Annotated in this window: 47 protein-coding genes and 1 riboswitch (1 of these 48 cut by a window edge); of the genes, 26 read left to right on the forward strand and 21 right to left on the reverse strand. The window is 65.0% G+C overall.

Annotation, left to right across the window (positions count from 1 at the left end):
* Positions 1-572, reverse strand: partial view of an MFS transporter gene (locus tag QCE88_RS23545; protein ID WP_309906804.1) — the beginning only. The gene continues 985 nt to the left of window position 1, outside the view; only the first 572 of its 1,557 coding nucleotides appear in the window; its start codon is at positions 570-572; the stop codon falls past the left edge of the window.
* Positions 569-1,072 carry a MerR family transcriptional regulator gene (locus QCE88_RS23550; protein WP_309906806.1) on the reverse strand — a complete coding sequence of 168 codons (504 nt, stop codon included), beginning with the start codon at positions 1,070-1,072 and terminating at the stop codon, positions 569-571. Before QCE88_RS23550 ends, QCE88_RS23545 begins: the two co-directional genes overlap by 4 nt.
* 215 nt (positions 1,073-1,287) lie before the next feature.
* Between QCE88_RS23550 and pssA the strand changes: the two genes are divergently transcribed.
* Positions 1,288-1,896 carry a CDP-diacylglycerol--serine O-phosphatidyltransferase gene (pssA, locus tag QCE88_RS23555; RefSeq protein ID WP_309906808.1) on the forward strand — a complete coding sequence of 203 codons (609 nt, stop codon included), beginning with the start codon at positions 1,288-1,290 and terminating at the stop codon, positions 1,894-1,896.
* A gap of 25 nt (positions 1,897-1,921) precedes the next feature.
* Here the strand turns inward: pssA and QCE88_RS23560 are convergent, their stop codons facing one another.
* Positions 1,922-3,133 (reverse strand): MFS transporter, encoded by a 1,212-nt coding sequence (locus tag QCE88_RS23560; protein WP_309906810.1) that lies wholly within the window; start codon positions 3,131-3,133, stop codon positions 1,922-1,924.
* 161 nt (positions 3,134-3,294) lie between these two features.
* Between QCE88_RS23560 and QCE88_RS23565 the strand changes: the two genes are divergently transcribed.
* The 4 genes from QCE88_RS23565 (at position 3,295) to QCE88_RS23580 (ending at position 7,361) form a co-directional block, all read left to right on the forward strand.
* Entirely contained in the window at positions 3,295-4,215 is a 921-nt protein-coding gene (locus QCE88_RS23565) for a LysR family transcriptional regulator (protein ID WP_309906812.1), read from the forward strand.
* 130 nt (positions 4,216-4,345) lie between these two features.
* Complete coding sequence (locus QCE88_RS23570) at positions 4,346-4,717, forward strand: response regulator (RefSeq protein WP_309906813.1); 372 nt, start codon at positions 4,346-4,348, stop codon at positions 4,715-4,717.
* A gap of 132 nt (positions 4,718-4,849) precedes the next feature.
* Positions 4,850-6,706, forward strand: coding sequence for a PAS domain-containing protein (locus tag QCE88_RS23575; RefSeq protein WP_309906816.1), 1,857 nt, complete (start codon positions 4,850-4,852; stop codon positions 6,704-6,706).
* Positions 6,696-7,361 (forward strand): response regulator, encoded by a 666-nt coding sequence (locus tag QCE88_RS23580; RefSeq protein ID WP_309906817.1) that lies wholly within the window; start codon positions 6,696-6,698, stop codon positions 7,359-7,361. Before QCE88_RS23575 ends, QCE88_RS23580 begins: the two co-directional genes overlap by 11 nt.
* A 22-nt stretch (positions 7,362-7,383) precedes the next feature.
* Here QCE88_RS23580 and QCE88_RS23585 read toward each other — a convergent pair whose 3' ends face one another.
* Positions 7,384-8,940 (reverse strand): diguanylate cyclase domain-containing protein, encoded by a 1,557-nt coding sequence (locus QCE88_RS23585; RefSeq protein ID WP_309906820.1) that lies wholly within the window; start codon positions 8,938-8,940, stop codon positions 7,384-7,386.
* Between the two features lie 351 nt (positions 8,941-9,291).
* On the opposite strand from QCE88_RS23585, the gene QCE88_RS23590 reads away from it, so the two are divergent.
* Genes QCE88_RS23590 through aroQ form a run of 3 tightly spaced genes read left to right on the forward strand, consistent with a single transcriptional unit; the run spans position 9,292 to position 12,270 of the window.
* The gene (locus tag QCE88_RS23590) at positions 9,292-10,710 is read left to right on the forward strand and encodes an MFS transporter (protein ID WP_309906822.1); all 1,419 of its coding nucleotides are present in this window, start codon (positions 9,292-9,294) and stop codon (positions 10,708-10,710) included.
* A gap of 28 nt (positions 10,711-10,738) precedes the next feature.
* Positions 10,739-11,797: a Gfo/Idh/MocA family oxidoreductase gene (locus QCE88_RS23595; RefSeq protein ID WP_309906824.1), complete on the forward strand. Its 1,059-nt coding sequence runs from the start codon at positions 10,739-10,741 to the stop codon at positions 11,795-11,797.
* 26 nt (positions 11,798-11,823) lie between these two features.
* The gene (gene aroQ / locus QCE88_RS23600; protein ID WP_309906826.1) at positions 11,824-12,270 is read left to right on the forward strand and encodes a type II 3-dehydroquinate dehydratase; all 447 of its coding nucleotides are present in this window, start codon (positions 11,824-11,826) and stop codon (positions 12,268-12,270) included.
* 85 nt (positions 12,271-12,355) lie between these two features.
* On the opposite strand, the gene QCE88_RS23605 is transcribed toward aroQ, so the two are convergent.
* The gene (locus QCE88_RS23605; protein ID WP_309906828.1) at positions 12,356-12,517 is read right to left on the reverse strand and encodes a hypothetical protein; all 162 of its coding nucleotides are present in this window, start codon (positions 12,515-12,517) and stop codon (positions 12,356-12,358) included.
* A gap of 106 nt (positions 12,518-12,623) precedes the next feature.
* Positions 12,624-12,890 carry a hypothetical protein gene (locus tag QCE88_RS23610; protein ID WP_309906830.1) on the reverse strand — a complete coding sequence of 89 codons (267 nt, stop codon included), beginning with the start codon at positions 12,888-12,890 and terminating at the stop codon, positions 12,624-12,626.
* 470 nt (positions 12,891-13,360) lie between these two features.
* On the opposite strand from QCE88_RS23610, the gene QCE88_RS23615 reads away from it, so the two are divergent.
* Positions 13,361-14,560: an amino acid aminotransferase gene (locus tag QCE88_RS23615; protein ID WP_309906832.1), complete on the forward strand. Its 1,200-nt coding sequence runs from the start codon at positions 13,361-13,363 to the stop codon at positions 14,558-14,560.
* Between the two features lie 34 nt (positions 14,561-14,594).
* Here the strand turns inward: QCE88_RS23615 and QCE88_RS23620 are convergent, their stop codons facing one another.
* Positions 14,595-14,975, reverse strand: coding sequence for a hypothetical protein (locus QCE88_RS23620; protein ID WP_309906835.1), 381 nt, complete (start codon positions 14,973-14,975; stop codon positions 14,595-14,597).
* A gap of 168 nt (positions 14,976-15,143) precedes the next feature.
* Between QCE88_RS23620 and QCE88_RS23625 the strand changes: the two genes are divergently transcribed.
* The 3 genes from QCE88_RS23625 to QCE88_RS23635 all read left to right on the forward strand — a co-directional run bounded on the left by QCE88_RS23625 (position 15,144) and on the right by QCE88_RS23635 (position 18,488).
* Positions 15,144-15,392, forward strand: coding sequence for a hypothetical protein (locus QCE88_RS23625; RefSeq protein WP_309835706.1), 249 nt, complete (start codon positions 15,144-15,146; stop codon positions 15,390-15,392).
* A gap of 67 nt (positions 15,393-15,459) precedes the next feature.
* A complete protein-coding gene (locus QCE88_RS23630) occupies positions 15,460-15,804 on the forward strand; it encodes a hypothetical protein (protein ID WP_309906837.1) in 345 nt (114 codons plus the stop codon).
* A 143-nt stretch (positions 15,805-15,947) separates the two neighbouring features.
* Positions 15,948-18,488: a glucose/quinate/shikimate family membrane-bound PQQ-dependent dehydrogenase gene (locus tag QCE88_RS23635; RefSeq protein ID WP_309906839.1), complete on the forward strand. Its 2,541-nt coding sequence runs from the start codon at positions 15,948-15,950 to the stop codon at positions 18,486-18,488.
* 16 nt (positions 18,489-18,504) lie between these two features.
* Here the strand turns inward: QCE88_RS23635 and QCE88_RS23640 are convergent, their stop codons facing one another.
* A complete protein-coding gene (locus QCE88_RS23640; RefSeq protein WP_309906840.1) occupies positions 18,505-18,642 on the reverse strand; it encodes a hypothetical protein in 138 nt (45 codons plus the stop codon).
* A gap of 198 nt (positions 18,643-18,840) precedes the next feature.
* On the opposite strand from QCE88_RS23640, the gene QCE88_RS23645 reads away from it, so the two are divergent.
* Positions 18,841-20,607, forward strand: coding sequence for a PQQ-binding-like beta-propeller repeat protein (locus QCE88_RS23645; protein ID WP_309906842.1), 1,767 nt, complete (start codon positions 18,841-18,843; stop codon positions 20,605-20,607).
* A 9-nt stretch (positions 20,608-20,616) separates the two neighbouring features.
* Here QCE88_RS23645 and QCE88_RS23650 read toward each other — a convergent pair whose 3' ends face one another.
* Positions 20,617-21,678 (reverse strand): lipopolysaccharide biosynthesis protein, encoded by a 1,062-nt coding sequence (locus tag QCE88_RS23650; protein ID WP_309906844.1) that lies wholly within the window; start codon positions 21,676-21,678, stop codon positions 20,617-20,619.
* 410 nt (positions 21,679-22,088) lie between these two features.
* Here QCE88_RS23650 and QCE88_RS23655 point away from each other — a divergent pair, with 410 nt between their 5' ends.
* On the forward strand, positions 22,089-22,565 hold the full coding sequence (locus QCE88_RS23655) for a hypothetical protein (protein ID WP_309906846.1): 477 nt from the start codon (positions 22,089-22,091) through the stop codon (positions 22,563-22,565).
* A gap of 20 nt (positions 22,566-22,585) precedes the next feature.
* Here QCE88_RS23655 and QCE88_RS23660 read toward each other — a convergent pair whose 3' ends face one another.
* On the reverse strand, positions 22,586-23,032 hold the full coding sequence (locus QCE88_RS23660; protein ID WP_309906848.1) for an ester cyclase: 447 nt from the start codon (positions 23,030-23,032) through the stop codon (positions 22,586-22,588).
* Positions 23,033-23,146: 114 nt separating this feature from the next.
* Positions 23,147-23,315, forward strand: a riboswitch (yybP-ykoY riboswitch).
* 9 nt (positions 23,316-23,324) lie between these two features.
* Between QCE88_RS23660 and mntP the strand changes: the two genes are divergently transcribed.
* Positions 23,325-23,894 (forward strand): manganese efflux pump MntP, encoded by a 570-nt coding sequence (gene mntP / locus QCE88_RS23665; protein WP_309906850.1) that lies wholly within the window; start codon positions 23,325-23,327, stop codon positions 23,892-23,894.
* On the opposite strand, the gene QCE88_RS23670 is transcribed toward mntP, so the two are convergent.
* Positions 23,887-24,297 carry a DUF6632 domain-containing protein gene (locus QCE88_RS23670; RefSeq protein ID WP_309906852.1) on the reverse strand — a complete coding sequence of 137 codons (411 nt, stop codon included), beginning with the start codon at positions 24,295-24,297 and terminating at the stop codon, positions 23,887-23,889. The genes mntP and QCE88_RS23670 overlap by 8 nt on opposite strands.
* Positions 24,298-24,551: 254 nt before the next feature.
* Here QCE88_RS23670 and QCE88_RS23675 point away from each other — a divergent pair, with 254 nt between their 5' ends.
* The 3 genes from QCE88_RS23675 to QCE88_RS23685 all read left to right on the forward strand — a co-directional run bounded on the left by QCE88_RS23675 (position 24,552) and on the right by QCE88_RS23685 (position 27,914).
* Positions 24,552-25,520 (forward strand): hypothetical protein, encoded by a 969-nt coding sequence (locus QCE88_RS23675; protein ID WP_309906854.1) that lies wholly within the window; start codon positions 24,552-24,554, stop codon positions 25,518-25,520.
* Positions 25,521-25,704: 184 nt separating this feature from the next.
* Positions 25,705-26,811, forward strand: coding sequence for an alanine racemase (gene alr / locus QCE88_RS23680; protein WP_309906857.1), 1,107 nt, complete (start codon positions 25,705-25,707; stop codon positions 26,809-26,811).
* A 119-nt stretch (positions 26,812-26,930) separates the two neighbouring features.
* A complete protein-coding gene (locus QCE88_RS23685; RefSeq protein ID WP_309906859.1) occupies positions 26,931-27,914 on the forward strand; it encodes a hypothetical protein in 984 nt (327 codons plus the stop codon).
* 67 nt (positions 27,915-27,981) lie between these two features.
* Here QCE88_RS23685 and QCE88_RS23690 read toward each other — a convergent pair whose 3' ends face one another.
* From QCE88_RS23690 to QCE88_RS23710, 5 genes are all read right to left on the reverse strand, one after another.
* The gene (locus QCE88_RS23690; protein WP_309906861.1) at positions 27,982-28,746 is read right to left on the reverse strand and encodes a hypothetical protein; all 765 of its coding nucleotides are present in this window, start codon (positions 28,744-28,746) and stop codon (positions 27,982-27,984) included.
* A gap of 165 nt (positions 28,747-28,911) precedes the next feature.
* Positions 28,912-30,306, reverse strand: a complete 1,395-nt coding sequence (locus QCE88_RS23695) for a CoA transferase (protein WP_309906863.1) — start codon at positions 30,304-30,306, stop codon at positions 28,912-28,914.
* A 126-nt stretch (positions 30,307-30,432) separates the two neighbouring features.
* A complete protein-coding gene (gene pdxA, locus QCE88_RS23700; RefSeq protein WP_309906865.1) occupies positions 30,433-31,434 on the reverse strand; it encodes a 4-hydroxythreonine-4-phosphate dehydrogenase PdxA in 1,002 nt (333 codons plus the stop codon).
* Between the two features lie 31 nt (positions 31,435-31,465).
* A complete protein-coding gene (locus QCE88_RS23705) occupies positions 31,466-32,722 on the reverse strand; it encodes a four-carbon acid sugar kinase family protein (protein ID WP_309906867.1) in 1,257 nt (418 codons plus the stop codon).
* A complete protein-coding gene (locus tag QCE88_RS23710; protein WP_309906869.1) occupies positions 32,719-33,717 on the reverse strand; it encodes a 2-keto-3-deoxygluconate permease in 999 nt (332 codons plus the stop codon). The genes QCE88_RS23705 and QCE88_RS23710 overlap by 4 nt, the downstream gene beginning before the upstream one ends.
* A gap of 239 nt (positions 33,718-33,956) precedes the next feature.
* Here QCE88_RS23710 and QCE88_RS23715 point away from each other — a divergent pair, with 239 nt between their 5' ends.
* Positions 33,957-34,736, forward strand: a complete 780-nt coding sequence (locus tag QCE88_RS23715) for a DeoR/GlpR family DNA-binding transcription regulator (RefSeq protein WP_309906871.1) — start codon at positions 33,957-33,959, stop codon at positions 34,734-34,736.
* Here QCE88_RS23715 and QCE88_RS23720 read toward each other — a convergent pair.
* Positions 34,717-35,892 carry a thiolase family protein gene (locus QCE88_RS23720; protein ID WP_409018207.1) on the reverse strand — a complete coding sequence of 392 codons (1,176 nt, stop codon included), beginning with the start codon at positions 35,890-35,892 and terminating at the stop codon, positions 34,717-34,719. The genes QCE88_RS23715 and QCE88_RS23720 overlap by 20 nt on opposite strands.
* A gap of 50 nt (positions 35,893-35,942) precedes the next feature.
* On the reverse strand, positions 35,943-37,244 hold the full coding sequence (locus QCE88_RS23725) for an MFS transporter (RefSeq protein ID WP_309906873.1): 1,302 nt from the start codon (positions 37,242-37,244) through the stop codon (positions 35,943-35,945).
* Between the two features lie 203 nt (positions 37,245-37,447).
* Between QCE88_RS23725 and QCE88_RS23730 the strand changes: the two genes are divergently transcribed.
* Positions 37,448-38,203, forward strand: coding sequence for an SDR family NAD(P)-dependent oxidoreductase (locus tag QCE88_RS23730; protein WP_309906875.1), 756 nt, complete (start codon positions 37,448-37,450; stop codon positions 38,201-38,203).
* Between the two features lie 15 nt (positions 38,204-38,218).
* Positions 38,219-39,022, forward strand: a complete 804-nt coding sequence (locus QCE88_RS23735; RefSeq protein ID WP_309906877.1) for an enoyl-CoA hydratase-related protein — start codon at positions 38,219-38,221, stop codon at positions 39,020-39,022.
* Between the two features lie 4 nt (positions 39,023-39,026).
* On the opposite strand, the gene QCE88_RS23740 is transcribed toward QCE88_RS23735, so the two are convergent.
* Positions 39,027-39,929, reverse strand: a complete 903-nt coding sequence (locus QCE88_RS23740; RefSeq protein WP_309906879.1) for a LysR substrate-binding domain-containing protein — start codon at positions 39,927-39,929, stop codon at positions 39,027-39,029.
* Between the two features lie 64 nt (positions 39,930-39,993).
* Here QCE88_RS23740 and QCE88_RS23745 point away from each other — a divergent pair, with 64 nt between their 5' ends.
* A complete protein-coding gene (locus QCE88_RS23745; RefSeq protein ID WP_309906882.1) occupies positions 39,994-41,955 on the forward strand; it encodes a CoA transferase in 1,962 nt (653 codons plus the stop codon).
* Here QCE88_RS23745 and QCE88_RS23750 read toward each other — a convergent pair.
* A complete protein-coding gene (locus tag QCE88_RS23750; RefSeq protein ID WP_309906884.1) occupies positions 41,897-44,392 on the reverse strand; it encodes a PAS domain S-box protein in 2,496 nt (831 codons plus the stop codon). The genes QCE88_RS23745 and QCE88_RS23750 overlap by 59 nt on opposite strands.
* A gap of 211 nt (positions 44,393-44,603) precedes the next feature.
* The gene (locus QCE88_RS23755; protein ID WP_309906886.1) at positions 44,604-45,482 is read right to left on the reverse strand and encodes an NmrA/HSCARG family protein; all 879 of its coding nucleotides are present in this window, start codon (positions 45,480-45,482) and stop codon (positions 44,604-44,606) included.
* A gap of 106 nt (positions 45,483-45,588) precedes the next feature.
* Here QCE88_RS23755 and QCE88_RS23760 point away from each other — a divergent pair, with 106 nt between their 5' ends.
* The 4 genes from QCE88_RS23760 to QCE88_RS23775 form a co-directional block, all read left to right on the forward strand.
* Positions 45,589-46,446, forward strand: a complete 858-nt coding sequence (locus QCE88_RS23760; RefSeq protein WP_309906888.1) for a LysR family transcriptional regulator — start codon at positions 45,589-45,591, stop codon at positions 46,444-46,446.
* 264 nt (positions 46,447-46,710) lie between these two features.
* The gene (locus tag QCE88_RS23765; protein WP_309906890.1) at positions 46,711-48,984 is read left to right on the forward strand and encodes a type VI secretion system tip protein TssI/VgrG; all 2,274 of its coding nucleotides are present in this window, start codon (positions 46,711-46,713) and stop codon (positions 48,982-48,984) included.
* 10 nt (positions 48,985-48,994) lie between these two features.
* The gene (locus tag QCE88_RS23770) at positions 48,995-50,365 is read left to right on the forward strand and encodes a hypothetical protein (RefSeq protein WP_309906892.1); all 1,371 of its coding nucleotides are present in this window, start codon (positions 48,995-48,997) and stop codon (positions 50,363-50,365) included.
* 2 nt (positions 50,366-50,367) lie between these two features.
* A partial coding sequence (locus QCE88_RS23775; RefSeq protein WP_409018247.1) for a hypothetical protein occupies positions 50,368-50,671 on the forward strand: 304 nt, incomplete at its 3' end.

Here is a 50,671-nt window from a genome sequence, read left to right on the forward strand (position 1 = left end):
GCGAGCAGCGCGAGCACGGCGCCGCCGATTGCCGTGCAGGTGAACAGCGCACGCCAGCCGAGCCACGCGACGAGATAGCCGCCGCACAACGGCGCGAGCGCGGTGCCGAGCAGAATCATGTTGAGGAAGCGGCGCGTCGCGGGCGGGCGCAGCTGTGGCGTGAAGCGCGTTTGAATCAGGATGCGCGCCGCGCTCATCATCGGGCCGATGAAGTAGCCCTGGAAGCCGCGTGCGAGCGCCAGTTCGAGTGCGGACTCGGCGAACGTGGCCGCGACCGCGCCCGCCGCAAACAACAGCAGACAGCCCGCGATGTATCGACGGTTGCCTATCCGTTCGATCCACCATTGCTGCTGCAGGATGCCGAGCACCGAGGCGACCGCATACGCGCTGGAGGCCCAGACGAGTTCATCGGACGATGCGTTGATGCCGCCCGCGATGGTGCTCGTGAAGAACGAGAACACGGCGTTGTCGAAGTAGTCGAGGCCGGTTGCCAGCGCGATGGCCCACGCGAAGGAATCCGCGCGCAGGCGCTCCGCGATCCTTCCCGGCAAGCCGAACGATGCCGCACTCATGCGTCATCGTCTCCGGCACTCGCGAGTTTGCGCGGCTTGCGCGCGGCCAGCCGTTCCTGCAGCAGCGCTTCCTTGCTTTCGCCCGCGATGCGCCGCCGCAGATAGTCGAGGTCGTCGGCGAGATCCTTGCGCACCGCCTGCGCTTCCTTCAGCTCGCGCCGCACGCCCGCAATGCGCGCGTCCACCGCTTCGATCTGCTGCGACAGCGCCTGCTCGATCTCGCGCAGCGATGCGCTCGAATAGCCTGTACGGCCTTCGCCGAGCGTTTCCATCGGCCGCTTGAGCATTTCGACGATGCCCTCCAGCGAGAAGCCCAGCGAACGCAGCCGCAGGATGCGCGCGAAGCGTTCCAGATCCTCTTCGCTGTAGAGCCGGTAACGGCCCTCGCTGCGGCTCGGCGTGACAAGCCCGCGTTCCTCGTAGTACTTGAGCGTGCGCGGCGTGACTTGCAGACGTTCGGCGGCGTCGCGGATGGTGAGGAGCGCGGAGGGCGTAGACATGACGAATGACCGGAAGCGATGCCTCTCAGTATAACGCAAACCTGTACGTTCACGTACAGGTTTGCCGGGCATGAGGCATGCTCGCCTGGACAACGCTTCGGGCCACGCGTTGAACCGGAACGCAGTGATAGACTCCAACGGCCTTCCACCGGGCCACGCGGCGCCTGCATCGGACGCTGCCCGAACGTCACGAACGTCACGAACAACCGATACGAATGAAACGATTCTCGATGATCCGCGATTTCCACCTGGCCGACTGGTTCACGCTGGGGAATGCGGTATGCGGTACGGGCGCGCTGTTCTCGGCGATGTCCTACCTCGACGATTCCGATGTCCTGCACATCTATCTCGCCTGCGCGCTGGTGTTCGCGGCACTTGTCTTCGACGTGCTCGACGGACGCATCGCGCGGTGGCGTCAGAAGGCGTCGCTGCTTGGCAAGGAACTGGATTCGCTCGCGGATGTGATCTCGTTCGGCGTCGCGCCGGCGATCATCGCGTATGGCTTCGGCATGCGCGGCCTGTATGACCGCGTGATCCTCGCGTATTTCGTCGCGTGCGGCGTGTCACGTCTCGCGCGCTATAACGTGACCACCGAAGAGATGTCGGGCGCCGCCGGCAAGGTCACGCACTTCGAAGGCACGCCCATTCCCACGTCCTTCCTGATCGTGCTGCTGTTGACGATCGGGGCGGCGCTGGGCGCGATCGGCGAGAACATGTGGTTTGGCTCGTGGCGCATCGGCGGCTTCGTGCTGCATCCGCTCGTGCTGGTCTACGCCATCTCCGGCTCGCTGATGATCAGCCGTATCCGCATCCCCAAGCCTTAACCTCAAGCGCACACGACAGGCGGCGTCAGTGATGCGACGCGTGATGCCGCCCGACCAGCAGGAAATGCACGAGCGCCAGCAGCGGAAACACCGTCGCGCAGACCGCGACGAGCGTCCAGCCGCCATGTTCGTAGATCTGGCTGGCGAACGCCGAGCCGAATGCCCCGCCCACGAAGATGCTCGTCATATAGACCGCGTTCAGCCGGTTACGGCTCGTGGCATGCAGCGCATAGATCTCGCGCTGGCCGAGCACCATGTTCATCTGCACCGCGAAGTCGAGCAGGACGCCCGTCACGACCAGCGCGCCCACGCCCCACGCAGGGTGAATCAACACCGGCAGATAGGCGAGCGCGGCCAGGATCAGCGCGGTGAAGGTGGCGCGCACGGTATGGCCGGCATCGGCGAGACGCCCGGCGATGGGCGCCGAGGTCGCGCCCATTGCGCCGATCAGCGCGAAGATGCCGATGGCCGTCTGCGAAAGCCCATAATGCCGCGAGAGTTCGATGGGAATCGCGGTCCAGAACAGGCTGAACGACGCGAACATCAGCGCCTGATACAGCGAGCGATGACGCAGCACCGGCATCGTGCGGACGAGATGGCCGAGCGAGCCGATCAACTGGAAGTAGGTTGCCTGATGATTCGGCTGACGGCGGGGAATCGTGAGCGCGAGCACCGTCGTGATGACGACCATCAGCACGGCGGCTGCGGCGAACATCGCGCGCCAGCCGAAGTGGCCCGCGACGATGCTCGACACCGGCCGCGACAGCAGGATACCGAGCAGCAGACCGCTCATGATGGTGCCGACCACCTTGCCGCGCGATTCGTCCGGCGCGAGGTGCGCCGCGAGCGGAATCAGGATCTGCACCGCGACCGACGAAAAGCCGATCAGCAGCGAAATCACGAGAAACCAGCCGGGCGTGTGGGTGAACGCGGCGGCCGTCAGGCTCGCGATGGAGACGAGCGCGGTCGCGATCATCAGCTTGCGGTTTTCGAGCAGATCGCCGAGCGGCACGATGAAGAAGAGGCCGAGCGCATAGCCGATCTGCGTGAGCGAGACGATCAGGCTCGCCGTGCCGCCGGCCATGTGCAGGTCGGGCGCGATGAGTTCGGTGATCGGCTGCGCGTAATACAGATTCGCGACGATTGCCCCGCAGCAGAACGCGAACAGCGCGATCAGGCCGCGCGTGAGTTCGATGTGCGGGGTCCCGTCGAGTGGGGTCGATGTGGGTGTCGACATGAGTGTTCCTTGAATGGCAGAGAGGGACTATACGGTGTTGCGGCGCAACCTGCTTGAGGCGCCCCGTGCTTGCCGGGAAGCATAATCGTTGCGTCTGAGCGGTGGAATCCCTCTAGAATGCAAGCTTGCGTTGCGTGCGAAGCAACCAAAAAAGGCGCGGAATGGACAAGCTCCAGGCACTTAACACGCTTCTCGAAGTGGCGCAATCAGGCGGTTTTGCGAAGGCCGCGCGGCGTCTGGGCGTCGCCACTTCGTCGGTGACGCGGCTGATGGACGCGCTCGAAGCATCACTCGGCGCGGCCTTGCTCACACGCACGCCGCGCAAGGTGAGCCTGACCGACGCAGGCGTCGCCTACGTCGAGCAGGTGGGCCGTCTGCTCGACGATCTCGCCGAAGCCGACGAAAGCGTGTTCGACAGCGGCGCGGCGCCGGTCGGCGTGTTGCGCGTCGCGGTGCCTTCCACCTTCGGACGGCTGCGGCTGGCCGCGCATCTGGCGGCGTTCATGGCGGAGCATCCGCGCGTGGTCCTCGACCTCGTCGTCGCGGATCATTACGCCGACCTCGCGACCGAGCGTATCGACGTTGCCGTGCGCATCGGCGTGCCGGACCGCGACGGCACGCTCATCGTGCGCAAGCTCGCGGACAATCCGCGCATGGTCGTCGCGAGTGGTGACTATCTTCAAGAGCGCGGCACGCCGGCGTCACCCGCGGAACTCGCCGCGCACGAGTGTCTGCGTTTCGCGTATGGCGGCGGCCATCGCACGCGGCAGGAATGGACCTTCCGTGCGAAAGGCACCGAGACACGCGTCGAAGTACACGGACACCTGTTGTCGAACAACCTGGACATGCTGCTGCAAGCCACGCTCGCGGGACGCGGCATCGCGCTGCTGCCTGCCTGGCACGTCGATGCCGACCTGCGCGCCGGACGGCTCGTGCGGCTGTTCGACGGCCACGAAGCCAGTCCGCACGAGAAGGGCGTCGTGATCCATGCGGCGTATCTGCCGAACCGGCGGCAGTCGAGCAAGGTCCGGGCGCTCGTGCGGTTCCTGGAGGCGCGCCTCGCCGGTCCGGACGCGACCTGAACTTACGTACCGGCATCCTATACATACATATGATTTGCCCGCGTCTGCCCGCTGCGTAAGATGAACTTCATCGAGGCGGCGGCCGGTCCAGTGCCCGCCGCTCTCATTCGCACGGTTCAGGACCACGCCCTTGTCATTCCCTTCCAGAGTCTCCGTGATCGACGACGACGAATCCGTTCGCGTCGCGTCCTCCAGTCTGCTTCGGTCGCTCGGGTGGGAGGTGAGTCTGTATGCATCGGCGGAAGCGTTCATCGACACGGATCCGCTCGACGGCCTCGCCTGCGTCATCACCGATCTCAACATGCCCGGCATGTCCGGCCTGCAGTTGCAGCAACGCCTGCATGCACTTGCGCCCGACGTGCCCGTGATGTTCGTCACCGCGTTCGCATCGGAGGCCGCCCGCCGGCAGGCGCTCGACGGCGGCGCAGTCTGCTTCCTCAGCAAGCCTGTCGACGGCACCACCGTCGCCGAGTGTCTCGATCGCATCAGGCAAGCTTTTTGAAGGGTTAGAATCGGCCGATGGTCCGGCGGCGGCTCGCCCGGATCCTTCTCAACGAACGCCTCCCCGAACGCTCATGACCATGCCAGTCGCTCCGTTCGCCGTTCGCTTCAACCCGCCGGCGCTCGTCCGGCCATGATGGAGACACTTCAGGCCGCCCCGCCCACGGTGCGTCACGACAGTCGCATCGTGTCGATGCTCGCGGCGGCCATCGCGCTCGCCGTCTTTCTGATCGATGCGCTCACGCCGCTCGATATCGCCATCGCGGTGCTGTATGTCGTGGTGGTGCTGCTCGTCAGCTCCACGGGCAAGCGACGGGCGACCATCGGCACCGCATGGAGCTGCGTGCTGTTGACCCTGATCGGCTTCATCCTCTCGCACGATCAGACGGTTTCCGGCAGCGCGCTCGCACGGTGCGTCGTGAGTCTGCTCGCGATTTCCACCACCGCCGTGCTCGCGCTGCGCAACCAGACCGCGATCACGCAGCGCCAGCGCATGGAAGCGGAACTGCAACGTCAGCGCGAAGAACTGCGCAATATCATCGATGCCATTCCCGGCATGGTGTGGAGTTCATCGCCGGAAGGACGGCTGATCTTCGTCAACCGGCGCTGGAACGATCTCGGCGTCTCGCTGGGCAACCCAGAGCTCGAAGGCAACGACGATGTCTGGCGAACCATCGTGCATCCCGCCGACTTCGAAGCGATGCAGCGCGACTGGCAGGCCGCCATCGCGACGGGCGCGCCGTTCGAGAACGTCTCGCGGATTCGCGGCGGCGACGGCGTGTACCGCTGGATGCATATCGGCGCCGAGCCGTTGCGCGACGCGTCGGGTGCGATCCGGCGCTGGTACGGCGTCAACACGGATATCGAGGCGCGCAAGCAGGCCGAGCACGCGCTGCGCCGCAGCGAAGCGTTCCTGCTGGATGCACAGCGGCTCTCGCGCACCGGCAGCATTGCGACGAGCCTGCCCGCCGGCACCATGTGGTGGTCCGACGAGGCGTACCGCATCTTCGACTATCCGCGCGATGTCACGCCGTCCATCGACGCGATCCTGGCGCGCACGCATCCCGACGACCTCGCCATCGTGCGCGGCGCGCACGCGGCCGCGTTGAACGGCGCGCGCGAGATCGATGTCGAGCATCGGCTGCTGCTGCCGGACGGCTCGGTCAAGCATGCGCATTTCGTCGCGCACCGCTCGGCGGCGGAAGGCGAAGGCGACGAAACCGTCGGCGCGTTGATGGACGTCACCGAAACCAAGCGCGCGCAAGAAGCGCTCGCGCGCTCGACAGCGGAACTCGCGCACGTCACGCGCGTGACGATGCTGGGCGAACTGGCGGCGTCGATCGCGCATGAAGTGACGCAGCCGATGGCCGCGATCGTCACCAGCGGCGACGCGGGCCTGCGCTGGCTCGGCCGCGCGACGCCGGACTTGGGCGAAGCGCGGCAGGCGATCACGCAGATGATCCGCGACGCCCGGCGCGCGAGCGAAGTGATCGCCCGGATCCGCGCGATGGCGCGCAAGCGCGACAGCCAGCCCGCGACACTCGATCTGAACGAGATCGCCATCGAGAGCATCGAACTCGTCGGGCGCGAACTGGCGCGTTACCGCGTGGACGTGCGCACGGAATTCGCCACGCCCGCGCCCACGGTGCGCTGCGACCGCGTGCAGTTGCAGCAGGTGCTCATCAACCTTCTCATGAACGCCGCGCAGGCCATGTCCGGCGTGGAGGGCCCACGGATCCTGCGCGTTGCGACGAGCGCCGGCACGGTCACGGTGCAGGACACCGGCACGGGAATCAGCGAGGAGAGCGCGCGCCGGCTGTTCGATGCATTCTTCACGACGAAGGCGGAAGGCATGGGCATGGGGCTGTCCATCTGCCGTTCGATCATCGAGGCACACGGCGGCAGGATCTGGGCGGAAGCGCCCGAGGAAGGCGGCGCGCGTCTGCGCTTCGAGCTGCCCGCACACGAAGGGGACGACGATGAACACTAGCGGCAACGCGGACGGCGCAATGGTTTATGTGGTCGACGACGACGAATCGATGCGCGACGCGCTCGGCACGCTGCTGCGCTCGGTCGATCTGAACGTGACGAGCTTCGCCACGGCGCACGAGTTTCTCGCACATGACATGCCCGACGTGCCGAGCTGCCTGATTCTCGACGTGCGCCTGAAAGGGCAGAGCGGCCTCGCGGTGCAGGAACAGATGGCGGCGAGCCAGCTCGGCCTGCCGATCGTCTTCATGACGGCGCATGGCGACATCGCGATGACCGTGAAGGCGATGAAGGCCGGCGCCAAGGATTTTCTGGCGAAACCGTTTCGCGATCAGGACATGCTGGACGCCGTGGCTCAGGCGCTGGAAAGCGACGCGGCGCGGCGCACCGCGAACCGTTCAGTGGCCGATTTGCGGCGGGCCTATGAACTGCTCACGCCGCGCGAGCGCGAGGTGCTGGCGTTCGTCGTGTCGGGGCTGATGAACAAGCAGATCGCGGCGGAAATGAATCTGAGCGAGATCACGGTGAAGATTCATCGCGGCCAGGCGATGAGGAAGATGGCGGCGCGTTCGCTCGCCGATCTCGTGTTGAAGGCCGAAGCGCTCGGCGTGAAGCGGCCGCTGGGGGCGGCGGCATCGCGGGCGCAACGCCTTTGAGCGACGCTTCAGCGCCGCTGCGTCAGAGCAAGCGATCGCGTTCCGCCAGCCCCGTGACGGCCTGCTCGCCGTCCGGCGAGGCGAACCGGTACTCGCCTCGCGCGCACGTCTTCGCTTCAGAGAGCGCGGCGTCGGCGCGCTTCAACGCGCTCTCGAACAGCTCGCCCGGTCCGGCAAGCGCAATGCCGGCGCTCACGCTCACTTGCTCGATGATCCCGTCCATCAGGTCATAAGGCTCCGAGAGTTCGCGCAGGATCTTCTGCACGAACGCCTCCCCGGAGCGGCTCGCGATATAGGTTGCGACGATCGCGAATTCGTCGCCGCCCAGCCGCGCGGCCAGCTCGCCGCGCCGCATCGCATTGCGCAGGCGGTCGGCGACCTGGCGCAGCAGTTCGTCGCCGGTGTTGTGGCCGTGTGCATCGTTGATGCGCCGGAAGCCGTCCAGATCCACATACATGACGAAGACCTTCTCGCGTCCGGCGCCGCCCGTCATCAGGCGTTCGGCGTGGTCGGACAGATAGCGGCGGTTCGGCAGACCGGTCAGCGAATCGTGATGCGCCCAGTGCAGGATCTTCGCCTCGTTCCTGCGGCGCTCCGTCACGTCCTCGATGATGATGACCGTGCTGCCGTCCGGCACCGGATTGCGGATCAGCTGGAGCTGGCGGCCGTCGCTGAGCGGCAAGTCGAGCGGCGCGTGGCCGTCCTTCAGCCATTGGGCACAGCGCGTGGCGAACTCGCGGCGCAAGGTCTCGCCGAATCTCGCGATACCCACATGGCCGATGAAATCCGGCAACGACACGTTCAGGCGCAGCGTGTCGCCGCTCACACCGAACAGGTCCGCCGCCCGGCGATTCGCGATGATCACCTTGCCTGCTTCATCCACCGTGCACAGGCCGTGCGGCATGTGGGCGAGCGCGGCGTCGAAGCGCGCGGCGATTTCGGCATGGCGATGCTCGGCGGTCATCATCGCGACAAGACCGCGATAGTGGCGGCGCACGACCGCGGACATCGCGGCGAGATAGAGGAAGAGCGGCGGCACCAGAATGCCGTAGCCGGCCGGCCCCAGCAGCGCGCCGATGCCGATCGGCGCGGCGCCCAGGCTGACCTGCGCGAGCGCCAGGTGCGGCGTGCCCGCATTGCGGGAGCCGATGCCGCCGAGCGAGCCGGCCGTGACCATAATCGCGAGCGCGGTCAGGACGGCGTCGCCGGACGCGACGCACGCCATCGTGCCCAGGCCGGTCGCGAAGCACGCCGCGAGCGCGAACGGCGCATAGCGCCGTGCCCACGGAGCGGGATGGGCCAACGCCGTGGGCTGCAAGGCGCGATACCGGCACACGATCCCCAGGCGCACGGCGAGCAGCAGGACATCGCTTACCAGCCAGACGACGGTCCAGAGCGCATGGAGCCGCACGCAGGCGATGACCGCGACGAACATGCTCGACAGCCCGGACAGCAGCAGCGGACGCACATCGACGACGAGCGTCGACAGCAGCGCCGCGCGCATCGCGGGCGTGATCGTGCCGTCCTCTGTCGCCGGGGTGGCGAGAATCGAATCGATCAGGGACGGGGTACGTGGCATACAAGGGACCGGCGTGCCGGGAAGAGAGAAAAAACAGCACCGGCGGTGAGAGCACCGCCGGTGCGCGTATTTACGGCAGTGCCTGCAGAAATCTTGAGCAACGGTCGCCGGACAGGATCAGAGGTCGCCCGCGCATTGTGCCCGTTTCGCATGATCGTTTGACGACCGCGCGCTGCAAAACCCGCGCGGCGCGGGTTTTGCCTCATCGAAAGCTTTCGGTTCACGGACGATGATGGAAGGCGGTCCGCCGCGTGCCGGTCTGTTGGGCCACGCGCATTGTGATATCGATGTGAAGACAGCGTCGTGAAGAAGGCCTGGGAGTCGTCAGGCGATCGATAACAAGGAGACGTCATGAACACGAATTCACGCTCATCCGGCGCACCGGACGGGTCGCACGCCGAACACCGCAAGCAGACGAGGAAGGCAACCGCGAGCGGCTGGATCGGCTCGGCGCTCGAATACTATGACTTCTTCATCTATGCGCAGGCCGCGGCGCTGATCTTCCCGCAACTGTTCTTTCCATCCGGCAATCCGAAAGTGGCGATCGTCGCGTCGCTGGCGACGTATGGCGTCGGCTATGTCGCGCGGCCGATCGGCGCTTTCGTGCTCGGCCATTTCGGCGACACCCACGGCCGCAAGACCGTACTCGTGCTGTGCATGTTCCTGATGGGCTTCTCGACCATGGCCGTCGGCCTGTTGCCCACGTATCACAGCGTCGGCATGCTGGCGCCGGCGCTGCTCGTGATCCTGCGTCTGGTGCAGGGCTTCGCGGTGGCGGGCGAGATTTCGGGCGCGAGCTCGATGATTCTCGAACACTCGCCGTTCGGCCGGCGCGGCTATTTCGCGAGCTTCACGTTGCAGGGCGTGCAGGCCGGCCAGATTCTCGCCGCCGCCGTGTTCCTGCCGCTCGCGTACTACATGCCGGAGGACGCCTTCAATTCCTGGGGCTGGCGCATCCCGTTCCTGCTTTCGGCGGTCGTGCTGATCGCGGGCTACATCATCCGGCGTGAAGTGCACGAAACGCCGGCCTTCGAGAAGGAAGGCGAGCGAGGCGCGGTGCCGCGTTCTCCGATCGTCGATGCCTTTCGCTACAACCTCGGCGACATGTTCCGCGTGGTCTGCATGGCGCTGATGAACGTGATTCCGGTGGTGGCCACCATTTTCGGCGCGGCGTATGCCGTGCAGGCGGCGTACGGCGTCGGCTTTCACAAGAGCGTGTATCTGTGGATTCCGGTGGTCGGCAATATTCTCGCTGTGATCGTCATTCCGCTGGTCGGCAATCTCTCCGACAAGATCGGGCGCAAGCCGCCGATCATCGTCGGGGCGATTGCCTCGGGGCTGCTGTCGTACCTGTATCTGTATGCCATCAGCATCCACAGCGTCGGCCTCGCGATCATCGCGTCGCTGCTGATGTGGGGCGTCGTGTATCAGGGCTATAACGCGATCTTCCCGAGTTTCTATCCGGAACTCTTCCCCACCCGCACGCGCGTGTCGGCCATGGCCATCGCGCAGAATGTCGGCACGACCATCACGGCGCTGCTGCCCGCGCTGTTCGCGACCGTCGCACCGCCGGGATCGACCAACATCCCGCTGACCATCGGCTCGATCACGCTGGTGGTGACGATCATCGCGGCCATCGCCGCATGGAGCGCGCGCGAAACCTACCGCATTCCGCTTAATCAACTGGGCGAGGCCGATGCCCGGGAAGTCGAGAAGACCGAATACGACCGGCTGCGCGCGGAGTCGGTGGCGAATGCGCGTGCTTCGTGAGCCTGCTTCATCTGACAGGTGAGCTTCGATGAGTCCAGCATCAGGCAAGACACGCATTGCCGTGGCGGGCGCGGGGTCTATCGGTCAGGCGCACATGGGCGTCGCGCAGCGCAGCACGACCTGCACGCTGGCCGCGATCGTCGATCCGGCGCCCGCCGCCGCAGCTCTCGCGGCGCAAGCGCAGGTGCCGCTCTACGCGACGCTCGATCAACTGCTCGCCGCAGACCGTCCCGATGGCATCGTGCTCGCGACGCCCAATCAGCTTCATGTGGAGCACGCGCGCACGTGCCTGGCGGCGGGCGTGCCGGTGCTGCTGGAAAAGCCCATTGCGCCGACCGTCGCCGAGGCACAGACGCTCGTCGATGAAGTGGAGCGCCTGAAGGCGAGGATGCTGATCGGGCATCATCGCGCGCATAGTCCGATCATGGCGCGTGCGAAGCAAGTGATCGAAGCAGGGCGGCTCGGACCGCTCGTCGCGGTGATGGGCAGCGCCGTGTTCTTCAAGCCCGACGAGTACTACGCCAGCGCGCCGTGGCGCCGCGAGCCGGGCGGCGGTCCCATCTTGCTCAACATGATCCACGAGATTCACAACCTGCGGATGCTGTGCGGCGACATCGTCGCGGTACAGGCGTTCGCTTCGCACGCCACCCGCGGTTTTGTCGTCGAAGACACCGTCGCGATCAACCTGCGCTTCAGCAGCGGCGCGCTCGGCAGCTTCATGCTGTCCGACACGGCGGCGTGTCCGCGCAGCTGGGAGCAGACGTCGCAGGAGAACCTGGCCTATTCGACCTATCCCGACGAAGACTGTTACGTGATCGCAGGCACGTTCGGCTCGCTCTCGGTCCCGACGATGCGGCTCAAGTCCTACGCGACCCCCGCCGACCGTTCCTGGTGGAAGCCTTTCGACGCGGAAATCGTGACGTTGCAGCGCGCCGATCCGCTCGCATTGCAGATGGAACATTTCGGGCAGGTGGCGCGTGGCGAAGCCGAGCCTATTGTCAGCGCGCGCGACGGACTGCAGAATCTGCGGATCACCGAGGCAATCGTCGAGGCCGCGCGCAGCGGCAGAATCGTCGAGACCGTCTGAATTTCCCATCCCATCGAGGACAAGTCATGGCAAAAATCCTGACGCTGCACGGCGTCAACCTCAACATGTTCGGCAAGCGCGACCCGAAGCAGTACGGCACGGCGACGCTCGCGCAGATCGATTCCGACATGAGCGCGCTCGGCAAGGAGCTGGGTGTGGACGTGGAGGGCTATCAGACGAACATCGAAGGAGAGATGTGTTCGCGTATTCATCGCGCCTTCGAGGAAAAGGTCGACGCGATCGTCATCAACGCGGGCGCGTGGACGCATTACAGCTATGCGATCCGCGACGCGCTTGCCATTCTGACGGTGCCGATCATCGAGGTGCACATGTCGCACGTGCATGCGCGCGAGGAGTTCCGGCACAAGTCGGTATTCGCCGAGATCGCGAAGGGGCAGATCTCCGGCTTCGGCGTGGACAGCTATCTGCTGGGATTGCGAGCCGCTGTTTCCGCGATCGGCGCGGGGAAGTGAGGCTCTGGAAGAACGGCTTCTGAAACGTATCCGGCGTGGCGTGCTGGTTGGGCCGCGCCGGTTTCGGGCAAAGGCTGCGCGGCTGTCAGATCGTGCGGCCGAAATTTTTGCGGCTGGCGCCGGAGGGTTGTTCCGCTGCGTGCACGCGCGCCGGTTGCTGATCGCGCCGGGTGGCGCCACGGATAAAGAGCACCGCGCAGAGTGCGCTGAGCGCCCAGACAGTTGCAATGATCGTCAAGTAGTTCATGTCGTTCTTCCTGAAGCTTCTTTCTGCTGCCTGTGCGGTGCGTCGCTGCGGGCGGTGGTTTAGATGTCCAGCCAGTCCCGCGCCCTTGACCCGTCTTGTCCCAGTCTCAAGCCTGCGAGGCCGGCATCGTCAGAAGACGGCCGATCAGCCGTTCCGCGATGGCGTGCTGCTCGGTGATGGCAATGGCGTCGTCGTCGCTTGCGGCGTCCGGCGCGGCGCGCAGCGTGCCCGCCAGGCGCATGATGTTGTCCGACACCGACTGCAACTCTTTCAACAACTCGGCTTGCGTCGCCGACACGATCTGCTGACTGTTCCCTGCAAGCACTTCAGCCGTGCGATGCGGCCTTGCGTTACCTTCCATCGTCTGAAACATGTCGACCCCCGTGAGTGGATGATGCGATTCTCCCGCCGCCGCCCGAAAAGCAATCCTCCGAACAACACCTGATTCCAGCCTCAAATCGTTTCGTGAGTTGAAACGGTGGGCTCGTTGCGGCGGCGGAATGTCCTGCCAGCAAGGCTTTGCAGCCGTCAGGCGGGAACATCGCGAAATTTTCGTGGCTTCTTTTTCAGATTCGCAGCACGAGCGTGCTGGACGAAAAGGGTGGGCCGCTCAAAAAAACAACACTTTTTACACGAAAGCGCGCGTCGGCAGGTGGTCGAAATGACGCAAATTTTTAGGGCGGCAAGAGTGGTTCGGTAATTTTTGCGGAGCAGCGAGGTCTTTCGGGGAATCCGCGAGGCGGAGCAAGGACGGAATCGGCTACTATCTCGAAACCAGAAGGCGGTCACGCACGGCGCGTCAACCGTCCTAACCCTCGCTGATCTCTCGTCCTGACACTCACCATGTTCGAACACATCGATGCCTATCCCGGCGACCCCATCCTGTCGCTGAATGAAAACTTCCAGAAGGACCCGCGCACCAGCAAGGTCAACCTGAGCATCGGCATCTACTTCGACGACGAAGGCCGTCTCCCCGTCATGAAGGCCGTCCGCGAGGCCGAACTATCGATCTTGCAGGATCTCGGTCCCAAGCCCTATCTGCCGATGGCCGGTTTTGCCCATTACCGCGACGCCGTGCAGGCGCTCGTGTTCGGCAACGACAACCCGGCGCGCGCCGCTGGCCGTATTGCCAGCGTGCAGACGCTCGGCGGTTCGGGCGCGCTGAAAGTGGGCGCGGACTTCATCAAGCGCTATTTCCCGCAATCGAAGGTCTGGGTGAGCGACCCGACGTGGGAGAACCACCGGTTCATCTTCGAGCGCGCGGGCTTCGAGGTGAACACCTACCCGTACTACGACGAGGCCAGCGGCGGCCTGTTGTTCGACGCGATGCTCGCCGCCATCGACAAGCTGCCGGCGAAGAGCGTCGTGCTGTTGCACGCGTGCTGCCACAACCCGACCGGCGTCGATCTCGACGACAGCCAATGGGTCAAGGTCATCGACGTGTTGCAGAAGCGCGACCTGCTGCCGTTCGTCGACATGGCCTATCAGGGCTTCGGTTCCGGTCTGGACGAAGACGCCTTCGCCGTGCGCGAACTCGCGCGCCGGGGCGTGCCGGGCTTCGTCGCCAATTCGTTCTCGAAGAATTTCTCGCTGTATGGCGAGCGTTGCGGCGGCCTGCACGTGATCTGCGACGACGCCGCCGCCGCCGACCGCGTGCTCGGCCAGTTGACGAGCGCAGTGCGTTCGAACTACAGCAATCCGCCGACGCACGGCGCGAAGATCGTCACGCAGGTGTTGAACACGCCTGAACTCAGGCAGTCGTGGCAGGACGAACTCGCGTCGATGTGCCAGCGCATCGCGCGCATGCGTCAGGCCATTCACGACGGCCTCAAGGATCACGTGCGCGGCGAAATGCTGACGCGCTACGTCAAGCAGCGCGGCATGTTCACCTACACCGGACTCGTGGCTGAACAGGCGGACCGTCTGAAAGAGGAATTCGGCGTCTATATCCTGCGTTCGGGACGCATGTGCGTTGCGGGACTGAACGACAGCAACGTGCAGATCGTCGCCGATTCGATCGGCAAGGTGCTGGCAGCGAAGTAACGCTCCACCCAGGCATCGCGGACCGGTCCGGCTGCTACATCGCGGGACAGGACAGCACTTTCTGCGGCGGCAGGCTGCCCGGTCCCGTGTCCACTTTCGTTCCGCGTGTCGGCGTCAGGATGAGCCGCACGCTGTTCGTGCCTTCATTCGCGAGCACGTAGACGTCGCCGCTTCCCTCCGGCTGCCAGTACACGCGATACACCTCCCCGTCCTTGTACACATGCAGCGCGCCGTGCCGCACCGCGCCGCCGCGCCAGAAGTTCACGCTTTCGCCCTCGCGCAGCGTGATCGGTGCGTCCTGCCCGCCGGTCGCGCTTTCGAGCGTGCCGCAGACGGTGTCGTCCGCGCGGGCGGGCAGGCAGACGGCAAGCGCCGCCAGCGCGCCGGCGCAGGTCGTCAGGGATGAGCGTTTCATCGTTGTGCGGCTCCTGTTGAAAAGCAGCGGCGCGCGTGCGCCGTGCCGCGCTGTCCGCAAGATACGCGCCGCCGTTCTTTTTCCCGTGTGCTACTTTGAATGAAGCACGCGGGCCCGGAAGCGCAATGCAGCCGGGCCGGCAGGCGGCGTTCGATCATGGAGGCCCCCATGTCAGTGATCGCACCGGACGAAAGAGCGGAGTTCCTGGCCATCCTGACGCGCCATCGGCTCGACGAGCAGGATTTCCTCGTGCAGGAAGGCGGTCAGAACGACGTCGTCGATGACGTGTATCCGTTACAAGGGCTCGTCACCATCACGCGGCGCTCCACGCTCAAGGAGCGCGAATACCGCGTCGGACACGGCACGCACTGGACTGCCGCGTTCGAAAAGGACCTGAACAAGGGCGTGTTCCGTTGAGCAGCACGCCTGAAGGAAGTGAGTTGCAGCAGTCTTCCATCACGCATCTTTCGACGCGGAGCAGGCGATGAGACCCACAGAATTCAAGTCGTTCAAGGCGCATGTCGCGATGATGCTGCGCGATCTGCCGCGCGGCGTGACCGCCGATCTGACCGACGTCGCCGTCGCGTACTGGAACGGGACTCAGGTGGTGGGCGTCTATTTGCGGGACCACGGCCGCCTTGACGAGGACTTCGATTTCGACGAAAACGCCTGGGGCAACTGGCGCGAAGAGTTCCTGATGTGGCTGGAAGCGCCGAGCTTCACCGAACGCGCCGATCTGAAGGCGGCCTTCGCCGCCGGCGTGGTCACAGCGGTGTCGTACGGCGGGCTCTGGCCGCGACCCCGCAGTCTGCATGGCGGTTCAGCGTAAGTCACCTGTAAAGCGTACTGATCAGCGTGCTTTTATCCGCCGAAACGGCACGTTGATTGCTCCTGACGACGACGCGACAGCGTCCGAACCACGACCGTCCGCCGGCCGTGTCTCGCCATTCATCGTCTCAGAGGGAGTTCAGCATGGCTGGCAACGGAAGACTTCATTCGCTCACGTTCTTCACGGCCATCGTGTTCGTCGTCATCGGCCTGCTGCTCGGGATCGGCGGGGCGTACCTCGTGGCGGTGAAAGGCTCGTGGTACTACGTCGTCACGGGCGTGGCTATCGTCCTGACTGGATTGCTGCTGCTCATTCGGCGCCGCTCGGCGCTGCTGCTGTTCGCACTCGTGCTGTTCGGCTCGACGCTGTGGGCCGTGTTCGAAGTGCATTTCGATTTCTGGCAACTGATGCCGCGCCTGTGGGTCTGGCTTGTGCTCGCCATCTGGCTGCTGATCCCGTTCGTGCATCGCGGGGCGCTGTTCGGGCCGCCCTCCACCGTGCGAGCCGCGCGCACGCCGCTGGCGGCGGCGATCATTCTTACGTTGCTGCTCGGCGCCGGTAGCTGGTTCCGCGATCCGCATGACCTGTCGGGACGCATCGACGTGGAAGCTGCCGCCGACGCCAATCAACCCGATACGAACGCCGGCACCGGACGCAAGCCCGGCGACTGGACCGATTACGGCGGCTCGCCGCTCGCACAGCGTTATGTGCCGCTGACGCAGATCACGCCGGAGAACGCGCATCAGCTGAAAGTGGCCTGGACCTTTCGGACCGGCGACATGCCCGGCTCCGGCGATCCCACCGAAACCACCGACGAGAACACGCCGATCAAGGTCGGCGACACGATTTTTCTGTGCACGCCGCACAGCAAGGTGATTGCGCTGGATGCCGCGTCGGGCAAGGAAAAGTGGCGGTTCGATCCGCAGATCCAGAGCCCGGTCGGGTTCAAGCATTGGGAGCATATGACTTGCCGGGGCGTCGCTTATTACGATCCGGCGATGCATGCGGCCGTGGCTCCTTTAGATGCGGCTGCATCCGCTCCTTCAGACGCCGCCGCATCAGCTCCGGCGGATGCCGCCGCTTCCGCTCCGGCGGATGTCGCCGCCGCGTCAGCGCCTGCTGAATCCGCACCCGCACCCGCACCCGTCACGACGCCCGCGCAGACTACCGCGCTCGCCGAGTGCCCGCGTCGCCTGTTCCTGCCCACCGCCGACGCCCGCCTGATCGCGCTCAACGCCGACACCGGCAAGCTCTGCCCGAGCTTCGGCAAGGACGGCGCGATCGATTTGCGCGCCAACATCGGCCCGTTCACGCCCGGCGGCTATTACTCGACGTCACCGCCAGCGGTGTTCCACAACCTCGTGATCGTCGGCGGCCACGTGACCGACAACGAATCGAACAACGAGCCTTCCGGCGTGATCCGCGCGTTCGACGTGAACGACGGCCACCTCGTCTGGAACTGGGATCCGGGCAATCCGGACGCCACCGAACCGATCGCGGCGGGCGGCACCTACGTCCGCAATTCGCCGAACATGTGGTCGATGTTCAGCGTCGACGAGAAGCGCGGCATGATCTATCTGCCGATGGGCAATCAGACGCCGGATCAATGGGGCGGCCAACGCACGCCGCAGGCGGAGAAGTTCGGGGCGGGACTCGTCGCGCTGGACGCCGCGACAGGCAAGCTGCGCTGGAATTACCAGTTCACGCATCACGACCTGTGGGACATGGACGTGGGCGGCCAGCCGACGCTCATCGACCTGCAAACGGCGCAGGGTACGCAGCCGGCGATCATCGCGTCGACGAAGCAGGGCAGCCTCTACGTGCTGAATCGCGAGACCGGCCAGCCGATCGTGCCGATCAGCGAAGTGCCCGTGCCGCAGGGCGCTGCCAAAGGCGACCATACCTCGCCGACCCAGGCGGTCTCCGCGCTCAACTTCAATCCGCCGCGCATCAGGGAGGCGGACATGTGGGGCACCACGCCGTTCGATCAGCTCTGGTGCCGCATCAAGTTCAAGAGCTTGCGTTATGACGGGCCGTTCACGCCGCCGTCGGAACAGGGCACGCTGGTGTTTCCCGGCAACTTCGGCGTGTTCGACTGGGGCGGCATTTCAGTGGATCCGGTTCGGCAGATTCTGATCGCGAATCCGGACTATATGGCGTTCGTGTCGAAGCTGATTCCGCGCGAGAAGATCCAGGAAGGCAAGAGCGACGGCGTGGTCAGTGAGACCAGCGGCATCAAGCTGGCGCGCGGCACGCCGTTCGGCTTTGAGATCAACGCGTTTCTTTCGCCGCTCGGCATTCCCTGCCAGGCGCCGCCGTGGGGCTACATGGCAGGCGTCGACCTGCGCACGAACAAGATTGCGTGGCAGCACAAGAACGGCACGATTGTCGACAGCGCGCCCTTGCCCATTCCGATGCCGCTCGGCGTGCCGAGTCTGGGCGGAACGATCGTGACGGCGGGCGGCGTAGCGTTCCTGACCGGCACGCTCGATCAATACGTGCGCGCCTACGACGTCCACGACGGCCGGAAGCTGTGGGAAGCGCGCTTGCCGGCGGGCGGACAGTCGACACCCATGAGCTATGCGGACGCCAGCGGCAAGCAGTATCTGCTCGTGACCGCTGGCGGACATGGTTCGCTCGGGACGAAGGCCGGCGATTACGTCATTGCCTACACGTTGCAATGACGCATGAGAGGCGAGATTACTGCGCGCGCCGGTAGGCTTCGGCCATCAGCGCGCTGACTTTGGCGCGGGCATGGAGCGCGTCGCGCGTGGCAGCGCGAAGCTTGGCGGCGAGGAAGGAAACGAGGGCGATCGGGGTTGCGGCGATGATTCCCATGGCGGACTCCGTACTAGGGGTAACTAACTAGGTAATAACCCTAGGTTAGCATACTTTGACGCGGTGCAATAAAACGCTTTCAAAAAGCGGCATCGGCGTGGGCATTCCGTATGCTGGACGGCAGCATCGCATCGGCGTTGTGTTGGAAGCTCCAGCGCGGTTGCTCGGAATCGTCGTCTCTCCGTCGAGGAGTTGCACATGAAAGCGCTCGCTCCTGCTTGTGCCGCCGTTGTCGGCGCCGCGCTGCTCGCGGTGATCATCGGCGCATGCAGCGGGGGTGGCTCCAGCGGCGACACCACCTCGTCGGCCGCGGGCGGCGGGGCAGCGTCGGGCGCATCGAGTCCGGCGGGGGCATCCGGTGCGGGAGGCGCGTCGAGTCCCGCGGGTGCATCGAGTCCTTCAGGCGCCTCGGGCGCTTCCGGCGGCAACGGCAACGGCTCGACCACCTCCGTCAGCAACCCGATGGACGTCACCACCTGGCACAACGACATCGCCCGAACCGGCCAGCAACTCGCTGAAACCGTCCTGACGCCATCGAACGTCAATACAGCGACATTCGGCAAGGTCGGCGTGTTCAACGTGGACGGCGCCGTCGATGCCCAGCCGCTGTTCCTGGCAGGCGTGCCGATCGCGGGCGGCACGCGCAATGTGCTGTACGTCGCGACCGAGAACGCGAACGTCTATGCCTTCGATGCCGACAGCGGCGCCGTGCTGTGGAAGGTCTCGACGCTCGGCAACGGCGAGTCGCCGAGCGACGACCACGGCTGCGCGCAGATTACGCCGAACATCGGCGTTACGGCGACGCCGGTCATCGATCGTTCGCGCGGGCCGCATGGCGTGATGTACGTGGTCGGCATGTCGAAGGACGGATCGGGCGGCTATCACCAGCGCCTCCACGCGCTCGACGTCACCACGGGCGCCGAACTCTTCAACGGTCCGACGGAGATCACCGCGAGCTATCCGGGCAATGGCGCAGGCAGCCAGAACGGCCAGGTGCCGTTCACGCCGGGCCAGTACGCCGAACGTGCCGCGCTGCTGCTGCTGAACGGCGTGGTGTACACGTCCTGGACGTCGCACTGCGATTTCATGCCGTACACCGGCTGGGTCATCGGCTATAACGCCGACACGCTCCAGCAGGCGAGCGTGCTGAACCTGACGCCGAACGGCCAGATGGGCGCGATCTGGATGAGCGGCGCGGGGCCGGCATCGGACGGCCAGGGCATCTATCTGCTCGATGCCAACGGCACCTTCGACCCGACGCAAAACGCCCAGAAGATGCCGATCAACGGCAACTACGGCAACGGCTTCCTGCGGATCGACCCGAATCCGCTGCGGGTGCAGGATTACTTCCAGGCGTCGAACACGGTGCAGGAGTCGAACGAAGACGAGGATCTCGGTTCGGGCGGCGCGATGGTACTGCCGGACTTCACCGATGCAAACGGCGTCGTCCAGCATCTTGCGGTGGGCGCGGGCAAGAATTCGACGATCTACGTGGTCAACCGTCTCTCGATGGGCAAGTTCGATTCGAACGCGGACCACATCTATCAGGAACTCGTCGGGCAGATCACCGGGCCGATGTTTGCCGCGCCCGCCTACTTCAACAACACGGTCTACTTTGGCTCGATCGGCGACAGCATCAAGGCGTTCGCGGTTTCGAACGCGGCGTTGTCCGCGACCCCCACGAGCAAGACCTCCAACACCTTCGGCGCGCCGGGCGCGACGCCGAGCATCTCGGCCAACGGCACCGCGAACGGCATCCTGTGGGCGGCGGAAAACGGCACGATCGCGGGCTTGCGCGCCTACGACGCAAGCAACCTGTCGCGCCAGCTCTACAACAGCGGCGACACCAGCGGACGCGACCAGTACGGCCAGGGCAACAAGTTCATCACGCCGACCGTCGCGAACGGCAAAGTGTATGTGGGCACGAAGAGCGGCGTCGGCGTGTTCGGATTGCTGGCGAAGTGAGGCGTGGGCTCACCGCGCCGGATGGGCCGCGACGAACGACTTGAACGCGCTGTAGGCCGGCTTTGGCGTCTTGCCGTCGTTCAGCATGATGCCGTATGGGCCTTCGCCGCCGCTCGGGTCGTCGTAGAGTTCGTAGACCTGCAATGACGTGATGCCGTATTGCGCGGAGATCGACTTGAGCGCGCCCAGCATGTTGACCGACAGGTAATCGGCGGCCTGCTGCTGGGTGCCCGGAAAGCTCGGGCGCATGCCGACTTCGTTGATCCATACCGGCTTGCCGAAGCCCTGCAAGGTGCCGATCACGTTGTAGCAACCGGTGCCGCCGCATGCGTGGGTGATGTCGCCCTGCTCGGAATACCAGTGCCAGGCCGTCACATCCCAGGTGACTTTTGGATGACCGCTCGTGCCGTCGGGCTGCGTGCCGTTTGCGAGCATCACATCGAAGCCATAGTGCATCCAGGTATTGCCGCCGATCACGATCTTGCCCAGCGGATCCAGCGACTTGATCCCCGCAATCAATCCGCGCACCACGCCACGCGCAATCTGGAAGCGCGTGTTGTCGAAGTCAGTGCTGCGCACGCCGTCCACCCAGCCCACGAGCCATTGCGCCGCGAGTTCGTTGGTCACTTCGTAGTACGCGTAGCGCTGCACGGCGACGATCTGCCGGGTGATGGAATACGCGGCGTTGTAGGCATCGCTCTCGCTGGCGAAGTTGAGTTCGAGCAGGATGACCGGATACACGGTGATGCCGCTGGCGGCCATCGTCCGGGCCAGGTTGGCGAGCGTTTGGGCGCCCGGCGCGTCGCGCACCTCGATGCGATACATCTTCACGTTGAGATCGCGCAATTGCGAACGTTGCAGCGCAGGGCTCGATATGGCATAGGCGCCGGTGTTGTTATGGCCGTTGATGCCATAGGCGATGTCGCGTGCATTCGGATACGTGAGCGGCGCGGGGATGATGGGGCGCGCGGCATCGCTGACCGCGGTGGGGCCGGTACTGTCCGAACCGCCGCCGCACGCCGCGAGCAACAGGGGCAGCGTGAGCGCACCCAGCTTGTCGACGAGTTTCATGATGAGGTGAGACCCGAGAGATATCGAAGCGATACCCCGAACCGTTGCCGATATCGAATGGATTGGGCGGACGCGAGCCGGCCGTGACGCGGCGTTGTCATGGTTCGATGGGAAAGCGCGTCGGCGGCGGGGCATCTGGCCGGTGCACGCACGTTCTCCGGGAGGGGCTGGAAGAGGCCGCGAAGGCCTTGTTTGGCGAAGCTGCGGGAACGTGAGGGAGCGTGCGTAGATCACTATAGACGCGGGTTCCGCGCGAAATCAAGCCTTGGCTACGCGAGGCTCCATGCACGAAACGCAACCCCCGCGCCGATTCGGCCGAACGGTCGGAATGCCGTGTCAGAGACAGATGCGCTATATTCTGAAATACATAGCGCGCCGCGATCGGCGCGGAGAACCTGTCACCGGCTTCCATGTTGACCCGCACACGATCCCCATCATCCGTCACGCCCACGCCAGCCGATTCCAGCCTGCGCGCCAGCATCATCACCGTGCAGGCCGCGCGCGATCGCGACCGCGCGGAGCCGCTGCGGGATCTCGTCGATGCTCATCGGCGCTTGCAGGGCAGCGTGTTGCGCTTTCTCTCGTTGTTCGTGGAGAGCGTGGCGCCCGCGCCGCTGGACCAATTGGTGGCGTGTCTGGAGAAGAAGGCGCGTGCGGCGGGTTTTGCGCGCATGCCGGAATTGAGCGCGGCCGTGCAGGCGACGCGCGAAGCGGCCCGGCAGCGCGAGTGGCTGTTCTCCGATTCCTTCGGCACCGATGCCGCCGCGCTGCGTGAAGCCGCACGCGCGCTGGAGCGTCTGGATGCGACGCTCGTCGGCTTGTGCGTCGAGCATGTGGTGCGGCAGACCGCCTCGCGCGGTACGAAGGGCAAGGCGCGGCGCGCCTGAGCTTCAACCCGTCACGGCGTTCAGGGCGATGGCCTGATCCCGGACGGCACGGCGTCGAGCTGGCGGAATACGCTGAGCCAGTCTTCGAGATGCCAGGTCTTCGATACGCGGTCGCCGCGTATTTCGTGGAAGGAGTGAATCGCGAACCGAAGCGGCTTGCGGGTGGCGGCGATGCCCATCAGCGGCCCGGCCTGTGTGCCGCTCACTTCGGCGCGTACGCCCACGCGATCATCCTGCACCAGCATGTCCAGGATCTCGATGCGCATGTCGGGCAGCGCAATGGCGAGATCGGCGAAGATGGGGATCATCTGGTCGGGACCGGGACGCTCTCCGGGCGGTTCGGGAAGATACGCCCAGTCCGGTGTGACGGCCTCGCGCAGCAGCATGAGATCGTGCGTGGCGAAGGCGCGATAGAGCCGTTCGACGGCGTCTCGCGCCGCCGCGTGAGTGAGCGGGCCTGCCTGCATGGTGCCTCCGTCATGAGCGGGTTGGCATGAGGTGGAAACTGCGGCATAACGCACCCACTGTACCGCAACCCGTCCGCAACGCGCAGGAACGGCCCTGGAGTCATGTTAAGCTCACGTCTCTTCGCTGGGGAGTAGCCGGCTTTTCCGTTCGGGAAAGCGTCCATGTCAACACGCTCGGTCGTTCGGACCGTGGCATGGACAACCGTCAAGGGTTGGCAAGACCATCGACAGAATCCGCGACCGGTCGGGCGCGCGTTCTGTCGTTTATCTTGCCCGACCAGAGCGCTACTCGATGAATCTCGCCTCCACACTATTCCTGGCCTTCGCCATGTCCACCGACGCCTTCGCGGCCGCCGTCGGCAAAGGCGCCACCTTGCACAAGCCGCGCATTGCCGAGGCCCTGAAGACCGGCGTGATCTTCGGTGTGATCGAGGCACTGACGCCGCTCGTCGGCTGGGCGCTCGGCAAGGCGGCCGCGCAGTACGTCACCGCATGGGACCACTGGATTGCGTTCGCGCTGCTGGGTCTGCTCGGCGCCCGCATGATTCGCGAAGGCCTGCGCGCTGTCGAACACGAAGAAGAAAAGCCCAACTCCCACTCGTTCTGGGTGCTCGCGCTCACCGGCTTCGCCACCAGTATCGATGCCATGGCGGTCGGCGCGGGCCTTGCGTTCATCGATGTCGATATTTTCTCCACCGCCGCGACCATCGGCTTCGCGACCATGCTGATGGTGACCATCGGTGTGATGGTCGGGCGGGTCGTAGGTGCGACCATCGGCAAGCGGGCGGAGATTGTCGGCGGGCTGATACTCATGGGCGTCGGCTGCGTGATTCTCGCCGAGCATCTCGGTTATCTCAGCTGAGCTTGCCTGTTGGCCCGCCGCGCGGCGTGAAGTACGCGAGCGCGGCGGCCACGATGAACAGCGCCGGCACGTCGCCGGCCAGATGGCCGAGGTGCGCGTGAGACTGCGCCCCGCCGAATGACTGCACGGCCATGATGGCGCCGTGCACGACGCTCGACCACACCGTGAACCAGATGAGACTCAAGTGCCGCAGCGGATCGCGCGAGGCGATCAGCAGGAACACGCCAAGCGTCGCATAGAGGCCGACGATCATCAGCGCATACTCCGAGCGGCCTCCGTGCGCGCCTTCCCAGGCCCAGCCGGATGGCCAGAGCAGCATCAACGGATAGAGGCCGAACAGCGCGATCAGCCCGACGATCACGAGCACGATGCGCAGGCAGGCAAGACGACGGGCGTCGGTCATGGCGGGCTCCTTCACGGGCGGCAAGAGAACACAAGATACGCCTCGACGAAATTCTCGAGTGAACCATTCCGGTCCGCGATTCGCATTCTGAATACGCTGACTGACTGCAATGAGCCGCCAAGAAATAATGGCTTTACAAACCGAAGTACTGGATTATCGAAACAAAGTGCAATAACGTTGACACGTGCTGGAAGGCGCTAAGCGTTATCGGCAGCCAATGCTAAGCTGCCGATGATCGAGCAGGGGAGGCGTCCATGTATTCACGTGCGAAAGCAATCAAGAAATCCCAGGTAAAGCGTTCATTTATGAATAAGCAGAGCCCGGGGAAAAATGAAGCATTGACCGACGAAGAGGATTATTACGGAAACTGGTTTCTCCAGCAGGTCAGGTTCAACCGGGCGCGCCGGGCTCTGAACCGGGTGCAAGCCAATGGAGTATTGATGCACCAGGAATTTCTGCGTTCTTGCGGGAAGAGCTGGAACGACGAGTATCTGGAGCAGGGATTTCCTTCGAGTGAGTTGATGCAGTTCTTTGCAGAGCGCCTGCGAAACGGACGAAACGTCGTGGAGCAGGTCGGTGATCTCGATACCGAAGAATCGGCTTTCATCGAGGTCATTTTTGCTAAAGATCTTTATGTGACTCATGCGACCGAGAGAAAGGTGTCCAGCATAAACGGAGATTTGATCCTTTTTTCGCGGAAAAGGCTGATTGAAAAAGGAATTGCTTTTTCAGATTATCATTCGATGGATGAAGATATCGAAGGACTGGGAAACGATGACTACGTGTTCTTCTCGCTTGAAGTCGGGGAGAAATCGAAGAAAAAAGAGAGCCGATTTGGTGGTTTGTTTTACAGGGTGAATTACAGCCATCCGCTGTTTGATCTTTCGTCGTTGTCGCTTTTCGATCAGATGAACATGCAGATCCCTCAACCTTCCATCGCGCGCCTGAGTGACGATGCGAGAGCGAGGCTTCGCGGCAGAAAATATGCGCGATTGAACATCCTGTTTCATGGAAGAGAAGCCAGCATGAAAGGGCTGGCGTACTCGATCATCGAAGTGGCGAGGATGCTGGCTGAACGCGACAAGCGGATTATCCTGAGCGCCAGGTCAGACGACGAGGTCAACCGGGTGATCAACTGGATATTCAGGCCTGAAATCAGGGTTCCAGGGATCTTCGCGGTTCGCAACGGAGACTATTCAGTCGCGGGTTACTCGGACGACTGAGCCTTTTCGCGCAAGGTCGTGCAGACCTGCAGCGCAATGCGTCGCAGCGCGTTCCACCAAAAATCGGCGTCAATACGATAACAAAAACTGCCTTCACGCCGATACGATTCGTCATTCGACTGCCTGGTCCAAAAAATACAGCATGGCGCGTCTTCTGAAGGGCGGCCCATGCCGAGGAACCCGCATGCCACGTCCGATCGCCGCACGCATTCATCTCGATGCCATCCGTCACAACCTGCAGCTCGTCAAGCGGACGGCGCCGACGTCGCGCGTGTGGAGCGTGATCAAGGCCAATGCGTATGGGCACGGCATCGAGCGCATTTATCCCGCGCTGGCGGAAGCCGACGGCATCGCGCTGCTGGACCTCGACGAAGCCGTGCGCGTGCGCGAACTCGGCTGGAACAGGCCGGTGCTGCTGCTGGAAGGCGTGTTCGAACCGGACGATCTGGCGGTCGCCGACCCCTACCGCCTGACCGTCAGCGTGCATTGCGACGAACAGCTCGACATGCTCGCAGCCGCGCGCCCGCGCGAGCCGATCGACATCCAGTTGAAGATGAATTCGGGCATGAACCGGCTGGGGTTTCGGCCCGCCGACTACGAGCGCGCGTGGCTGCGTGCGTCGCGTATCGAGGCAATCGCATCGATTGGCCTGATGACGCACTTCGCAAACGCCGACGACGGCGCCATCGACTGGCAGGTCGACGCGTTCGACGCCGTCACTCGCCATCTTCCCGGCACGCGGTCCCTGTCGAATTCCGCGGCGGTGCTGTGGCATCCGCGTGCGCATCGTGACTGGGTGCGTCCCGGCACGATTCTCTATGGCGCGTCCCCGAGCGGCTGCGCGCGTCACATCGAAGGCATTCCCCTGCGTGCGGCGATGACGCTCGAGAGCCGCATCATCGGCGTGCAGACGCTGCAGCCCGGCGAGACGACCGGCTATGGCCGCACCTTCACGGCGGATCGGCCGATGCGCATCGGCGTGGTCGCGTGCGGCTATGCCGACGGCTATCCGCGTCATGCGCCGGCCGGCACCCCGGTGAGGGTGGCGGGCGTGCGGACGCAGTTGGTCGGGCGCGTGTCGATGGACATGCTCACGGTCGATCTCACTCCCTGCGCGGCGGCCGGAATGGGCGCGCCGGTCGAGTTATGGGGCGAGCACATCAGGGTGGATGAAGTGGCGGAGCCGTCCGGCACGATCGGCTACGAATTGCTGTGCGCACTGGCGCGACGCGTGCGGGTGCGTTGCGACACGGCCGACGTGACGGCAGAGCGGCTGGCACAGCCCGTCTGACGCGCGCGGATTCGCCCTTCAGTGAGTGAGTGTCAAATTCAGTCGCGGGTGCGGCATGTTGCAGTCATGCCGTTTTGCGGCGGGATAATCGTTGGATCCCATTTTGGAATGGAGGGTCCATGTATCCATATGCGAAGAAATCGGTGCGGGTGCTTGCCAGACAGGACAGACGGCCGCTGAAGAAAAGGCCGGTGCGCGAGTTGGCGGCAACTGAACCGGAGGACGATAGAACGAGCGACCTGGCATGCAGGCTCCTGCAACGCGTCAGATTCAAGCGGGCAAGAAACGCGCTGCACCGAATGGGTCGCAACGGATATCTGTTTCGCAAGAACGCCACGCCTGAAGAGGACGATGACTGGGTTTTCGACCGAGGGCCGGCGGTCAGCCACTTCCAGCGATCAGCCGCGCTGTTTTCGAAGTCGATCAAGAACGTGGATGACATCATCGCATCCAATGGCGTACTGGACGGCCAGGAAGAGTCATTCGCGGAGAACTTCTTCGGCATGCCGTTCTACGCCACGCACGCGACGCATGCCAGGGTCTTGAGTCCGGGCGGCGACCTGGTGCTGTATTCCAGAAAGCGATTGATGGAAAAGGAAATAGCTTTCCTGGACGACAACTCAACCGATATGGATGTCAACGGTTTGGGGAATGACGACTACGTGTTCTTTTCGCTGGAAGTCGGCGAGAAGCCAGCGAAAGACTGGAGCCGTTTCGGAAACCGGATGTACAGGGTGAAATATGACCATCCGGCGTTCGCTTATGCAAGCATGTCGCTTCTTGACCAACTGGAACTCGAGCCGCCTTCACCCGAGGCCTTAAACTTGAGTGAGGAGGCAAGCGATATTCTCTTCGGCAGGTCCTTCGAGCGACCCGATGTGATGTTCCATGGACGAGATCGCAGTATCGTCGGCCTGCTTCATTCGATCATTCATGCGGCAAGAAAACTTCCGCCAGAAGACAGGCAGATCATTCTGAACGCGCGCGCCGAGCCCGATATCGACAAGATTATCAACTACGTCTTCAGGCCGGAAATCAGGGTGCCGGGGATGATTGCCGTGTGTCAGGACGACTTCGTCTCGTATCGCTTGAAGGACGAGTGAAGCGGTCGTTGTCCAAAGACCCGAGGCGGCGCGCTGCCGCCTCGACATGCCACCGAAGCGGGTTGGGTCAGCGTGTGGCCGCCATGTAGAACGCGGTGGAACGCTGCGGCGTCACGCCCACGATGTTCATCTGGTTGTTCACCACGGTCGCCTCGACCGGCATCGTCACGCCGCTGCCGGTGGCGCAGGCCGCGCTCGTGAAGGTCAGCGAGCCGTCGAGAATATGCTTGCCGGTCGCGCGCGGCTTGAAGCTGCCGGTGAAGGTGCAGGCGCCTTGCGAACCGGTGATCGCGCCGTCCGCGGCGAAGGTGATCGTCGAGACCGTCGTGATGTTGGCCGGGTTGCTCCACGTTCCCTGGACATCGCCGAGGGCGAGCGGCGTGTCATAGGTGGCGCTGTAGTTGCCGTTGAAAATGAGCGCGGTGGTGTTCGGTTTTGTGTTGATCGAACTCGTCGCCGAGAACACGCTTTTCGACGTGAACGTGCCGCTGAGCGTGCCCGCGATAATCTCGCCGGTGTAGTGCAGCGCGACGACGGCCGGATCGGTGAATGCGCCGTTGGTGGCGGTCAGGAAGCCTTCGGTCATCCAGACCAGATCCTGATTCGACGTATAGATGCTGAAATACTGCCCGGTTTCGAGAACGATGGTTTGCGCCGCCAGACCCGTATCCGTCGCGCCGAACCAGATGCCTTCGGGAATCGTGTGCGACGTTTTGGCGACGCAGCTCTTCGTCAGGTTGGCGTCCGTGGCACAGGTTTCGTCGCTTCCGCCGCCTCCGCAGGCAGCGAGAACGGGCAGGACGAGCAGCATCACTTTCGGGAGCAGTTTCATGGGAACGGTAGAGGTTGTTCTTGTCGATAGGCGTTGAGGACGCGCGGGAGGGCGCGCATGCAATGCGTTATCGGAACGTTCGGACGAAACTTGAGAGGGGGTTTGTAGCTAGCCGCTATGCCATCCCTGACCCACGCACTGCAAGATTGATTGGCGGGGCATCCCTCACCACTTCACCTCCCACGCCCCCGGCCTGACCGACTCCCTCGCATACCCCGCCGGCGTGCGCTCCAGTTGCGCGCTCGGCGTCACCGCCACCAGCTCGCCGAAGCCCGACGCATGGCGCGTCATGAACGGCGCGACATCCGGCGTCGGCGCGGCGAGGCCGCCTTCCACGCGCCCCAGTCCACGCAGCCAGTGTCCCGTTTGCGCGAGCGAGACCTGCACATGCCAGCTCCCGCCTTCGCACTGTTGTCGCCACAGCGCCGCCGCCGCGCCGAACGCCATCAAAAAGCCGCTCGCCATGTCGAGCATCTGCATGGGCAAGGGGCGCGGCTTGCCGTCGCCGGCCGCTTCGCCTTCGGCCGCGTTGAAGCCCATGGCCGTCTGCACGAGCGAATCGAACCCGCGCCGTTGCGCCCACGGGCCTTCGGTGCCATACGCCGTCAGTGAGACATACACGATGCCGGGCCGCCGCGCCGCCAGCGCTTCCGGCCCAAAGCCGAGCGCCTCGATGCCGCCCGGCCGATAGCCCTGCGAGAACACATGCGCGTCGTCGACCAGCCGCCCGAGCGCCGCGCGATCCTGCTCCGTCCGCAAGTCGAGCAGCGCCGAGCGCTTGCCGCGACTCGTGTCTGCGATCGCCGGAATGTTCGGCAGATGCGGCGCGTTCACCAGCATCACGTCCGCACCGAACGCAGCCAGTGCGCGCCCGCCAACCGGCCCTGCGAGAATGCGCGTGAAGTCGAGCACACGGATGTCATCGAGCGGCCGCGCAGTTTCATCCAGCAAAGGCAACGCGCATGGCGGCGCATCGCCGATGCGGGTCATCGTCATCAATGGTTGCGCGGCGATTGCATGCGCCTGAGGCGTCGCGTCCCATTCGTCGAAGGTGCGCAGCATCGTGACGACAAGGCCTTGCGCCGCCGCGGCGTCTTCGAAGTCGCGGCCGCGCCAGGCGAGCATCGCGTGCTCGGCGTCCGCGCGCGTCGCCGTCTTCGGATCGAGACCGAGCAGGCGCAGCGCGCCGTCCTGATGATGTTCGAAGTTGGCGTGAATGCGCACGTAACCATCGGCGCAGCGATACAGGCCGGAGAAGCGTCCCCACGTTTCGGGCGCTTGCCCGTCAACGGTGAAGGCGCCTGTGCATTCCACGGCTGCATGCGTCATGTCGACCGACACCCGCTGCCGCCCGACGCCCCGTGCATGCGCCAGTTCGCACGCGGCGAGCGCTGCCGCAGCGACGGTCGCCTGCGCTGCCGTGCCAATCGCAAAGCTCGACGGAAAGACCGGCTCGCGGCCCGGAAGCTCGATAAAAGAAAGCGCATCACCGGGCAAGCCGGCGATGCGCCAGAGCGCGTGAAGCGTATCGGAAGCTGAAACGGAAGTTTGAGCGGACATGATGGATGGGCGCGCGTGCTTCATGAGGAAGAAGCCCCCATTGTCGCGCGGACCGCGCTTGCTCGCTCCGCCGCTCAGTGACGTGGCTCAGTGACGTGGCTCAGTAACGCCGCTCAGTGACGCCGCTCAGTGACGCCGCGTCGCCAGTTCCGCGCCTTGCCGCAGCGCTTCGAGCATGCTGCCTTCATCGGCGATGCCCTTGCCGGCGATATCGAATGCCGTGCCATGATCCACCGACGTGCGGATCACCTCCAGCCCGACCGTCACGTTGACGCCCGCTTCGAGACCCAGCACCTTCACGGGACCGTGCCCCTGGTCGTGATACATCGCGACGACGAGATCGAAATCGCCGCGTCCTGCGCGATAGAACAGCGTATCGGCGGGCAGCGGGCCGGTCACGTCGAGACCGCGTTCCTGCAGCACCTTGACAGCCGGGATGATTTTCTCTTCTTCCTCGCCATAGCCGAACAGACCGTTCTCGCCCGCATGCGGATTGATCCCGCACACGCCGATGCGCGGCTTGGCAATGCCCGCCTTGATGAGCGTCGCGTTGCCGCGCTCGATGGTGCGCTGGACCAGACCCGGCTCGATCTTGCGGATGGCGTCGATGATGCCGATGTGCGTCGTCACGTGGATCACGCGCAGTTGCGGCGCGACCAGCATCATCGAGACCTCGTCGACGCCCGTCAGGTGCGCCAGCATTTCCGTGTGGCCGGGGAACTTGTGGCCGCCGGCATGCAGCGCTTCCTTGTTCAGCGGCGCGGTGCAGATCGCGTCGATCTGGCCGGCCTGCGCGAGTTCGACCGCGCGCGCGATGTACTGGTACGCGGCATCGCCCGCGACGGCGGACAACTGGCCGAACGGCAGATCATCGGGAATCAGGCCGAGGTCGATGCAATCGATCGTGCCGCGCTGATATTGCGCTTCCGGCGCGCCCTGGATGCGTCGCACGCTGGCGCTGACACCGGTGAGTTCGATCGCGCGTTCGAGGCGGCGTGCATCGCCGATCACGAGCGGACGGCACTGTTGATAGACCGCCTCGTGCGCGAGGCTCTTGACGACGACTTCCGGACCGACGCCGCTTGCGTCGCCCATCGTGATGCCGATTACGGGGAGGTAGTTGCTCATGATGTTTCGTCTGGATTCGGGGTGAATTCGGTTACTGGCGCGCGACGGGAAGATCCGCGCCGCGCAAGTGCAGGTAGGCGCCAAGCAGCGCATGCTCGCTGCCGAACGCGCCCGCCTTGGTGACGATGGCCGGCCCCGCGCCGTTCGCGGGCCGGCCGAGCGCGACGCCGGCTTCCACCTCGCGCAGCAGTTCGAGGCTGCCGACACGGGCGGCGGCGAGCATCGCGCGGGCCGTTTCGCCGCCGGTCGCGATCAGGCCACCCAACTGGTCGAAGTGCGGCGCGACGAGCGCTGCGAGGGCGTTCGACAGAAGCGCGCCTTCGGCTGGATCGAAGGCATCGTCGCGGCCGATGCGCACGATCGCGTCCTCGCGATCCCGCACTGTTCGGCCAATGCGTTCATGCCACGCCTGCCACTCCGGATGACGTGCGCCGTCGCGGAGAACGGCGGGCGGCACGATCATCTCGCGGACGCCGGCGTCGGCGCCGAGCAGCGCGCACTGGCGCTCCGAGATCGCCGAGAGACTGCCGACCAGCGCGAGGATCGGGCCTTGCGTGCCGTCGAACGGACGGGCGGCGCGGGGATCGGCCTCGGTGGTGAAGAGATTGGGCAATGCGGCGAGTTCGCGCGCGAGGCCGCCCGAGCCGACCCAGAAGAACGACGCATCGAGCGCCGCCGTCACGCGGGCGAGCGAGGCAAGGTCTTCACTGGTCTCGGCATCGACGACGATGGCATCGACGCCGTCCGCCGAAGCCGCCGCCGAGATCACCATCGCCGCGACATCCTGCGGCGCGGCGCGAAACGCTTCGAGCGACACATGCGCGACGCGCAGTCCCACCTTGTCGAGCATCGCGCGTAGTTCGGGGTTCTGCCCGGCGTGTTCCAGCTGCCAGGTTTCGGTTTCTTCGAGCGGCACGCCGCGCACGATCACGCGGCCATCGCGCACCGCGCGGCCTGTCGCCGGAAAGGCGGGCGAGACGATGGCCGGTCCCGCGAGCCGCGCGAGCGCCGCCACTTCGGCGGTCCAGTTGCCGCGCAAGGTCGAATCGATCTTCTTGTAAAGCCGCCGGCCCGGCGCGCGCAGCGCTTGCCACGCAGCAGCCACGCGCTGCGCGGCTTCGGCGGGCGCGAGACGGCGCGTGTCGGTATCGGCGGCGATCACGGCTGCATCCTGATGCGGCGCGTTCGCGTCGAGTGACACCACCGTTCTGCGGCCCGCCGCCGCGAATGCGATGGCGCAGTCGGCGGCGCCGGAGAGATCGTCGGCGACGATCAGCAAGCTGTTCATTGCGTGGCCTCGCGTGTCTTCGCGGTGGCGCGCGCCTGGTCCCGGGCGTTGGCGCGTTTCGCGATCGACGCTGTCAGGATCGGCGAGACGATCGCCGTCACCACCACACAGGCCGCCACCAGCAGCGTCGCCGATTTGGCCGCTTCGTTATAGACAGGATTGGCCGCTGCGATCAACGCCGGTACCGCCGCCGCATTGCCTGCGGTATTCGCCGCCGCCGCGCCTGCGACACCCGTGCCGCCGGTGAGGCGGTCGGCGAAATACAGCGGAATGCCCGTCACGATCACGACCGCGAAGCCCAGGCCAATGCCGAGTAGTCCCGCCTGCCACACCTTGTGCAGGTCGAGGCTCGCACCGAGCGCCAGCGCGAAGAACGGAATCATCACCGGCACGGCGCGGCCAAGAAAGTCGCGCATTTCACGGTCCAGATTGCCGAGCAGCATGCCCACCACCAGCGGCAGGATGCTGCCGCCGAGCGACGGCCACGGAAACGCGGACAGGCCCGCGACGCCCAGCGTGACCATGGTCAGGAACGGGCCGGATTCGAGCGACATGATGGTGTACGCACCCACGTCCTCCGAGCGGCCGTATTGGCCCATCAGCGCCATGTAGAGGCCGCCGTTGGTGTCATTCATCGCAGCGACGACGGCCAGCGTCGAGACGCCCGCGAACAGCCCGGAACTGATCGGCTGCTCGCCGAGGAAGTGCCCGAGCACGATGCCCGCGACAATCGCCGTCCCGACCTTGGTCGCAAACAGCGCGCCGCCCTTGCGCAGCAGGTAGGGCGTCGCCTTCACGTCGATGCCCGCGCCCATGCAGACATAGAACACCGCGAGAATCGGCAGCGAACCGGTGAACAGCGCGTTCGTGAACGAGCCGAAGAACTTCGGCATTCCCGGCGCGAAGGTCGCGATCAGCGAGCCGATCAGCAGCGGGACGATCATCATCCCGCCGGGCACGCGCTCGACGGCGCGTTTGATGTGAATCTGAGCCATGCATGTCTCCAAGTGGTTTCTGTCCGAATCACGCAGAATGTGACTGATTAGATCATTTTGGAGGGTAACGGTATCGTCCGCTTCGCGCAATTTGCGCATTGTGCGGGTTTTTACTGATCGTTTCGATCATTGCGCTTGAAAGAAGATGATCGAAACGATCAAACAGCAAGCATGCGGCGAGCCCGACGGGTTCGCTACACTGTGCGTCCCGCCGGGAAGCCATCGAATCAGGAAACAGGATGAAAGTAGAAAAACGCCGCGAAGCGATGCTCAAGGCCGTGCTGTCCGGCATGAACGACGTCGCCGCGCTGTGCGAGCACTTTGGCATGTCGGAGGCGACGGTGCGCCGCGACCTGAGCGCGCTCGCCGGCGAGCGGCGGCTCGTGCGCACCTATGGCGGCGCGGCTTCGGTGGGCATGCACGAACCGGAGGAATCGCTCGACACGCGTCGCGAGAGTTTCCGGGAACAGAAGGAAGCGATCGCCCGCGCGGCGGTGCGGCACGTGCAGGACGGCGACACCATTTTCCTCGACGGCGGCACCACGACCGCCGCGCTGGCACGTCTTCTTGCCGGGCGCACTGCCATTCATGTCGTGACCAACAATCTGCTCGCAGTGGGCGTGCTCGCGGCGGCGGACGTGCGCGTGACGCTGATCGGCGGCGATGTGCGGCCCTCCAGCATGAGCACGCTCGGGCCCATCGCGCAGGTGGGGCTGACGCGCGTCACGTTCGACAAGGCGTTCCTCGGCGCTGACGGCGTCGTGGCGGGACGCGGGCTGTGCGAAGCCACGGCGGAACAGGCGTTTCTGAAGGAATGCATCGTGGCGCAGGCGGCGGGCGTGTTCGTGCTGGTGACGTCGAACAAACTCGAACGCGCGAGCCAGCAGCACTGGACGCCGCTGGACCGCAACTGGACGCTCGTCACCGATGCGCTGGCCGAGGCGCCGCTGCTCGTCCGTTTCAGCGAGCGCGGCAATGTGACGGTGGAACGGGCGGCGCTTACGTCGAAAGAAGCGTGACCAGCGCGACTGCCGAGTCGCCCGCGAGCTGACCGCCATTGTTTTCCGCGAGCGCGACCTTGGCGCCCGGCCGTTGCCGCGCGCCGGCCTGGCCGCGCAACTGCTGCGTCAGCTCGACGATCTGCGCCACGCCCGTCGCCCCGACCGGATGGCCGCGCGACAGCAGACCGCCGCTCGGATTCACCGAAATCCTGCCGCCGATGCCGGTATCGCCCGAACGGATCAGCTTCGGTGCGTCGCCGGGCGCGCACAGGCCGAGGTTCTCGTAGTGGATCAGCTCGGCGGGCGCCGAGGCATCGTGCAACTCGACCACATGCACATCCTGCGGACCGATGCCGGCCTGTTCATACGCTTCGCGTGCGGCGCGCACGGCGACGAGTTCGCCCGTGCCGTCCGCTTTCGCCGACACGATCGAACTCGCGCGAATGAACACTGGGCGGATGTCGCGCCGTGACGCGAAGGACTCGGAGCAGATGAACACGGCCGCGCCGCCATCACCGATGGACGAGCACATGAACAGCGTCAGCGGGTCGCTCACCATGCGGCTCGACAGCACTTCCTCGACGCTCGTCTCCTTGCGGAACTGCGCATGCGGATTGAGCGAACCCGCATGACGGCTTTTCACGACGACCCGCGCGAAGTCGCTCGCTTCCGCGCCGGTCCTGGCCATCCACTTGCGCGCCTTCGCCGCATACAGATCCATGAACAGCGAGCCGGTGCCGGCCGTCACGCCTTCGGGCAGCGGCTCTTCGAGATCGACGGCCTTGGCGAACGCACCGAACGATACCGCCTTGTCCTCGTGCGAAAGCTTTTCCACGCCGACCACCAACGCCGTTTCCGATTGCCCCGACGCCACCGAGAGCCACGCGAGATGCAACGCCGAGCTGCCGGACGCGCACGCGTTCTCGACGTTGAACATGGGCTTGCCGTCGAGCCCGGTATGGCGCAGCGACGACTGCGCGCGGATCATCTCCTGTCCCGTGACGACGCCCGCCGCCGCATTGCCGAAGAACACGCGGTCCACGTCGTCCACGCCCACATGCGCGTCCTTCAGCGCGAGGGATACCGCCTCTTCCGCGAGCGACTTCAGGTTGCGTTCGAGAAACTTGCCGAATGACGTCATGCCGACGCCGCCAATCACCACGTTGCGCATCATTGCCTCCATTGCATTGAGATAAGGAAATCGGGTAAGCGAGTAAGCGAGTCTTAGTCGAGCGTCTTGCCGCGCGTTTCCGGCATGCGCGCATAGACGATGCAGCCGAGCACGCACACGACGGCCACGTAGATCCACAGGTAATCGACGATGCCGGCGTTGGCCATCGCGGTGACGATGGTCGGCAGCGTGCCGCCGAAGAGCGCCGCCGAGAGCGCATAGGGCAGCGCGACGCCGGTAGCGCGAACGTGCGCCGGGAACTGTTCGGCCATCACGGTGGCGCAGGTCGCCGCGAACCCCGACGAGAGCAGCATGCCGAGCGTGACGATGACGGTCGCGCTCCAGTAGTCGTTCGAGAGGAAGTGCAGCGCGGGCCACGCGAACAGCGCGGAGCCGGCGGCGAACGCGAGCAGCACGGGCTTGCGGCCGATGCGGTCCGACAGCATGCCGAGCAGCGGAATCGCGACGAGCGACACGACGATGGACACCACGCTGGCACTGAAGGCATCGCGCAGGGGAAGGCCGCGCATGTGGGCGAGGGTCGGGAACAGCACGAGCCAGAGATAGATGCAAAGGTTGCCCGCCATGGCGATGCCGATCACGCGGAGCGCCGCGCGCCGATGCTCGCGGATGATCGTGACGAACGGATGCCGCGTGTGCTGCCGGGCGGACGCGGTCTTTTTGAAGGCATCCGTTTCGGCGACGGCGAGGCGCACCCAGAGCGCCACGAAACCCATCAGGCCCGCGATCGCGAAGCCGATGCGCCAGCCCCACGCGGCCATCGCCGGGGCGTCGATGACCGACGTGAGCAGCGCGCCGATGGAGGCCGCCACGAGCACGCCTGCGTTGACCGCGAAGTGCTGCCACGAGCCTGCGAAGCCGCGTCGCGCCGGCGCCGCCGATTCCATCAGGAAGGTCGAGGCCGAGCCGAACTCGCCGCCAGCCGCAAAGCCTTGCACGAGCCGCGCGGCGACCAGCACGATGGGCGCCGCGACGCCGATCGACGCATGGCCCGGACACACCGCGATCACGAGCGAGCTGCCCGCCATCAGCGCGACCGAGAGTGCGAGGCCGTTCTTGCGGCCGTGCCGGTCGGCATAGGCGCCGAGCAGCGCGCCGCCGATGGGCCGCATCACGAAGCCGACCGCGAACACGGCGAAGGCCGCGAGCAGCGCGATGCCGGGATTGTGCGCGGGAAAGAACTGCCGCGAGAACAGCGACGCGAAGGTCGCGTAGATGATCCAGTCCGTGAACTCGACGATGGTGCCGAGCGTGGCCGCGACGATCGCTTTCTTCTGCGTTCGGTTGAGTGGCGTCGCGGCGGGTTCCGCGACTTGGGGCAAGGTGGTGTGCATGGCGGCGTCTCCGTGTGGGTATGTGTTGGACGCATCCTAGGTTCGGACCGGCGCGCGCTCAAACGACATTTTTTGCGTTGTCGATTGACTTCTTCTTAATCGAAAACGCCATCACGAAAACTCAATCAAGCGTGCAAAAAATGTCGTTTGAGCGCATGACAGGGCGCGGCCTACGATCGGGGCATTCATTCAAGGAGACAGCAATGAGTGCTTCAGCAAACGAGGTCGCCATCGTCACGGGCGGCGCGAAGGGAATCGGCTTTGGCATCGCACAGGGGCTGGCGCGCGACGGCAGGCGCATCGTACTGTTCGACCGCGATCGTGCGGCGCTCGACGACGCGGCCACGACGCTCGATGCCGCCGGCGTCGACGTCATGGCGCTGGCCGTCGACGTGACCAAGGGTGACTCGGTCCGGCAAGCCGTGGAGAGCGTGATGGAACGCCATGGACGCATCGACGTGCTGGTGAACAACGCGGGCATCGTGCGCGACAAGCGCATCACCCGCATGAGCGACGACGACTGGGACACCGTGATCGACGTCAATCTCAAGTCGCAGTTTCTGTGTTGCCGCGCGGTGCTCGGACACATGAGCGCGGCACGTCATGGGCGCATCGTGAATATCTCGTCGCGCGCGTGGCTGGGCGGCGTGGGGCAGGTGAACTACTCGGCGGCGAAGGGCGGTGTCGTGAGTCTCACGCGCAGTCTCGCGCTCGAATGGGCACGCGACGGCGTGACGGTCAACGCGGTTGCGCCCGGCATCGTCGATACGCCGCTGTTCCAGGCCTTCGATCCCGCGCTTCAGGAGAAGCTGACGCAGTCGGTGCCGGTGCAGCGGATCGGCACGCCGGAGGATATCGCCGAAGCCGTGCGTTTCTTCGCGCGGCGCGAAGCGTCGTATATCACCGGCCAGACGCTGTATGTGTGCGGCGGGCGCTCGCTTGCGTCGCCGAGCGTTTGAGACACGGAGGCCATCATGACGATTCGCTATAGCGTGTCGGAACACGTCGCGGTGCTGACACTCGACCGCCCCGAAGCGCTCAATGCGCTCGATCTCGATACGCTCGTCGAACTGCGCACGCGTCTCGCCGATGCCCGCGACGACGATGACGTGCGCGTGATCGTGATCACCGGCGCGGGCACGAAGTCGTTCTGTGTCGGCGCGGATCTCAAGCGCAGCTTGCCGCCTTCGACCTCGTTCGGCGCGTCCTTCGTCAAGCCGCTCGAACGCGCCGGCGCGGAGGGCATCTACGTGCGCCTGATGGAACTCGGCTCGCTGCGCATCTTCAAGCCGCTGATCGCCGCGATCAACGGTTATTGCCTCGGCGGCGGTCTCGAGCTGGCCCTGCAATGCGACCTGCGCATCGCATCGAAGAGCGCGGTGTTCGGCTTGCCGGAAGCCGTGGTCGCCAGCATTCCGGGCGTCTGCGGCATTCAGGCATTGCAACGCGCCGTGCCGTCCGCCATCGCGATGAAGATGCTGCTCACCGGCGGCAGGATCGACGCGGCCTATGCACACCAGGTCGGTCTCGTATCCGACCTGACGGAACCCGAAGCGCTGCTGGAAGAGAGCCTGCAACTCGCGCGCACGATCGCCGCGAACGGACCGCTCGCCGTGCAGATGATCAAGAAGGTCATCGAGACCAGCGCCAACGTCCCGCTCGCGCAAGCACTCGAATTCACGGAGATGGCGTGGGGCGCATTGCGTGATTCGGAAGACCGCATCGAGGGGCGCAAGGCGTTCGCGGAAAAGCGCGCGCCGCGCTATGCCGGGCGCTGATGCGTCAGCTTTGCGCGTCGTCGCCGCTGGACAGCAGCCAGGTGCGGAACGCGGCGAACTCAGGACTCGAAAGATGAGCAGGCGGATAGATCAGGTAGTAGGTGAACGCGCCGAGATCGAGCACGAAGGAAAACGGCATGACGAGCGTGCCCGCGCGCAATTGATCGGCGACCAGCACGCGCTGCGCGATCGCGATGCCATGGCCCTGCGTCGCGGCGAAGTACGCAAGGATCGAGCTTTCGTAGGAGAGCCCGCCCAGCGGATTCACGCCGCGCACGCCGGCCGCGTCGAGCCACTTGGCCCAGTCTTCCGGACGCGCGAGCGAATGCAGGAGCGGCACCTGACGCAGCGCTTCAGGCGTGGCGTCGTTGAGGTCGGGATGCGCGTGCAGGAAATCCGGGCTGCATACCGGCACGAGTTCGTTCGGCACCAGGCGGTCGAAGCCGAACTCCGAGGACGGTGCGTGGGAAAGGCGGATCGCGGCGTCGACGTCCTCGGAGTTGAAGTCGACCGGCTGCAACGAGGTGGTCAGGCTGACTTCGATATCCGGATGATCGCGATGAAACGTCGACAGACGCGGCAGCAGCCAGTTCATCGAGAACGTTGTATAGGCGCGGATCTTGAGCGTGCGGCGGCGCCGCGCCTCGGTGAGATTCACGGTCGCGGCACGCAGCGTCTCGAAGCTGCGGATGACGTCGGCGAGATAGCGCGAACCCATCGGCGTCAGCGTGATCGCGCGATGGCCCCGCTCGAACAGCAGTACGCCGAGCTGGTCTTCCAGCAGCTTGATCTGCCGGCTGACGGCGGCAGGCGTGACGTTCAGCTCGTCGGCGGCGAGCTGGATGCTGAGCAGCCTTCCGCAGACTTCGAAGGCGCGCAGGGCGTTGAGTGACGGAAGGGTTCGCATCGAAAAATGGTAGCAATGCGCGCGCGGGCGCGCCAGCCGTGAAGACACGGAGAAGGAGACGATCATGCTGAACGGTTTGCGGGTTCTCGCGTGCGGCGCGCGCGATGCGGTGCGCTTGTGCGCGGTCCTGCTTGAACAGGCGGGTGCGTGTGTCGAGTTCGACAGCGCGGATGGGACGGGTTACGACGTCATCGTGATTTCCTCGGATCGCGGCGAGACGGACGGGATCGCCGGATGGAAGGCGGGAGGCGTGCACATCGTGTGCGATATCACCGCGACCGGGCCGCAGGATTCGCGCGCCGGCACGTCATGGACGGACGCGCAGATCCAGGCGATGAGCGGCCTGATGGACACCACCGGTTTCACGCAGGGCGCGCCGGTGCGGATCGGCATTCCGCTGACGGAGATATCGGCGGCGCTGTACGCGGCGGCGGCGATCGCCGCGGCGGTGCGCGTGAAGCGCCTGGGCGGCGGGGTGCAGAACATCGACGTCACGCTGAGCGGCTGTGCGGCCAACGCGCTCACCACCTTCCTGCCCGCCGCCTTTGCGCGCCGCGCGGCGGGACGCGTGGGCAACCGCCATCCGGCGAGCGCGCCGTGGAACGCGTATCGGACGCGCGACGGCTGGATTCTCATCTGCACCAGCACCGACGAACAGTGGCGCAAGCTCAGGGCGGCGGCGAACGTGGCGCTGCTCGATGATGCGCGCTTCGCGACGCTCGCGGGCCGCGTGCGTCACGTCGACGAACTCGACGCGCTGCTCGAAACCTGGACCACGACGCTCGGCACCGATGAGTGCGTGGGCGTGTGCGAGCGTATCGGCGTGGCGGCGGGACCGATTGTCGGCATGCACGAGCTGGCGGCCGAGCCGAATTTCCGCCTGCGTCACGCGGCGGCGGCACGGGCTATCGAAACGGCGGGCGTCGATGCGCAGACGTATCGGCAGGTGCCGATTTTTGCGGCGTCGCGATTGAGCGAAGCGCGCAACGTTGCTCGGCCGGAGCGGCCGGAGCGGCCCGCGAGCGGCAACCCGGCGCCGCTTGCGGGCGTGAAGGTGATCGAGATCGGCCAGTACACGACGGCGCCGCTCGTCGGCAAGCATCTGGCGGCACTCGGCGCGGATGTCGTGAAAATCGAGCCGCCCGATGGCGAAGCCGCGCGCGCGTGGGCGCCGGGACAAGGCGGCACGAGCTATTTCTTCGCGCTGAACAACACGGACAAGCAGACGCTCGCGCTCGATCTCAAGCAGGACAGCGACCGCGCTCACTTGCGCGAATTGCTTGCGGACGCCGACGTGCTCGTCGAAAACCTGCGGCCTGGCGCGCTCGCCAAACTCGGCTTTGCGCGCGAGACGCTCGGGGCCATCAATCCGGCGCTCGTCTATTGCTCGATCTCGGGCTTCGGGATGACGACGGCGTATCCGTCGCGGCCGGCATTCGACACGGTCATCCAGGCGATGAGCGGCCTGATGGACCTGACCCGCAGCAACGGCGTACCGGTGAAGATCGGCGCGTCGGGCGCGGACATTCTCGGCGGCCAGGCCGCGTTGTTCGCGATCCTCGCGCGGCTGGCGGGGCGTGCATCGGGCACAGGCGCGTTCATCGAGATATCGATGCAGGACGTTGCCGCGTGGTGCGCGTTGTTTGCGGCGGGCCGTCCGTCCGTGCATGGCGAAGTGCTCGCCTGTCTGGACGGCCATGTATGGATCGAACGCGACGCGTCGGATGCGGAGCGCTCGCGGTGCGCCACGCTGCCGAAGGCGCTGGCCGCGCAGCAGATGGCGTGCGCCGTGCCGGTGGTACGCGTCGACGAATTGCTGCAGGACGGCGACTTTCTCGCCGACGTGCTCTCCGCCGCGCGCGATGAGCACGGCGCCTTCTGGCCCGTGCTGAAGCCGCCTTATCGACTGGCGAAGACGCCTGCCTGCGTGCGCGGCATTCCCGGTGCGCCGCGACGTGTGAGTGACGTCAGCCCCGTCCCGCCAGCGCCAGCACGCGTTCCAGTTCCGGAAGATCGACCGGCTTGACGAGATGCGCGTCGAAGCCCGCGGCGCGGGTGCGTGCCCGGTCTTCATCCGATCCGAGTCCGGTCATCGCCGCGACGACCACGCGCGCGCCTTCGTCGCGCATGCGGCGGATCACGTCGAAGCCCGTCAAGCCGGGCATCGAGAGATCGAGCAGCACGACCTGCGGCCGTTCTGTCCCGAAGGCAGCCAGCGCCTCGGACCCGTCGTACGCAGGGCGCGCGCGATGACCGAGCATGTCCACGAGCAAGGTCATGCTGTCGGCGGAATCGCGGTTGTCGTCGACCACGAGCACGTCGAGCTGACGGGTCGCGGCCATGCCGGACGTCGTGCTCGCGGGCGCGCCGGCGGCCGGCGGCTCCGCGAGCGGCAGCCACAGCGAGAACGCGCTGCCCTGGCCCGTACCGCCGCTCTTCGCTTCCACATGGCCGCCGTGCAGCTCCGTGATCGCCCGCACGAGCGTCAGGCCGATCCCCAGTCCGCCTTCGTCCGGATGCGCGCCCGGCGGATGTTCCTGCACGAACAGGTCGAACACGATGGCGAGCGCTTCCGGTGAAATGCCGCGCCCCTGGTCGATCACGCGCACCATCACCGAGCCGCCGCGCGGGCCGACTTCGAGCGTGATGGTCGAGTCGGGCGGACTGAACTTCGACGCGTTGTTGAGCAGATTGTTGAGCGCCTGCACGAGGCGCGTGGGATCGCCGTTGACGTACAGCGGCTGCCCGCTGTCCTTCACGACGATACGCTGGCCGCGTGCGTCGATCAGCGGCTGGCTGGCCTCGACGCTCAGATGCACGACCGTGGCGATATCGATGATGTCGGTACTGAGGCGGATCTTGCCCGAGCTCACGCGGCCGGCTTCGAGGAGATCGTCGACGAGCCGCGTCAGATGCGCGAGCTGCCGGTCGACGATCTGGCGGCTGCGGATCACTTCTTCGTCGCTGGTGGCCTTGAGCTTGAGGATGCTGACCGCATTGCGGATGGGCGCGAGCGGATTGCGCAACTCGTGGCCCAGCAGCGCGAGGAATTCGTTCATGCGCCGGCTCGACGCCTCCAGTTCCTCCAGTCGCCGCCGCGCCGTCATGTCGCGCGTGATCTTGACGAAACTTCGTTCGCCGCCCGAACCGTTCGGCAGCGCGCTCAGCATCACGTGCGCCCAGAATTCCGAGCCGTCGCGGCGCATGTGCCAGTCTTCGTGTTCCACCCGGCCGCGTTCGGCGGCCAGCATGAGGTCGTCCATGGGACGGTCGCGGCCGTGTTCGTCCGACGTGTAGAACAGCGCGAAATGCCGGCCGATCGCCTCGTTGGCCGTGAAGCCGTAGATGGCGCGCGCGCCCTCGTTCCAGGAGCGCACGTAGCCGTTCTGGTCGAGCATGCAGATGGCGTAGTCGCTGACCGAATCGATCAGCAGCCGCAGACGTTCGTTGGCCTCGCTGGCGCGCCGGCGGTCGGTGATGTCGTGCACGAAACAAGCGAACTGGCGCTGGCCTTCGTACCAGACTTCGCTGATGGTGAGTTCGGCGGCGAATTCGCTGCCGTCGCGGCGCAGCGCGGGCAACTCGACGCGCCGGTTGATCATGCGCGCTTCGCCGGTGGCGAGATAGCGCGTGAGCCCGGCACGGTGCCCGTCGCGCAGACGTTCCGGCACGATCAGCGCGGCCAGTTCCCGGCCCGCCGCTTCGGACGCTTTCCAGCCGAACAGCAGCGCGGCGGCCTCGTTCCAGTCGACGATCATGCCCGCTTCGTCCATCGACACGAACGCGACGTGCGCGTTATCGAGGACGGTCTGGCGGCGGCGCATGGCGTCGGCGAGTTTCTTTTCGTACTCGAGCCGCAGCGACGACTCCACCGTGAGGTCAGCGGCGACGCTCGCGTTTTCCTTCAGCAGCTTGCGGTTTTCCTGCGCAATGTCTTCGCGCGCGATGGTTTCCGCGATGCACGCGCAAAACGCATTGAGAATGCTGATGTCGGACGGGCCGAAGAAATCCGTCTGCCCGGAAATCAGTTTCAGGACGGCCACCGAACGGCTTTCGTAGATGACCGGCGCGACGACCATCGACACCGCGCCGACGGCCTCGCAGGCGGCGCGGTCCACGCGATGATCCGTGGCGGTATCACGGCAGATGAGCGCCTGCTGCCGTGTGATGCACAGGCCGGACAGACTGCCGGCGGTCGGCAGGCGCACGCCGATGTGCGCGGCCGCCGCGCCGCTTGCCGCCTGGTAGACGAGCTCCTCGCCTTCGATCCATTCCACCACCGCCGATGCGACGCCGGCGACTTCTTTCAAGGTATCCGTGACTTTTTGCAGATAGGCGGACAGCGGCAGCCGCGAATGCGCGAGGCTGGCGAAGGTGGCGAACCAGCGCTGGAAATGCGCCTGACGCCCGTCTTCCGCCGTGTTGCGCTTTTCTGAAGTCGATGCCTCGGATTGAGTCCGCATGAGCCGAATATCCAATCGATGATTCGCAAGGGTTATTGCGAAAGTATCGTGGGGGTTTAAACAGATAATCAGATCAATTGGAACACAAAACCGCGACCAAACGTTTGCTCTTTTAGGGTTTTTATTAAAAGGGATCGGGAACGGGCGTTTCGCGAAAATCGTCAGGGCGCATGGTTGCGCCCTTTTGCGAAAGCCCCAATTCGAGACTCTTTTATTCAGTTGCCCATTGCTGCGCGCATTCGGCCGCGAAATCGCGGTACGGGCGCGGCGCGCGTCCAAGCAATTCGGACAGGCGTTCAATTTCGTGCGGGTTCGCCACGGCGCCGTCCCGCTGGTAGCGCTGCATCATGAGCCGCATGTCGTAGGCAAGCCAGGCAGGTGCGGCGCCTTTCATCCGCGCTTCGAAGGTGTCGAGATCGTCGCCGCCATAGTGAATTTCGCGGTTCAGCGCGGCGCTCCAGATCGCGGCGATGCTGTCCGCCGTCAGCGCATCCGGTCCGACGAGTTCGTAAGTGACGTGCGGCAGCGGATCCGCGCTGCGTTCGCGCCGCAGCAGTTCACGCGCGGCGGCGTCGCCGATATCGCGCACATCGACCATCGAGATGCCTTTCGCGCCGATCGGCATGCCGTAGACGCCGTGCGTCAGAAGCGCCTCCTTCATGCGCGCGTCGTTCTGCATGAAGTACGCGGGGCGCAGGACGGTCGCGGGCAGACCGGTCTGCTCGATCATGCGTTCCACCGCATGCTTGCTGATGAAATGCGGCACGTCCGCATAGGCCTCGCCCTTGAACACCGACAGATACACGATGCCTCGCACACCCGATTCCCGCGCGATGCTCAGCGCCTGCAATGCCTGCGTCAGTTCGTCTGCCGCGTTGGGCGCGAGCAGGAACAGGGTGTCGACGTCCTGCAATGCGTCGCGCAGTCCGCCGATATCGCCGAGTTCGCCTTTTATGGGTTCCACGCCGGCGGGGAATTGCGCGCGCTCCGGCGAGCGCGTCAGCGCGCGCACACTCGCGCCGCTGCCTTGAAGGTGGCCAAGAACCTGGGTGCCGATCACGCCGGTGCTGCCCGTCACGAGAATGGTCATTTCGAAGCTCCTTACTGAATGGGTTTGGACGCTGCTACGATAATCGTTCCGCTTTAGCATCGATAGACCTCGGTTCGAGACGCTTCGTCTCGCAAATGGAACGAACATGGACCTGATCGCACTCGTCGATTTCAATGCCGTCGCGCTGCATGCCGGTTTCGGCCCGGCGGCGCGCCAGACCGGCCGGCCGAAGGCGACGTTGTCGCGGCACGTCGCCGAGCTGGAGCAGAGTCTGGGCGTGCGGCTGATCGAGCGCGGCGCGCGCACGCTGCGCCTCACCGAAGAGGGCCGCGCGCTGCATGAACGCACGCGCGGGCTGCTGGCCGAGATCGACGATGCAGGCGCCGCGCTCGCCGCTCGCGCGCCCGTGCCGCGCGGACGCTTGCGCGTGAGCGCACCGATCGTATTCGCGCACGTGAAGTTGCCGGGCGTCGCGGCGCGCTTTGCGCGGGCCTATCCGCAGGTCGAACTGGAGATCGTGGCCGAGGATCGCGTGGCGGATCCCGCGCAGGACGGCTATGACCTCGTGATCCGTGTCAATCCCGGCGCCGATGGATTGCTCGTCGGACGCTGCGTGGCGACCGACCGGCGCGCGCTCGTCGCACCGCGCGGCTTCGTGGCGGAACCGGACGCGGTGACGTTGCCTGCGGTGGTGTTGGCGCGCACGGCGCACGAAGCGTGGCGGATCGAGCAACCGGATGGCGGCGCGCGCGCGATCACGCCCGAACCGGTGTTGCGGCTGTCGTCGTTGCTGATGGCGCGTGAGGCCGTGCTCCAGGGCGTCGGCGCGGCGTTGCTGCCGGGCATGCTTGTCGAAGCCGACGTGGCGGCGGGCCGCCTCGACCTGCTTGGATACGAGGCGGGGGCGCCCGTGGAGCTTTGGGCGCTCTATAGCTCGCGGCGTCTGTTGAGCGCGAAGGTTCGCGCGTTTATCGACATGCTGAAAGCGGGTCACGACGCGTGAATTTGCGTCTTGTGAGCATTGATGTAGGGCTTTGAATTAACTGAAAACAGTGTGATCTGGATTAATGATGCTTACTGGCATTGATTAATTCGGATACCTGTTCTTGACAGCGTGCGCACTCTGAAGAATTAAGAATAGTCGCGTTCAAACGCATGCAGTCGCGAGGATACATTGACAGTCGGTTGAACACGCAATCCGCGTGTTCCGCTTCAGATCGATTGTCGAGGTTTCATCGTGTCGAATGTCGGGTTACAGAATAGTGGAATGCTTGAGCGCAGCGCGGCGGACATTGCCGGGGCGGCGCTCGGCTCGAAGCGCACGATTACGCTGAGCGGGGCGGCGCTGCCTGTTGCGGCCACGGGTGAACCCGCGTTGCGCTTGCGGTCGATCAATGGCGAGGAAGTGCTTTCCCGGCTGTATGCGTACACCATCGAGTGCTCCACGCCGCTCGATTCGGTGATGCCGGCAGTGGCAGCGGCAAATCTCGACCGGAACGCGATGATCGGCAAGGAGCTGACCGTGTCCATCGAACTGGAGGGCATGGGGCTCGGCAGCGTGATGAATATCGGCGCGGGCGTGCGCGAGATCAGCGGCCTCGTCACGCATGCGGATTACGTGAGCCAGTCCGACCGGCAAGGCTTCTATCGGCTCGTCCTGCAACCCTGGCTGGTGCTGCTCGAACAGCGTTCCGACTACCGGATCTTCCAGCGCAAGACCGTGGTGGAGATCATCGAGGAGGTGTTCGAGAACTACCTGTACTCGTATGAAATGCGGCTGTCGGAATCCTATCCGGTGCTGGACTACCAGGTTCAGTATGGCGAAACGGATTTCGACTTCATCCAGCGGCTGATGGCGGAGCACGGCATCTACTGGTTCTTCGAGCACAGCCAGTCTTTTCATCGCATGGTACTGGTGGATCAGGTGGGCGCGCATCGGCCTGTTCAGAGCGCGGCGTATCAGACGCTTCATTATTTTCCGCCGGGGCACAAGACCGATGCCGAGCACATCAGCAGGTTCGAAGTCAACGGCAGTCTGCAACCGGGGCGCGTCACCACCAACGACTTCGATTTCAAGAAGCCGCGCGCCACACTGATCAAGCAGAACGAGCTGCCGCTGGAAACCGACCACAACCGTCTGGAGCGCTATGAGTGGCCGGGCGATTACACCGATCCCTCACACGGTGAACAGTTTGCGCGCTTGCGCATGGAGGAGTGGCGCGCGCAGGGAGAACGGGCTTCCGGTTCGGGCAATGTGCGCGATATCGTCTGCGGGACGACCTTCAGGCTCGAAGGCTTTCCGCACGAGACGGCGAACCGGGAATATCTGGTCATCGCGTCGAAGGTCATCGCTTCGGAACCGGATCAAACGAGCAACTCGGGCCACTACCTGTTCGTGGCCTCATTCGTCGTGCAGCCGTCCACGGTTGCCTTCAGGCCTTCGCGCAAGGACTATCCCAAGCCGCGCACCAGCGGCCCGCAAACCGCCATCGTCACGGGACCGGCGGGTCAGGAAATCTGGACGGATCAATACGGCCGGGTGAAGCTGAGTTTTCACTGGGACCGCTCGGGCGTGAAGGACCAGAACTCGTCGTGCTGGGTGCGCGTGTCGTATCCCTGGGCGGGCGGCGGCTATGGCGGCGTGAATATTCCGCGGATTGGAAGCGAGGTGATTGTCGACTTCGAAAACGGCGACCCGGACCGGCCGATCGTCGTGGGACGCGTTTATAACGCGGAGTCGATGCCGCCCTGGCCACTGCCGGCCAACGCGACGCAAAGCGGAATGCTGTCCCGCTCGATGAAAGGGGGCGTCGAGACGGCGAACGGCATCCGCATGGAGGACAAGCAGGGCGGCGAGGAACTCTGGGTGCAAGCCCAGAAGGACATGAACACGACGGTCAAGAACAACGAAACGCACAAGGTGGCGGTGGATCGCGAGAAGTCCGTGGGCGGGAACGAGACCACCACGGTCACCGGAACCCGCACCGAGACCGTGACGAAGGACGAGACCATCACGCTCAAGGCCAACCGCAAGCGCGAGGTGACGGATAACGACACGTTGATCATTGGCGGGGACCAGAAAACCGATATCACCGGCAAGCAGACGCATACGGTCAACAAGGATCGTGAATCGACGGTCGTGGGCATGGATACCTTCACGGTTCGTCAGAATCGCGAGGCCGAGGTTATCGGCACGGAGCGCGAAACGGTTCATCTGGCCAAGACTTCGGACTTCCTGAACGACCACACGGTGACCGTCACGGGTCATCAGGAGATCAGCGTCGGAAAAGGTCGGGACGTTCTGGTTACGGGTGATTTGCTGGTCACTTCCACGACGAAGATCACACTGCAGTGCGGCGCGTCCAGCATCACGATGAACAAGGACGGCACCATCACGATATCGGGCGTCAAGATCACATCAACGGGCTCGACCAGTCATGCGATCAGCGGCTCGGCCGTCACGTTCGACGGCTCGACCATCACCAGTAGCGCAACCGGCGAGCACACGGTTCAGGGCGCCAAGCTGAAGCTCAATCCTTGATGCCGGCGCCATGCAAGACTGGAAACCCACCAATCCGGTAGAGCGCCGGCTGATGGCCGCGCATGAAGACTGGCTTCGCTTCGCCCAAAGTCCTGCCGCGCGTCTGCTCTACTGGCATGCCAGTCCGGCCGACGTCGAACTGCTGAAGACCTTCTTTCAGGGGCAACGGGAGCTGTCGAATGCCGTGCTGGAATTGAGCGCGCCGTTCGAAGACGCGGATCAATACGTCACTGCGCTGACCGAAGAAGTCATCCGGTTCTATGACGCGCGTCGGGAGGGGTCTGCAAGGTCGGGCATCGTCGCTGACTGGCAGCCTCCCGAGCGGAATCGTGAGCCTGCTGCGCCTTACTTCCTGGCGATGCTTGGCAGTTTGATGCGCCATCACCCGGATGTGTTTCCCGGTGTGGTGCTCGTGCTGGTTCCCGAGCGCATCAAGAAACCCAAGGCGTTCGAGGCATGTCTCGAAAAACTGGTGCTCTTGCTGGAGGGTTCTTACGCCGAACTGTCCCGACGACTCAGGTTGGCGCTCTATGGATCCGAGCCGACGTTGCTCGACGGACTCGCGCGGCGGCAAGCTCATGCCGTGCACGTGATCCATGGACACTATCAGATGGATGCGTTGCCTCGGGAACTCGCCGCGCAATCGGGCGAGCGCGGGGCGTCGGGGCAGTTCAGGCGGTTGTTCGTCGAACTCTCGGAAAGCCTGTCGCACGAAGACCCCGCCCGCCTCGAACGCCTGCGTGCGGCCGCGCTGGCGGTGAGCGACGGCCGCCAATGGTTCGATCAGAGTGCGACCGTGCATCTGCTGGCGGGTGCAGCGTATCTCAAATGGGATGACCCCGAACGGGCGTTGCATGCGTATCGTGAAGCGGCCGCGTCCGGGCAGCAGGCGCGTGCTTTGGATGCTCCCGCGGGCAACAAGCTCATTCTCAACGGCTTGTTTGGCGAAGCGAGCGTGCATGTGATGGGCGAGCGCTATCTCGATGCCGCGCGCTGCTACGCCGGCGCGGCGCCATACGCGCAGGCGGAGAACGACGCCATCATGCTGGTCGAGGCCCATCGGATGCAGGCTTGGTGTCTCGATCGCAAACGCGAACGCGCGGCCGCGCTCGAAGCGGGCTTTGACGCGCTGAACGCGGGCATGGGCATCGATCCGGCTTTACGCGCGAACAGTAACCTGCCACTCGTGGTCGCCTGGATGCTGGCGCGCATCGACTGGCTGCACGCGCAGCGCAGTCAACTGGAAGGCGCGCTGCGCTCGCTCTATGGCGTCGACTGGAAACAGGCGGTTCAGCCGCTGCCGCCCGCTGAAGTCTCGGCCCGCCTGTCAGCGCACGACCCCGACAACAATGACGTGAACGCCGGGGCGCAGGCGACATGACGATGTTGGCCGTGAACCACCTGACGCCGGTGGTCGGCATCGACGTGCATTGGGTCAATCTCCCGCCGTCGCCCGCGCCGGTTCCGCTGCCGCACCCGCACGTGGGCATGGTGCTGGATTTGCGCGAGTACGCGAATGCGGCGCTGGCGGTCATGGGCAGCATCGTGTTCAGCTTCGTCGAGGAGCAGATCGAGGCGTTCGTGCACGCCCATGAACAGCAGATCGCCGATGTGATGGGCAGCGATCTGGTCCAGTCGGGTTTGGGGGCGGTCGACGCCGTCATGAAGAACGATGTCGTCCAGGGCG

The sequence above is a fragment of the Caballeronia sp. LZ035 genome, assembly GCF_031451175.1.
GTDB lineage: Bacteria > Pseudomonadota > Gammaproteobacteria > Burkholderiales > Burkholderiaceae > Caballeronia.

Coding starts and splice junctions, on each gene's coding strand:
- alr (WP_309906857.1), top strand. CDS start 25,705: ATGCCACGTCCGATCGCCGCACGCATTCATCTCGATGCCATCCGTCAC.
- QCE88_RS23745 (WP_309906882.1), top strand. CDS start 39,994: ATGCTGAACGGTTTGCGGGTTCTCGCGTGCGGCGCGCGCGATGCGGTG.
- QCE88_RS23640 (WP_309906840.1), bottom strand. CDS start 18,642: ATGGGAATCATCGCCGCAACCCCGATCGCCCTCGTTTCCTTCCTCGCC.
- QCE88_RS23635 (WP_309906839.1), top strand. CDS start 15,948: ATGGCTGGCAACGGAAGACTTCATTCGCTCACGTTCTTCACGGCCATC.
- QCE88_RS23730 (WP_309906875.1), top strand. CDS start 37,448: ATGAGTGCTTCAGCAAACGAGGTCGCCATCGTCACGGGCGGCGCGAAG.
- QCE88_RS23715 (WP_309906871.1), top strand. CDS start 33,957: ATGAAAGTAGAAAAACGCCGCGAAGCGATGCTCAAGGCCGTGCTGTCC.
- QCE88_RS23740 (WP_309906879.1), bottom strand. CDS start 39,929: ATGCGAACCCTTCCGTCACTCAACGCCCTGCGCGCCTTCGAAGTCTGC.
- QCE88_RS23560 (WP_309906810.1), bottom strand. CDS start 3,133: ATGTCGACACCCACATCGACCCCACTCGACGGGACCCCGCACATCGAA.
- aroQ (WP_309906826.1), top strand. CDS start 11,824: ATGGCAAAAATCCTGACGCTGCACGGCGTCAACCTCAACATGTTCGGC.
- QCE88_RS23770 (WP_309906892.1), top strand. CDS start 48,995: ATGCAAGACTGGAAACCCACCAATCCGGTAGAGCGCCGGCTGATGGCC.
- QCE88_RS23710 (WP_309906869.1), bottom strand. CDS start 33,717: ATGGCTCAGATTCACATCAAACGCGCCGTCGAGCGCGTGCCCGGCGGG.
- mntP (WP_309906850.1), top strand. CDS start 23,325: ATGAATCTCGCCTCCACACTATTCCTGGCCTTCGCCATGTCCACCGAC.
- QCE88_RS23590 (WP_309906822.1), top strand. CDS start 9,292: ATGAACACGAATTCACGCTCATCCGGCGCACCGGACGGGTCGCACGCC.
- QCE88_RS23750 (WP_309906884.1), bottom strand. CDS start 44,392: ATGCGGACTCAATCCGAGGCATCGACTTCAGAAAAGCGCAACACGGCG.
- QCE88_RS23735 (WP_309906877.1), top strand. CDS start 38,219: ATGACGATTCGCTATAGCGTGTCGGAACACGTCGCGGTGCTGACACTC.
- QCE88_RS23725 (WP_309906873.1), bottom strand. CDS start 37,244: ATGCACACCACCTTGCCCCAAGTCGCGGAACCCGCCGCGACGCCACTC.
- QCE88_RS23645 (WP_309906842.1), top strand. CDS start 18,841: ATGAAAGCGCTCGCTCCTGCTTGTGCCGCCGTTGTCGGCGCCGCGCTG.
- QCE88_RS23755 (WP_309906886.1), bottom strand. CDS start 45,482: ATGACCATTCTCGTGACGGGCAGCACCGGCGTGATCGGCACCCAGGTT.
- QCE88_RS23625 (WP_309835706.1), top strand. CDS start 15,144: ATGTCAGTGATCGCACCGGACGAAAGAGCGGAGTTCCTGGCCATCCTG.
- QCE88_RS23705 (WP_309906867.1), bottom strand. CDS start 32,722: ATGAACAGCTTGCTGATCGTCGCCGACGATCTCTCCGGCGCCGCCGAC.
- QCE88_RS23670 (WP_309906852.1), bottom strand. CDS start 24,297: ATGACCGACGCCCGTCGTCTTGCCTGCCTGCGCATCGTGCTCGTGATC.
- QCE88_RS23690 (WP_309906861.1), bottom strand. CDS start 28,746: ATGAAACTGCTCCCGAAAGTGATGCTGCTCGTCCTGCCCGTTCTCGCT.
- QCE88_RS23610 (WP_309906830.1), bottom strand. CDS start 12,890: ATGTTTCAGACGATGGAAGGTAACGCAAGGCCGCATCGCACGGCTGAA.
- QCE88_RS23765 (WP_309906890.1), top strand. CDS start 46,711: ATGCTTGAGCGCAGCGCGGCGGACATTGCCGGGGCGGCGCTCGGCTCG.
- QCE88_RS23630 (WP_309906837.1), top strand. CDS start 15,460: ATGAGACCCACAGAATTCAAGTCGTTCAAGGCGCATGTCGCGATGATG.
- QCE88_RS23650 (WP_309906844.1), bottom strand. CDS start 21,678: ATGAAACTCGTCGACAAGCTGGGTGCGCTCACGCTGCCCCTGTTGCTC.
- QCE88_RS23615 (WP_309906832.1), top strand. CDS start 13,361: ATGTTCGAACACATCGATGCCTATCCCGGCGACCCCATCCTGTCGCTG.
- QCE88_RS23660 (WP_309906848.1), bottom strand. CDS start 23,032: ATGCAGGCAGGCCCGCTCACTCACGCGGCGGCGCGAGACGCCGTCGAA.
- QCE88_RS23565 (WP_309906812.1), top strand. CDS start 3,295: ATGGACAAGCTCCAGGCACTTAACACGCTTCTCGAAGTGGCGCAATCA.
- QCE88_RS23620 (WP_309906835.1), bottom strand. CDS start 14,975: ATGAAACGCTCATCCCTGACGACCTGCGCCGGCGCGCTGGCGGCGCTT.
- QCE88_RS23580 (WP_309906817.1), top strand. CDS start 6,696: ATGAACACTAGCGGCAACGCGGACGGCGCAATGGTTTATGTGGTCGAC.
- QCE88_RS23685 (WP_309906859.1), top strand. CDS start 26,931: ATGTATCCATATGCGAAGAAATCGGTGCGGGTGCTTGCCAGACAGGAC.
- QCE88_RS23720 (WP_409018207.1), bottom strand. CDS start 35,892: ATGATGCGCAACGTGGTGATTGGCGGCGTCGGCATGACGTCATTCGGC.
- QCE88_RS23695 (WP_309906863.1), bottom strand. CDS start 30,306: ATGTCCGCTCAAACTTCCGTTTCAGCTTCCGATACGCTTCACGCGCTC.
- QCE88_RS23550 (WP_309906806.1), bottom strand. CDS start 1,072: ATGTCTACGCCCTCCGCGCTCCTCACCATCCGCGACGCCGCCGAACGT.
- QCE88_RS23760 (WP_309906888.1), top strand. CDS start 45,589: ATGGACCTGATCGCACTCGTCGATTTCAATGCCGTCGCGCTGCATGCC.
- pssA (WP_309906808.1), top strand. CDS start 1,288: ATGAAACGATTCTCGATGATCCGCGATTTCCACCTGGCCGACTGGTTC.
- QCE88_RS23585 (WP_309906820.1), bottom strand. CDS start 8,940: ATGCCACGTACCCCGTCCCTGATCGATTCGATTCTCGCCACCCCGGCG.
- QCE88_RS23605 (WP_309906828.1), bottom strand. CDS start 12,517: ATGAACTACTTGACGATCATTGCAACTGTCTGGGCGCTCAGCGCACTC.
- QCE88_RS23655 (WP_309906846.1), top strand. CDS start 22,089: ATGTTGACCCGCACACGATCCCCATCATCCGTCACGCCCACGCCAGCC.
- QCE88_RS23575 (WP_309906816.1), top strand. CDS start 4,850: ATGATGGAGACACTTCAGGCCGCCCCGCCCACGGTGCGTCACGACAGT.
- pdxA (WP_309906865.1), bottom strand. CDS start 31,434: ATGAGCAACTACCTCCCCGTAATCGGCATCACGATGGGCGACGCAAGC.
- QCE88_RS23595 (WP_309906824.1), top strand. CDS start 10,739: ATGAGTCCAGCATCAGGCAAGACACGCATTGCCGTGGCGGGCGCGGGG.
- QCE88_RS23675 (WP_309906854.1), top strand. CDS start 24,552: ATGTATTCACGTGCGAAAGCAATCAAGAAATCCCAGGTAAAGCGTTCA.